46 protein-coding genes, 2 tRNA genes and 1 pseudogene (2 of these 49 cut by a window edge) are annotated in these 57,671 nt (G+C 61.2%); 33 read left to right on the plus strand and 16 right to left on the minus strand.

The window, feature by feature from the left end; genetic code table 11:
* From gnpA to BMAGN_RS02495, 4 genes are all read left to right on the plus strand, one after another.
* Positions 1-339, plus strand: the 3' end of a protein-coding gene (gene gnpA, locus BMAGN_RS02480; protein ID WP_022859137.1) for a 1,3-beta-galactosyl-N-acetylhexosamine phosphorylase. Its footprint begins 1,830 nt before the window's first position; 339 of the gene's 2,169 nt are visible here — the last part of the coding sequence; the start codon falls outside the window, past its left edge; it ends in the stop codon at positions 337-339.
* Positions 340-372: 33 nt separating this feature from the next.
* On the plus strand, positions 373-1,452 hold the full coding sequence (locus BMAGN_RS02485) for a phosphotransferase enzyme family protein (RefSeq protein ID WP_022859138.1): 1,080 nt from the start codon (positions 373-375) through the stop codon (positions 1,450-1,452).
* Between the two features lie 4 nt (positions 1,453-1,456).
* A complete protein-coding gene (locus BMAGN_RS02490; protein ID WP_033510564.1) occupies positions 1,457-3,025 on the plus strand; it encodes a galactose-1-phosphate uridylyltransferase in 1,569 nt (522 codons plus the stop codon).
* Between the two features lie 100 nt (positions 3,026-3,125).
* The gene (locus BMAGN_RS02495; RefSeq protein WP_022859140.1) at positions 3,126-4,043 is read left to right on the plus strand and encodes an ROK family protein; all 918 of its coding nucleotides are present in this window, start codon (positions 3,126-3,128) and stop codon (positions 4,041-4,043) included.
* On the opposite strand, the gene BMAGN_RS02500 is transcribed toward BMAGN_RS02495, so the two are convergent.
* Complete coding sequence (locus tag BMAGN_RS02500; RefSeq protein WP_022859141.1) at positions 4,033-5,175, minus strand: ROK family transcriptional regulator; 1,143 nt, start codon at positions 5,173-5,175, stop codon at positions 4,033-4,035. The two genes, BMAGN_RS02495 and BMAGN_RS02500, sit on opposite strands and share 11 nt — an antisense overlap.
* 301 nt (positions 5,176-5,476) lie before the next feature.
* Between BMAGN_RS02500 and nagB the strand changes: the two genes are divergently transcribed.
* The 15 genes from nagB (at position 5,477) to BMAGN_RS02575 (ending at position 22,596) form a co-directional block, all read left to right on the plus strand.
* Positions 5,477-6,289, plus strand: coding sequence for a glucosamine-6-phosphate deaminase (gene nagB / locus BMAGN_RS02505; RefSeq protein WP_022859142.1), 813 nt, complete (start codon positions 5,477-5,479; stop codon positions 6,287-6,289).
* 8 nt (positions 6,290-6,297) lie between these two features.
* Positions 6,298-7,548: an N-acetylglucosamine-6-phosphate deacetylase gene (locus tag BMAGN_RS02510; RefSeq protein WP_022859143.1), complete on the plus strand. Its 1,251-nt coding sequence runs from the start codon at positions 6,298-6,300 to the stop codon at positions 7,546-7,548.
* Positions 7,549-7,805: 257 nt separating this feature from the next.
* On the plus strand, positions 7,806-10,181 hold the full coding sequence (gene pflB / locus BMAGN_RS02515) for a formate C-acetyltransferase (protein ID WP_022859144.1): 2,376 nt from the start codon (positions 7,806-7,808) through the stop codon (positions 10,179-10,181).
* A 183-nt stretch (positions 10,182-10,364) separates the two neighbouring features.
* Positions 10,365-11,246 carry a pyruvate formate-lyase-activating protein gene (gene pflA / locus BMAGN_RS02520; protein ID WP_022859145.1) on the plus strand — a complete coding sequence of 294 codons (882 nt, stop codon included), beginning with the start codon at positions 10,365-10,367 and terminating at the stop codon, positions 11,244-11,246.
* Between the two features lie 97 nt (positions 11,247-11,343).
* The gene (locus BMAGN_RS02525; RefSeq protein WP_022859146.1) at positions 11,344-12,630 is read left to right on the plus strand and encodes an HRDC domain-containing protein; all 1,287 of its coding nucleotides are present in this window, start codon (positions 11,344-11,346) and stop codon (positions 12,628-12,630) included.
* Positions 12,631-12,684: 54 nt separating this feature from the next.
* Positions 12,685-14,058, plus strand: coding sequence for a trigger factor (tig, locus tag BMAGN_RS02530; protein WP_022859147.1), 1,374 nt, complete (start codon positions 12,685-12,687; stop codon positions 14,056-14,058).
* 88 nt (positions 14,059-14,146) lie between these two features.
* Positions 14,147-15,520, plus strand: a complete 1,374-nt coding sequence (locus BMAGN_RS02535; RefSeq protein ID WP_022859148.1) for a chloride channel protein — start codon at positions 14,147-14,149, stop codon at positions 15,518-15,520.
* Positions 15,501-16,988 (plus strand): chloride channel protein, encoded by a 1,488-nt coding sequence (locus BMAGN_RS02540; RefSeq protein ID WP_022859149.1) that lies wholly within the window; start codon positions 15,501-15,503, stop codon positions 16,986-16,988. Before BMAGN_RS02535 ends, BMAGN_RS02540 begins: the two co-directional genes overlap by 20 nt.
* A 46-nt stretch (positions 16,989-17,034) precedes the next feature.
* Positions 17,035-17,625: an ATP-dependent Clp protease proteolytic subunit gene (locus BMAGN_RS02545; protein ID WP_033510559.1), complete on the plus strand. Its 591-nt coding sequence runs from the start codon at positions 17,035-17,037 to the stop codon at positions 17,623-17,625.
* A 3-nt stretch (positions 17,626-17,628) separates the two neighbouring features.
* Positions 17,629-18,327 carry an ATP-dependent Clp protease proteolytic subunit gene (locus BMAGN_RS02550; RefSeq protein WP_022859151.1) on the plus strand — a complete coding sequence of 233 codons (699 nt, stop codon included), beginning with the start codon at positions 17,629-17,631 and terminating at the stop codon, positions 18,325-18,327.
* A 127-nt stretch (positions 18,328-18,454) separates the two neighbouring features.
* On the plus strand, positions 18,455-19,801 hold the full coding sequence (clpX, locus tag BMAGN_RS02555) for an ATP-dependent Clp protease ATP-binding subunit ClpX (RefSeq protein ID WP_034250282.1): 1,347 nt from the start codon (positions 18,455-18,457) through the stop codon (positions 19,799-19,801).
* A 204-nt stretch (positions 19,802-20,005) separates the two neighbouring features.
* A tRNA-Arg gene (locus BMAGN_RS02560) sits at positions 20,006-20,079 on the plus strand.
* 39 nt (positions 20,080-20,118) lie between these two features.
* Positions 20,119-20,192, plus strand: a tRNA-Arg gene (locus BMAGN_RS02565).
* A 236-nt stretch (positions 20,193-20,428) separates the two neighbouring features.
* On the plus strand, positions 20,429-21,808 hold the full coding sequence (locus BMAGN_RS02570; protein WP_022859153.1) for a Na+/H+ antiporter NhaA: 1,380 nt from the start codon (positions 20,429-20,431) through the stop codon (positions 21,806-21,808).
* A complete protein-coding gene (locus BMAGN_RS02575) occupies positions 21,805-22,596 on the plus strand; it encodes an LOG family protein (protein ID WP_022859154.1) in 792 nt (263 codons plus the stop codon). Before BMAGN_RS02570 ends, BMAGN_RS02575 begins: the two co-directional genes overlap by 4 nt.
* A gap of 41 nt (positions 22,597-22,637) precedes the next feature.
* On the opposite strand, the gene BMAGN_RS02580 is transcribed toward BMAGN_RS02575, so the two are convergent.
* From BMAGN_RS02580 to BMAGN_RS02610, 7 genes are all read right to left on the minus strand, one after another.
* Positions 22,638-23,297, minus strand: a complete 660-nt coding sequence (locus tag BMAGN_RS02580) for an O-methyltransferase (protein WP_022859155.1) — start codon at positions 23,295-23,297, stop codon at positions 22,638-22,640.
* Between the two features lie 5 nt (positions 23,298-23,302).
* Positions 23,303-24,244, minus strand: coding sequence for a succinate dehydrogenase/fumarate reductase iron-sulfur subunit (locus tag BMAGN_RS02585; protein ID WP_022859156.1), 942 nt, complete (start codon positions 24,242-24,244; stop codon positions 23,303-23,305).
* Between the two features lie 163 nt (positions 24,245-24,407).
* The gene (locus BMAGN_RS02590; protein WP_026501853.1) at positions 24,408-26,336 is read right to left on the minus strand and encodes an FAD-binding protein; all 1,929 of its coding nucleotides are present in this window, start codon (positions 26,334-26,336) and stop codon (positions 24,408-24,410) included.
* Positions 26,337-26,388: 52 nt separating this feature from the next.
* Entirely contained in the window at positions 26,389-27,765 is a 1,377-nt protein-coding gene (locus BMAGN_RS02595; protein ID WP_022859158.1) for a DNA-processing protein DprA, read from the minus strand.
* Positions 27,766-27,767: 2 nt separating this feature from the next.
* Positions 27,768-29,297, minus strand: coding sequence for a YifB family Mg chelatase-like AAA ATPase (locus BMAGN_RS02600; protein ID WP_022859159.1), 1,530 nt, complete (start codon positions 29,295-29,297; stop codon positions 27,768-27,770).
* On the minus strand, positions 29,288-29,755 hold the full coding sequence (locus BMAGN_RS02605; protein WP_022859160.1) for a YraN family protein: 468 nt from the start codon (positions 29,753-29,755) through the stop codon (positions 29,288-29,290). Before BMAGN_RS02605 ends, BMAGN_RS02600 begins: the two co-directional genes overlap by 10 nt.
* A 118-nt stretch (positions 29,756-29,873) precedes the next feature.
* The gene (locus BMAGN_RS02610) at positions 29,874-30,743 is read right to left on the minus strand and encodes a pyridoxamine kinase (protein WP_022859161.1); all 870 of its coding nucleotides are present in this window, start codon (positions 30,741-30,743) and stop codon (positions 29,874-29,876) included.
* 278 nt (positions 30,744-31,021) lie between these two features.
* Between BMAGN_RS02610 and BMAGN_RS02615 the strand changes: the two genes are divergently transcribed.
* From BMAGN_RS02615 to ychF, 9 genes are all read left to right on the plus strand, one after another.
* Complete coding sequence (locus BMAGN_RS02615; RefSeq protein WP_022859162.1) at positions 31,022-32,680, plus strand: ABC transporter ATP-binding protein; 1,659 nt, start codon at positions 31,022-31,024, stop codon at positions 32,678-32,680.
* Positions 32,670-33,431, plus strand: coding sequence for an energy-coupling factor transporter transmembrane component T family protein (locus BMAGN_RS02620; RefSeq protein WP_022859163.1), 762 nt, complete (start codon positions 32,670-32,672; stop codon positions 33,429-33,431). The genes BMAGN_RS02615 and BMAGN_RS02620 overlap by 11 nt, the downstream gene beginning before the upstream one ends.
* A 151-nt stretch (positions 33,432-33,582) precedes the next feature.
* Positions 33,583-34,368 carry an ABC transporter ATP-binding protein gene (locus BMAGN_RS02625; RefSeq protein ID WP_022859164.1) on the plus strand — a complete coding sequence of 262 codons (786 nt, stop codon included), beginning with the start codon at positions 33,583-33,585 and terminating at the stop codon, positions 34,366-34,368.
* Positions 34,369-34,445: 77 nt separating this feature from the next.
* Positions 34,446-35,588, plus strand: coding sequence for a DUF7134 domain-containing protein (locus tag BMAGN_RS02630; RefSeq protein WP_156095715.1), 1,143 nt, complete (start codon positions 34,446-34,448; stop codon positions 35,586-35,588).
* Positions 35,585-36,322, plus strand: coding sequence for a response regulator (locus BMAGN_RS02635; RefSeq protein ID WP_022859166.1), 738 nt, complete (start codon positions 35,585-35,587; stop codon positions 36,320-36,322). Before BMAGN_RS02630 ends, BMAGN_RS02635 begins: the two co-directional genes overlap by 4 nt.
* A 29-nt stretch (positions 36,323-36,351) precedes the next feature.
* Positions 36,352-37,689 (plus strand): alpha/beta fold hydrolase, encoded by a 1,338-nt coding sequence (locus BMAGN_RS02640; protein WP_022859167.1) that lies wholly within the window; start codon positions 36,352-36,354, stop codon positions 37,687-37,689.
* Between the two features lie 39 nt (positions 37,690-37,728).
* Positions 37,729-38,532, plus strand: coding sequence for a pyrroline-5-carboxylate reductase (gene proC, locus BMAGN_RS02645; RefSeq protein WP_026501857.1), 804 nt, complete (start codon positions 37,729-37,731; stop codon positions 38,530-38,532).
* A gap of 9 nt (positions 38,533-38,541) precedes the next feature.
* A complete protein-coding gene (locus tag BMAGN_RS02650) occupies positions 38,542-40,119 on the plus strand; it encodes an L-serine ammonia-lyase (protein WP_033510549.1) in 1,578 nt (525 codons plus the stop codon).
* A gap of 49 nt (positions 40,120-40,168) precedes the next feature.
* Positions 40,169-41,263, plus strand: a complete 1,095-nt coding sequence (gene ychF / locus BMAGN_RS02655) for a redox-regulated ATPase YchF (RefSeq protein WP_022859170.1) — start codon at positions 40,169-40,171, stop codon at positions 41,261-41,263.
* A gap of 126 nt (positions 41,264-41,389) precedes the next feature.
* Here ychF and BMAGN_RS02660 read toward each other — a convergent pair whose 3' ends face one another.
* Together BMAGN_RS02660 and BMAGN_RS02665 are read right to left on the minus strand one after the other, a co-directional pair.
* The gene (locus BMAGN_RS02660) at positions 41,390-41,821 is read right to left on the minus strand and encodes a PH domain-containing protein (protein WP_022859171.1); all 432 of its coding nucleotides are present in this window, start codon (positions 41,819-41,821) and stop codon (positions 41,390-41,392) included.
* 168 nt (positions 41,822-41,989) lie between these two features.
* Positions 41,990-42,328, minus strand: a complete 339-nt coding sequence (locus tag BMAGN_RS02665; protein ID WP_022859172.1) for a hypothetical protein — start codon at positions 42,326-42,328, stop codon at positions 41,990-41,992.
* Positions 42,329-42,628: 300 nt separating this feature from the next.
* On the opposite strand from BMAGN_RS02665, the gene BMAGN_RS02670 reads away from it, so the two are divergent.
* Complete coding sequence (locus BMAGN_RS02670; RefSeq protein WP_026501859.1) at positions 42,629-43,699, plus strand: YeiH family protein; 1,071 nt, start codon at positions 42,629-42,631, stop codon at positions 43,697-43,699.
* A gap of 97 nt (positions 43,700-43,796) precedes the next feature.
* Here BMAGN_RS02670 and BMAGN_RS02675 read toward each other — a convergent pair whose 3' ends face one another.
* Complete coding sequence (locus tag BMAGN_RS02675; RefSeq protein ID WP_026501860.1) at positions 43,797-46,565, minus strand: heavy metal translocating P-type ATPase; 2,769 nt, start codon at positions 46,563-46,565, stop codon at positions 43,797-43,799.
* Positions 46,566-46,763: 198 nt separating this feature from the next.
* Here BMAGN_RS02675 and BMAGN_RS02680 point away from each other — a divergent pair, with 198 nt between their 5' ends.
* On the plus strand, positions 46,764-47,570 hold the full coding sequence (locus tag BMAGN_RS02680) for an SDR family NAD(P)-dependent oxidoreductase (protein ID WP_022859175.1): 807 nt from the start codon (positions 46,764-46,766) through the stop codon (positions 47,568-47,570).
* A gap of 147 nt (positions 47,571-47,717) precedes the next feature.
* Entirely contained in the window at positions 47,718-49,559 is a 1,842-nt protein-coding gene (locus BMAGN_RS02685; protein WP_051126583.1) for a DEAD/DEAH box helicase, read from the plus strand.
* Between the two features lie 112 nt (positions 49,560-49,671).
* On the opposite strand, the gene BMAGN_RS02690 is transcribed toward BMAGN_RS02685, so the two are convergent.
* Together BMAGN_RS02690 and brnQ are read right to left on the minus strand one after the other, a co-directional pair.
* Positions 49,672-51,021 carry a uracil-xanthine permease family protein gene (locus BMAGN_RS02690; protein WP_022859177.1) on the minus strand — a complete coding sequence of 450 codons (1,350 nt, stop codon included), beginning with the start codon at positions 51,019-51,021 and terminating at the stop codon, positions 49,672-49,674.
* Positions 51,022-51,576: 555 nt separating this feature from the next.
* Positions 51,577-52,977: pseudogene (brnQ, locus tag BMAGN_RS02695) on the minus strand (branched-chain amino acid transport system II carrier protein); the annotation flags it as partial.
* 275 nt (positions 52,978-53,252) lie between these two features.
* Here brnQ and BMAGN_RS02700 point away from each other — a divergent pair.
* Entirely contained in the window at positions 53,253-54,005 is a 753-nt protein-coding gene (locus BMAGN_RS02700; RefSeq protein WP_238548747.1) for a Type 1 glutamine amidotransferase-like domain-containing protein, read from the plus strand.
* Positions 54,006-54,174: 169 nt separating this feature from the next.
* Positions 54,175-55,629: an NADP-dependent phosphogluconate dehydrogenase gene (gene gndA / locus BMAGN_RS02705; protein WP_034250288.1), complete on the plus strand. Its 1,455-nt coding sequence runs from the start codon at positions 54,175-54,177 to the stop codon at positions 55,627-55,629.
* 91 nt (positions 55,630-55,720) lie between these two features.
* Here the strand turns inward: gndA and pgl are convergent, their stop codons facing one another.
* From pgl to zwf, 3 genes are all read right to left on the minus strand, one after another.
* Entirely contained in the window at positions 55,721-56,521 is an 801-nt protein-coding gene (gene pgl, locus BMAGN_RS02710; RefSeq protein ID WP_022859181.1) for a 6-phosphogluconolactonase, read from the minus strand.
* A 149-nt stretch (positions 56,522-56,670) separates the two neighbouring features.
* Positions 56,671-57,615: a glucose-6-phosphate dehydrogenase assembly protein OpcA gene (locus BMAGN_RS02715; protein ID WP_022859182.1), complete on the minus strand. Its 945-nt coding sequence runs from the start codon at positions 57,613-57,615 to the stop codon at positions 56,671-56,673.
* On the minus strand, positions 57,612-57,671 hold the final stretch of the coding sequence (gene zwf, locus BMAGN_RS02720) for a glucose-6-phosphate dehydrogenase (protein WP_022859183.1). Its footprint extends 1,503 nt past the window's final position; only the last 60 of its 1,563 coding nucleotides appear in the window; its start codon lies off the right edge, out of view — the gene reads right to left on this strand; its stop codon occupies positions 57,612-57,614. The genes BMAGN_RS02715 and zwf overlap by 4 nt, the downstream gene beginning before the upstream one ends.

The raw sequence follows: 57,671 nt of genomic DNA on the forward strand, positions 1-57,671 counted from the left end.
GAACGTGTCACGCTGCTAAGCGCACAAGACGGAGAAGTACAGCTCGCCGTCAACGATTACGGCGAAGGTCGCGGCGTCTACATTTCCGGACTGCCATATTCGGCTGCCAACGCGAGACTGCTGGAACGCGCGCTGTTCTACGCGAGCCGGCGCGAACGCGACTACGCGCCGTTCAGCTCCTCGAATCCCGAATGCGAAGTCGCACGCTTCCCGCAAACCGGCTGGTACTGCGTGGTCAACAACACGGACCGCGCCCAATCGACCAACGTGCGCACGGGAGAAGGAAGCGTGCAACATTTCGATCTCGAACCCAACGGCATCGTCTGGCGCGGCTTGTAACGCCAGCAACCACCAGTGAGCAAAGGAGCTCCCATGACTTTACCGGCCCGGCAGGCGGCGGAACTTTTCCAGCTGGAAGGCGCCGTTGAATCGGTCGAACCGTACGGTGACGGCCATATCAACGCCACCTATCTTGTGACCTGCGACCAATCGAGATACATTCTCCAACGCATGAACACCACCGTGTTTCCCGACACGGACGCGCTGATGCGCAATATCGGGCTCGTCACGCAATTCCTGCGCTCGCGCGGCCAGGAAACGCTGGAACTTGTGCCCGCACGCAATGGCGCCACCCATGTGGTCTATGACGGCCAACCGTGGCGCATGTACCGATTCATCGAATCGACACGCTCCTACAACCTGACGCGTAACGCGGACGTGTTCCGTGCGGCCGGTAAAGCCTTCGGAGAATTCCAGCGCGATCTTGGCGACTTCGACGCAAGCCTGCTGGCTGAAACCATCCCCGACTTTCATAACACGCCCAAACGCCACCGAGACTTGCTCGCGGCCGTGGAACGCGACAGCGCGGGAAGAGCGGACAGCGTGCGCAAGGAAATCGAATTCTACCGCGAGCGCGCCGAGTTCGCGCCGCTGATCACCAACGCGCTCGCGGACGGTACCATACCGCTGCGCGTCACACACAACGACACCAAACTCAACAACATCCTCATGGACGCGACCACGGGAACGTCCCGCGCCATCATCGACCTCGACACCGTGATGCCCGGCAGCATGCTCTACGATTTCGGCGACTCGATCCGTTTTGGGGCGTCCACGGCCCTCGAAGATGAGCCCGACCTCGACAACGTGCATTTTTCGCTGCCGTTGTTTGAAGCGTATGCGCAAGGATTCCTTGAACCGTTGCGCGAGGTGGCGACCCCCACCGAAATCGGCATGTTGGGGCAAGGCGCGGCCATGATGACGTTCGAATGCGGCATGCGGTTCCTGACGGACTACCTGGACGGCGACCGGTATTTCGCCACCACATATCCCGAGCACAATCTCGTGCGCACGCACACGCAAATGAAACTGCTCGAAGACATGGAACGGCAGATGGCCGCCATGGACGCCGCAGTGCGTGCCATCGCCGGAGCGCCGCCCACAAGGTCGTGACACCATGAAACACCGAAACGACCACGATCACGCCGCCGCCGTGAGCCGCGCCATAGACGCGCTGCTCGATTACGCCGCGCAGTATCTGGACCTTGAGCCCGCGGACAGGGACTACACGTGCAACATGCTGCTGGACCTGCTCGGGTTCAACCAGTACCGGATCGTGCCCACAACAGGCACCGGCACCACGGAGGTCCGTACGGCGGATACCGGCGGTATGCCCGACGACCTGATGGCGCAAACCCTCCAAGCCGTGAGAGACGCGGGGCTATGCGCCGGGCTCGATAATGCGGCGCTTGCCGACGCCATCATGAATACGCTTTCCGCGAGGCCTTCACGTATCCAGCGCATATTTGAAAACCTGTGCCAGGAGCGCGGAGCCGCCACGGCCATGCGCTGGCTGTATGCCTACGGACTGCACAACGGATACATCCATGGGCGCCAGCTGGCGCGCAACCCGCGTTTTGAAGAAGACGGGCTCGTAATCACGATCAACACGGCCAAGCCCGAATTCAAAACGATGGCCGCGGCTGCGGCCGGCACGAGTGTGCAAAGCGGGTATCCCGAATGCACGATCTGCCATGCCAACGAAGGCTTCGGCGGCCGCGACAAGCGCACATTGCGTATCATTCCCGTTACTTTGGGCGGGGAACCATGGTTCTGGCAATTTTCCCCTTACGGGTACTTCCGCGAGCACGGCATCTGTGTCAACACACGCCATACGCCCATGCACGTGGACCGTGCGACCTTCGGGCGATTGTGCGATTTCACGGACCGTTTCCCTTCGTATTTCCTGGGCTGCAACGCGGCGTTGCCGCGCATCGGCGGATCCGTGCTCGCGCACGACCATTACCAGGGCGGCGGCGAACCCATGCCCATGCATCGCGCGTCCGCCGTGCGCTCGCGGCCCGCGGCGCAAGCGCCCGAGGTGATGGTGGATATCATCGACTGGCCCGGTACGGTGATCAGGTTGCGCTCCCGTTCGCGTGAAGCGCTGGTGGAGGTCGCGGATCGCATCCGCGTGGCATGGGAACACTATGACAACGCCGCATATGGCATCGCCAGCCATAACGGCCGTGGCGAGCGCCAGTCGGCCGTGTCGCCGACCGTCGTGAAAACGGGTGCCGGCGGCCGGGGCGGGGAAGTCCGGGAACCTGCATACGAGCTGAGTCTTATTTTGCGCAACAACGCCGTTTCCCGTGAGCATCCAGAAGGCGTGTTCCATGCACATGAAGAGTTTTGGCCCATCAAGCATGAGCCTATCGGCCTGATCGAGGCGCAAGGCCTGTTCGTGTTGCCGGGGCGGCTTACGCGGCAATTGGCCGGCGTACGTCGCGCGCTATGCGAAGGGGCCGCATTGCCCGAAGAGTTGCGGGAATTCACCATGATATATGACGAAACGCAAGTAAGGCTTGGTGTGGCGCATGGGTCGCATATTCCATGCGACGCGCGCGCCGTGGACAAGGCTTTACGGGGCGAACTCGCCTCGATATGCCGCCGTATTTTGCGCAACACGGCCGTGTTCCCGAACACCCATGCCACGCAGGCGTTTTTGGCTGAAGCGGGGGTATGACATGCGAACCGACCGCAATAAACAGCGCGAATCGCGTGAACAGCGCAAACCGCGCGAACAATTCGAACCATTACCAGCGTTGCAAGGAAAGGACCCGGCCATGACGGACTCGTATACTGTGGGCATCGATGTGGGCGGCACCAAAATTGAAGCCGTGCTTGTGGACGGTATGGGTGTCGTGCGGGTGTGCGAGCGCATGGCGGCGCGCGGGGGAGCGGACCGGGTGGTCGCCGATTGCGCGCGTCTGGCGCGCATGGTGGCCGGGCCATATTTTCCCGAGGTGCAAGCTGTGGGCATCGGCATTCCGGGACAAGTGGATCCCACTACTGGCCATGTGGCGAATGTGGTGAACCTCGCCATTGTGGACGTGGAGCTCGCCCGTCTCGTGTCGCAGGCGTTGGGAGGCGTTCCCGTTCATGTGGAAAACGATGTGAACGCGGCCGCCTTGGGTGCCGCCCACATGCTGGACCGGGGCAGCGAGACCGTGGCGTTTTTGAATTTCGGCACGGGACTGGCCGCCGGACTCGTCTATCGCGGGCGGCTGCTACATGGCGCCAGCGGCTCGGCCGGCGAAATCGGGCATATCCCTGTGGATCCCAACCGTTTCGAATGTCCGTGCGGCCAGCGCGGATGCCTCGAAACCGTGTGTTCGGGCGCCGCCGTGGCGACGCTATGGCCGACTGGCAAAGACGATCCTCCCATGCCTGATTTGCTGGCGAAAGCCAAAGCGGGCGATCCGGCCGCGCAACGCGTGCTCGCGATCGTCAAGCACGCCATGGGCGACGCCGTGCAAATGGTGACGCAATCGGTGGATCCCGAGCTCATTGTTGTGGGTGGCGGCATGGCCAAAACGGGCCAGCCGTTGCTGGATGCGATCGGCGAGGAAGTGCAGGCGCGCGGGCGGCGTTGCCCGTTCCTCGAAAGCCTGCATATTGCCGGGCGTCTGCGTCTGGCCCCGCCCGACGAGCCGATCGGAGCGGTGGGAGCGGCATTGGCCGCGGTGCATGTCAGCGTGTGATATAAGCCTGCACCGCGGCGATGGCCGCGCCGCGCAATGTGATGTCGGCGCCCATTTGGCAGCGCCGGATCACCGTGTGCTGGTGGAATTGCGAAGAGGACATGGCGTCCAGCTCGCGTTGCGCCGATTCGAGGAACGCCATGTTGATGACGTCCGCCGGACCGTAAATGCATACGTCGCCAATGTCGAGAAGTCCGATGGGCATGGCGAGCGCCGCGGCGAACCGCCGGCCCGCGTCCTCTACAACTTGCGTGCGGTGTGCGGTGTCAAGGTCGCGCATGCGCGAACGCAATTCGCGCGCCGAAAGCAGCGTTTCCATGCAGCCGCGCTTGCCGCACGGGCATGGCGGCCCGTCTACGGGATCAATGGAAATATGTCCGATCTCGCCGCTGGCATGGTTGTCTCCGACTACGGGCACGCCGTCGACGAGTACGGCCGAGCCGATGCCGCGGTCGTTTTTGATAAACAGCAGGTTCGCTCCGGCCTGGCCGAAATAGTGCTCGGCAAGCATCGCGGCCACGGAATCGTTGACAAGCGTTACGGGAGTGTGGAAACGGCTTTCGAGCAATGCCGCCAAATCCGCATTGCGCCAGCCCAGCTGCGTGGATTCGAGTACCACGCCGTCTTTGACGGCGCCCGGGCACGCCACACCGATGCCGATGATGAAACGGTCGTCTTCCAGTTCGGAGCGCAGCTGGTCCACGATTTGCACAATGGCGTCGAGGCTGACTTCATTGTCGGGGCCGAGCGCCACTTCCATACGCTGTACGGGGCGCCCCAGAAGGTCGGTGGCCGCGCATTGGATGAGCTGGTCTTGGGACAGGTCGATGCTGATCGTGCGCACATGCGCCGTGTTCAGTCCCAGCAGCGTGGCGCGTTTGCCTTTGCCGGACGGGCTTGTTTCCGTACCCGTCTCCACGACGAGCCCCTCGTCGATCATGTCGGAAATCACGTCGGAGACGGCCACGCGGCTCAGTCCCGTGAGCCGGCCCAAGTCGGCGCGGGAATATTGGTGGCGCGGAAACAGCAGACTGAAAATAAGGGAGCGGTTTTTGCGGCGCACGTCAGACGGGCTGGCTCTGACCGCGTTTCTCAGGATGATTGGGAGCGTTGCGTTGTGCGCAGTGGCCATGCCGCCGCCTTTCGTCGATTCGATAGATCTGAATATATCCGATCCGGCAGTCCGCAAGCACACTTATGAATCGTCAATATTTCAGTAATGTTCTTTTCATTATAGAACAACCATCAATATAAATATGGTGAGAAACGCCGACAAATAGCGATTTATTAATTATGTAAGTATCATTAACAAAAAGCATTTGTATATGGCATCCCCCATATCCATAAGACCGTCGGAGCGGTCGCCGCAACGGCGCGGTGGACGCGTGGATACAGGTACCCCGATTCCGTACGGCACATAGAAAGGCATACCGATGACCGAAGTCATTATTGTGGATGACGAACAAGAAGCCGGCGAACTGTACGCGACATGCGTGGCGGATCTCATCTCCCGCAAACCGGATGCCGTACTGGGCCTTGCCACAGGATCCAGCCCGCTGGCCGCCTATCGGGCGCTCGCCGAACGCGTGCGCGCGGACCATATCGACGTGAGCGGCGTGCGCGGCTACGCGCTGGACGAATACATCGGACTGCCGCTGGACCATCCCGAGTCCTACCACAGCACCATCGCTCGCACGGTGACGCGGCCGCTGGGTCTCAACCCGGCCCATGTGCATGTGCCCGGCGACGTGCTGGACGGCGCGCCGTTGGACGACGAGCAAGCGTTGCGCGAAGCGGGCGCACGCTATGATCGCGCCATAGAACGCGCCGGCGGCATCGACATCCAGATCCTCGGCGTCGGCACGGACGGCCATGTGGGATTCAACGAGCCCGGATCAAGCCTGTCAAGCGGCACGCGCATCAAGACGCTGGCCGAGCGGACACGCAAAGACAACGCGCGCTTCTTCGGCAACGACATCGACGCCGTGCCCACGCACTGCATCACGCAAGGCATTGGCACCATTTTGAAAGCGCGCCACCTGATCCTGCTGGCATTCGGCGCGGCCAAAGCGGAGGCCATAGAGGAAACCGTGGAAGGCGGCATCTCGTCCTTCTGCCCGGCCTCCGCGCTGCAACTGCACCCGCACGCCACGGTCATCATTGACGAGGCGGCCGCCTCAAGGCTGCGCCACAAGGACTACTACCGCTACGCCTACGAGCACAAGCCCGCGTGGCAGGGAATCTGAGGTGCGCCATGAACAACGAATCCCGAGTCCTGTGCGCGCGCAAAATCGGGGAAGCGTTGCGCCATCCCGGCGTGCCGTTCGCGATTCGCGGCGCTCGCAAAATCGACGCCAACGGCGTGCTGGATAGCGCATGGCTCGTGTCCGACGGGAGTGCGGTCACCGCGGTCGGCACGGAGCCGCACATGCTGGACGATGCGCTGCAGGAAGCCGGCGTATCCGCCGACCATGTACTGGACGCGCAAGGCGCCGTGATGACGCCCGGATATGTCGATATCCATGCGCACGGAGCGTGGGGCAGCTCGTTTGACGACGGGCCGGACGGCATCGCGATGGCGCGCGCCGGCCATATGGTGCACGGCACCACGCGGCAAGTGTTGAGCCTGATCACCAATCCGCTTGACGTGTTGTGCCGGAATCTGCGAACCGTGCGGACCGTGATGAAAGCGCGGCCCGACGTGCTGGGCTCGCATTTGGAAGGTCCCTTCCTCTCGCCGCTGCACAAGGGCGCGCACGATCCGGCCTGCCTGCTCGATCCCACGCCCGACGTGGTGGAGCGTTTGCTGGACGCCGCCGACGGGACGCTGCGCCAAATCACGCTCGCGCCCGAACTGCCGCACGGACTCAGTGCGATACGGCAATTCGCCGAGGCGGGCGTGGTACCGGCGGTGGGCCATTGCGACGCCGACTACGCCATGGCCGTGCGCGCGTTCAACGCGGGCGCAAGACTGCTGACGCACATGTTCAACGCGATGAAAGGGTTGGGGCACCGCGATCCGGGTCCCATTCCCGCGGCAGTGGAAGACCGGCGCGTGAATCTGGAAATGATCAACGACGGCTTCCACGTGCACAATCCCATGGTGCGCATGGGCTGGAATTTCGCGCCGCACCGCACGGTGTTCGTCACCGACGCGATGGCGGCCACGGATTGCCCGGACGGCCGGTACAAGCTCGGCGGTCTGGACGTGGCCGTGCATGACGGCCATGCACGTCTGGTGTCCAACGGCGCCATCGCCGGTTCCACATTGTTGCTGGAACATGCCGTGGCGCGTGCTGTGCTTGAACTGGGTGTCGCGCCCGAGCTGGCCGTGGAAGCCGCGACCTTGACGCCCGCGCGGGCGTTGCGTCTGGACATGCCCAACCGTGTGACGGGACGCCCGATCGGGTTGCTCGCCGAAGGCTACGCCGCGGACGTGCTCCTGCTTGATCCGGATTCATGGCGCGTGTGTCACGTGTGGTGCCAAGGCGTGCGCATCCGGTAAGGGTGGCCCCCTTGGGTAACCCGATAAACTGGGGCGCGGTATTGAATTTGCGACGATGCAAATCCGCTATATGTGACCTAGATTACATATGACGGATTTGGTTTGATTTGTGGCGGAATCGTGCGGATTTGAGGCTAGCAATTGTGACCAAGCTCACGCTATGAGATGCTGATTTTTACGTCGCTAGAAGCTAAACTTGAACTCAGTCAGCGACACAAAGAAGCGTCGCTTAACTAGACCCCAAAGAAGGAGTGACTATGGCATCTGCCCAGACCACCGAACTTTCGCCGGAAGCCATCAAGGAGCAGGCTTGGGAAGGATTTGTTCCGGGCCACTGGGAAGAGGACATCGACGTCCGTGACTTCATTCAGAAGAACTACACCCCGTACGAGGGTGACGAGTCGTTCCTCGCCAATGCAACCGACAAGACGAAGCACCTGTGGGAGTACCTCGACAACAACTACCTCGCGGTAGAGCGCAAGCAGCGCGTGTACGACGTCGACACCCACACCCCGGCCGACGTGGACGCGTTCCCGGCCGGCTACATCGATTCCCCGGAAGTCGACGACGTGATCGTCGGTCTGCAGACCGACGTTCCTTGCAAGCGCGCCATGATGCCAAACGGTGGTTGGCGCATGGTTGAGCAGGCTATCAAGGAAGCCGGCAAGGAAGTCGACCCGGAGATCAAGAAGATCTTCACGAAGTACCGCAAGACCCACAATGACGGCGTTTTCGGCGTGTACACGAAGAACATCAAGGTCGCCCGCCACAACAAGATCCTCACGGGTCTGCCGGACGCCTACGGCCGCGGCCGCATCATCGGCGACTACCGCCGTGTGGCCCTGTACGGCGTGGATATGCTCATCAAGTTCAAGCAGCGTGACAAGGACGCCGTCCCGTACCGCAACGACTTCACCGAGACGGAAATTGAGCACTGGATCCGCTACCGCGAAGAGCATGACGAGCAGATCAAGGCCCTGAAGAAGCTCATCAACCTGGGCAAGGAATACGGCCTCGACCTGGCCCGCCCGGCCATGAACGCCAAGGAAGCCGTGCAGTGGACCTACATGGGCTACCTCGCTTCCATCAAGAGCCAGGACGGCGCCGCCATGAGCTTCGGCCGCGTGTCCACGTTCTTCGACTGCTACTTCGAGCGCGACCTGAAGAAGGGCCTGATCACCGAGGAAGACGCTCAGGAGATCATCGACAATCTCGTCATGAAGCTGCGCATTGTGCGCTTCCTGCGTACCCAGGATTACGACGCGATCTTCTCGGGCGACCCGTACTGGGCCACCTGGTCCGACGCCGGCTTCGGCGACGACGGCCGTACGCTCGTGACCAAGACCTCGTTCCGTCTGCTCAACACGCTGACGCTCGAGCACCTTGGACCGGGACCGGAACCGAACATCACGATCTTCTGGGATCCGAAGCTGCCGGAAGGCTACAAGCGCTTCTGCGCCAAGACCTCCATCGACACCTCGGCCATCCAGTACGAGTCCGACAAGGAAATCCGCAGCCACTGGGGCGACGACGCGGCCATCGCTTGCTGCGTGTCCCCGATGCGTGTGGGCAAGCAGATGCAGTTCTTCGCGGCTCGCGTGAACTCGGCCAAGGCCCTGCTGTACGCGATCAACGGCGGCCGTGACGAAATGACGGGCATGCAGGTGATCGACAAGGGCGTGATCGAGCCGATCCAGCCCGAAGCTGACGGCACGCTCGATTACGAGAAGGTCAAGGCCAACTACGAGAAGGCTCTCGAATGGCTGTCCGAGACCTACGTCGAAGCGCTGAACATCATCCACTACATGCACGATAAGTACGCGTACGAAGCCATCGAAATGGCCCTGCACGACCGCGAGGTCTACCGTACGCTGGGTTGCGGCATGTCCGGCCTGTCCATCGCCGCCGACTCGCTGTCCGCATGCAAGTACGCCAAGGTGTATCCGATCTACAACAAGGACGTCAAGGACATGCCGGGCCACGAGTACGAGTACGTCGAGGGCGCCGATGACGACCTGATCGTCGGCTACCGCACCGACGGCGAATTCCCGCTCTACGGCAACGACGACGATCGCGCCGACGACATCGCCAAGTGGATTGTGTCCACGGTCATGGGCCAGGTCAAGCGCCTGCCGGTCTACCGCGGCGCCGTCCCGACGCAGTCGATCCTGACGATCACGTCCAACGTGGAGTACGGCAAGAACACGGGTTCCTTCCCGTCCGGCCACAAAAAGGGCACCCCGTACGCACCGGGCGCCAACCCGGAGAACGGCATGGATTCCCACGGCATGCTGCCGTCCATGTTCTCCGTAGGCAAGATCGATTACAACGACGCCCTCGACGGCATCTCGTTGACGAACACGATCACGCCTGACGGCCTGGGCCGCGACGAGGACGAGCGTATCGGCAACCTCGTGGGCATTCTGGACGCCGGCAACGGCCACGGCCTGTACCACGCCAACATCAACGTGTTGCGCAAGGAACAGCTCGAGGACGCCGTCGAGCACCCGGAGAAGTACCCGCACCTGACGGTCCGCGTTTCGGGCTACGCCGTGAACTTCGTGAAGCTCACGAAGGAACAGCAGCTCGACGTGATCTCTCGTACGTTCCACCAGGGAGCGGTCAGCGACTGATCCGCGGGTAACATGTGGGGTTTCGCCCATGCGCAAGCTCCACAGGTAAACGCATAGACGGGACGGGGCGATTGTTCGCCTCGTCCCGTTTGTCATACCGGCGCTACCCAGAGCGAACAGGGCAAAGGGGCCCGGAAGAATTTGATAGCGTCGCATTAGCAAGCAACATATTTGGGGGTCGTTATGGGCACATCCACGGAATTTCGTTCCACCACGCGCCACATGCTCAAGGAATCGAAAGAGTATGCCAGCCAAACCTTGATGGGCGGTCTTTCAGGATTCGAATCGCCGATCGGGCTGGACCGCAGGGACCGCATCCGCGCCCTGCGCACGGGAGACATCGGATTCGTACATTCGTGGGACATCAACACGTCGGTGGACGGTCCGGGCACACGCATGACGGTATTCATGAGCGGCTGTCCGCTCAGGTGCCTGTACTGCCAGAACCCCGATACGTGGAAAATGCGCGACGGCAAGCCCGTGACGCTGGACGCCATGGTCAAAAAAATCGAACGGTACAAGGACCTGTTCACGGCCACCAAGGGCGGTATCACGTTCTCGGGCGGCGAGTCGATGATGCAGGCGAAATTTGTTTCACGCGTGTTCCACGCCGCAAAGGAAATGGGCGTGCACACGTGCCTCGACACTTCCGGATTCCTGAACAAGGACTATACGGACGAGATGATCGAAGACATCGACCTGTGCCTGCTGGATGTCAAATCGGGCGACGAGGAAACCTACCGCAAGGTGACGGGCGGCACATTGGCGCCGACCATCGAATTCGGCAAGCGCCTCGCCAAAGCCGGCAAGCGCATCTGGGTCCGCTTCGTGCTCGTGCCAGGTCTTACCAGCAGCGAGGAAAACGTGGAAAACGTGGCGCGCATCTGCGAGCAGTTCAAGGACAGCGTCGACCACATCGACGTGCTGCCGTTCCACCAGCTGGGCCGCGCCAAGTGGCACGAATTGCGCCTGCCTTACCCACTTGAGGACCAGAAAGGTCCCGACAAGGAGATGCGCAAGCGCGTGAAAGAACAGTTCGAGTCCCACGGATTCGTGGTGTACTAAATCCGGACGGTGCCCCCACCTGCGCCTGCGCGCGCTCGTTGTCTGGCTGCAGCGCCATGCTTAAAGCGAGTAAGTTTGCCTCATCTAGGAGTGTGTTGTGGACAACGAGCCCGTGTTGCAATCCGAACCACGGCAGGGAGTTCCCGATGTGATCGACACATTGGAAGAATTCGAGCAAATGTGTGAGTCGTATGCGCAGGCCACCGGCCCATTGGCGGCGGACGCCGAGCGTGCGAGCGGATACCGCTACAGCCACGAGGACTGGCTCGTCCAGTTCAAGCGTGAAGGCGCGTCGATTGCGCTTGTGGATCCTGTCGCGTTGGGCAAGCAAGGCGCCGACTGGGACGAATTCAACCAGGCGATAGGGGACGCGCCGTGGATTTTGCACGACGCACGTCAGGACCTGCCGGGATTCGCGCAGCTGGGCATGAAACCGCGCCAATTGTTCGACACCGAGGTGGCGGCCCGCATTCTTGGATTGCACCGCTTCGGCCTGGCGTTCGTGACGGCGCACTATTTGGGCATCACCTTGGCCAAAGAGCATTCCGCGGCGGACTGGTCGTACCGGCCATTGCCGCGCGACTGGCGCAATTACGCCGCGCTGGACGTGGAATTGCTGATCGAGTTGCGCCAAGCCATGGTCGAGGATCTGCGCCGCCAAGGCAAGCTCGAATGGGCCCACGAAGAATTCGCCTACGTGCTTGAGGAAGGATTGCAGCCGCCCCAAGGCCACGCCGTGCCTTGGATGCACGTGTCGCATATCAACGACCTGCACGGCAACCGCCGCAGTCTGGCCGTCGTCAAGGCGCTCTGGGAAAAACGCGACGAACTGGCGCGCCATTACGACATTGCGCCAAGCCTGCTATTGTCCGATTCGGCCATCATCGAGGCCGCCCAGCGCAAACCGCACAACGCGCGCCAGTTCTGTGCCATCCGCAGCCTCAACGAGCGCGTGCGCATGAACCGCGGCAACGAACAGGACAAAATGTTCGAGCGCTACGCGCCCATTCAGCGTCGAGTGAAGCCGAATGTGTGGAAAACGGTAATCCAGGAAGCCCTTGACATGCCCGAAAGCCAGTGGCCCTCGCCGCCTGCGCAAGACGTGGACGATGCCCATACGAACGCGCCCAAATCCATGAAGTACTGGCGCGACCACCATCCCGACCGTTTCGCCCGGCTCAAGGCCGCCAAGGCCGTGATGGCACAAATCTCGCAGGATACGCATACTCCTGTCGACATCCTGCTTAAGCCGCAGATTTTGCGCAACTTGTATTGGACCGACGATCCGCGCGAACGCGACATAGTACAATTCCTCCAAGAGCAGGGGGCACGCGCATGGCAAATTCAATTGTGCGCCGCGTCGTTAAGTCGCGTTACTATATGACAGTTGCCTTTAGGGCAGAAGATTACGAAATAGTTATCTGTAGGAGCGCACAACGTGAAAATTAGCGTTAGGAACCTCGAGCCGACCAAGGCTAAGCTCACCATTACCGTCGATCGCGACGAGTTCGAACCATACCTCGAAGAGGCCCGCAAGGAGATCGCTAAGCAGATCACCGTTCCTGGCTTCCGCAAGGGTCACGTGCCGGGCAAGGTTGTAGATCAGCGCGTTGGTTTTGCCGCTGTCGCAGGCGAGGCCATCAACAAGGCCGTCCCGGAGTTCTACTCCAAGGCTGTTGAAGAAAAGAACACCCACCCGATGGACACGCCGGCTGTGGAAGTCGTGGACATTCCGGAATCCGCCAACGACGACACGAAGTTGAAGTTCACGGCCACGGTGGAACACCGTCCTGACTTCGAGCTGCCGAGCCTCGACGACATGACGATCGACGTTGAGAAGACCGAGATCTCCGACGACGACGTGAACAACCGTCTCGAAATGCTGCGCAAGCGTTTCGGCACGCTGACCGGTGTGGATCGTCCGGCCGCCAACGGCGACTTCGTGAACATCGATCTCGACGCCACGATCGACGGCGAGTCCGTGGACGCCCAGGAAGGCGTGAGCTACGAACTCGGCTCCGGCACCATGCTTGACGGCATCGACGAGGCCCTCGAAGGCCTGTCCGCCGGCGAAGAGACCACCTTCGAGTCCACGCTGGCCGGTGGCGAGCACGCTGGCGAGAAGGCTCAGGTCAAGGTGAAGGTCAACTCCGTGAAGGCTGAAGAGCTGCCGGAACTCGACGACGACTTCGCTCAGGAAGCTTCCGAGTTCGACACGCTTGACGAGCTCAAGGAAGACATCCGCAAGGCCGCCGCTCAGGACGCCAAGGGCCGCCAGGCCACCGCCGCCCGCGACGCGTTCATCGCCCGCATCGAAGAGGGTCTCGAGATCCCGGTGCCGAAGGCCATCAAGAACAACCTCGTGGAGCAGCAGCTCAAGGGCATTGAGAAGCCGACCTCCGAGCAGAAGAAGGAAGCCGAAGAGCGCGTGGAGAAGGATCTGCGCGACCAGATGGTGCTCGACGCCCTCGCCGAAGCCCTGGACGTCCAGGTGTCCCAGGCCGACGTGTTCAACTTCCTCGCTTCCATCGCCCAGCAGTACGGCATGGATCCGAACGCTTTCATCAGCGCCATCATGAAGAACGGCCAGATCGGCTCCGCCGTTGAAGAAGTGGCTCGTTCCAAGGGCATGCTCGCCGGCATGCGCAAGGTCAAGTTCACCACCGACGGTGAAGAACTCGACCTGACCGAGTTCCTCGGCTCCGACGAAGCCGCCAACGAAGCGGAAATCGCCGAAGACGAAGACGAGACCGTGGCCGCAGCCGCCGCTGCCGCCGCCGTCGCCGACGACATGGCAAAGGATGCCGAGTGATTCGGTAACCGCTAAATCCTCGTGATTTATACCAGCCTCCGACTGTAATGGTCGGAGGCTTTTTCATATCGCCCGAAGGAGAAGGACCATGGCGCAATTGCGCGAAGAACAACTCGATCAGGCGCTCGACCATAAGGACGCCGGACATTTCGACAATGACGAACTGCAACCCGGCGACGCGCCCAACGACGAACTTGCCGCACCGCTTCCATTGCGGTTCCGTTCCCGACAATGGTCGCTATTGGCCAGTGTGGTGCTGCTTGGCATTGGCATTGGCGTATGTGCGGGATTCCTGACGCTGATGTTGTATGCGGTGGAACATACGGCATTGGGGTTCGTGGAATCTCCTGAGCTTCCCGGGCCGTTCGAGACGGACTGGCGCCGTCGCGCCATTTCCGCGATCGTGGGCGCCACGATCGCCGCCGTGCTGTGGTGGTTGCTGCGTACCAAAAGCAAACGCGTACCGTCGGTAAAACAGGCCGTGGGCGGCGCATTGATGCCCGTATGGCAAACCGTGGTGCATGTGTTGCTACAGATTTTCATTGTGGGCACGGGCCTGTCCGTGGGCCGAGAAGTGGCGCCGCGCGAACTTGGCGCCATGTTCGGCCAACGGTTGAGCCGTTGGATGCGCCTGAACGATCTGGACATGCGCACGATTGTGGCCGTGACCGCGGGCGCGGGTCTCGCCGGCGTCTATGACGCGCCGTTGGCCGGCGCGTTTTTCACGATCGAAATTCTGCTCGTGGACGTCACATTGGAAAAGGTCGCGTTGTCATTCATCTGCTCCTCGCTCGCCGCATGGGTCGCAACGCTGATCAAAGGCTCGCATGTGTTTTACGTGATCGGCCATGTGGACGCCCATTTCTCGCCCGACCTCATGCTGTTCGCCATCCCGGCCGGCCTCGTGCTGGGCGTGTGCGGAGGACTGTTCCGTCGTGGCTCGAAATGGGCCGAATCCCACAAGGCGTCCGGCAACATGATTTTGTGGATGCTGCCTTTGGCCGGCGTGGTCACGGGAGTGGTGGCCATCTGGGTGCCGCAGGTCATGGGCAACGGCCGCGCCACGGCGCAAATGGGGTTTGGCGGGGCTCCCGTCATGTCGCTTATCCCGTTGCTGCTGCTTTCCTTCGCCGCCAAGGCTGTGGTCACGTTGCTGACGATCCGTTCGGGCGCGTCGGGCGGTGTGCTCACGCCGGGCATCGCGCTGGGTGCGTCCATGGGCTGCATACTCGGCATTCTGTGGATGCAATTCGCCGGCACGAATTCCATCGGCGTGTATGCGCTGCTGGGCGCTTGCGCATTGCTGTCCGCGTCGCAGAACGCGCCGCTTATGGCCATGTCGCTTGTCATGGAACTGACGCAGGCCCCTTCCAACCTGTTCGTGCCTGTCGCATTCATCAGCATGATCGCGGTGTTGGCCTCTCGTATTATTTTGAGGAACCATGACACACGAAAGGCCTGATACCGCTTCCTCCGACGATTCCGAGGACTCCCAACGCTGGCGCGAACGGGATGACGCGCCTAAGACGCGCCCTTCCGTAGGACCGGCCGACCCGAGCCACGCTGCGGGACATTTCGACAACGATTTGCTCCAACCTGGACAGGCCGTACCCGTCCATCTGGATCCGGAGCGCCGTCCCACCATCGAGCGTCTGGCCACCATGGTCGTGTGCTGCACGGTTGTTGGCGCCATCATTGGCGTATGTACGGCGATCATGTCGTTCGTGCTCTATGCGGTGGAAGCGTGGTCGCTCGGCTACAAGGAAACCACGTCCATGCCAGGCCCCTACACGGTGGACTGGCGCCGGCGCATCATTTCCCTCGTTATCGCGGCCATTATCGCGGCCATCATCTGGTATCTGCTGCGCAAGCGCTATCATCGCGTGCCGTCCGTGGAACAGGCGTTACATGGCGCGTTGATGCCGTGGTGGCAGACGGCCGTGCACGTCATGTTGCAGATTTGCATTATCGGCGCCGGCATGTCGCTGGGCCGCGAGGCCGGACCGCGCCAGCTGGGCGCCATGATCGGCCAGCGCGCCGGGCTCATCTCGCGCCTGAACAAACGCGACTTGTATACGCTGGTGTCCATTGGCGCGGGCGCGGGCATTGCCGGCGTCTACAACGCGCCGCTGGCGGGCGCCGTGTTCGCCATCGAAATTCTGATGATGGACCTGTCGCTGGAAAAAATCACCTGCGCGCTATTGTGCTCGGGCATGTCGGCATGGGTATGCACGCTGTTCACGGGCACGCACACGTTCTATGTGATGGGACAGGTGGATCCCACGTTTTCGCCCGACCTCATGCTGTTCGCCATTCCCGCGGGTTTTGTGTGCGGTGTGTGCGGCGGACTGTTCCGCAAGGGGTCCAAGTGGGCCGAACAGAACAAGGTGCAGGGCAAAAAGATTTTGTGGACGTTGCCGCTGGCCGGCCTGGCCACGGGCGTGCTGGCCATCTGGCTGCCCGAAGTCATGGGCAACGGCCGCGCCGTAGCTCAGCTCGGATTCGCCAGCAGCGCCACCATGGCCATGCTGCCGCTGATTCTGCTGTCATTTATCGCCAAGGGCGTGATGACGCTGTTGACGATCCGTTCGGGCGCCTCGGGCGGCGTGCTGTCCCCGGCCATCGCATTGGGCGCGTCCATGGGATGCGCGCTGGGCATCATATGGATGCAGTTCGCGCATACGAATTCGATCGGCGTCTACGCATTGCTGGGCGCCGCGGCCCTGTTGGGGGCGTCCGAACAGGCTCCGCTCATGGCCATGTGCCTGGCGATGGAGATCACGTCGGCGCCCATGAACCTGTTTGTGCCCGTATGCGTGATCATGGCCGTCTCCATGCTTTCTTCACGGCTTACTTTGCCAAAAGTTGATCGAGTAAGGAATACAATCGCACACAGGTCGTTTGAAGAAGGTAGTGTGTTCGATGATTAGTAACGAAGGAGACAAGGTGAGCAATCTTGTAACGCCTCGGCCAGTGATGGCGGGCGAAGACATGCCGGCCGGCCCCACCGATCCGATTTTCAATCGCCTGCTGCGCGATCGCATCATCTGGATGGGCGAGGAAGTCAAGGACGAGATGGCCAACCGCATTTGCGCGCAAATGCTCATGCTGGCCGCCGAAGATCCGAAGAAGGACATTTGGCTTTACATCAATTCCCCGGGCGGCTCCATTACCGCGGGCATGGCGATTTACGACACCATGCAGCTTATTGAGCCGGACGTGGCCACGGTGGGCATCGGCATGTGCGCGTCCATGGGCCAGTTCCTGCTGAGCTCGGGCACGAAGGGCAAGCGTTTCCTTACCTCGCACGCCCGCGTGCTCATGCACCAGCCTTCCGGCGGCATTGGCGGCACCACCACCGACGTGCGCATCAGCGCGGAACTCATTATGAACATGAAGAAGACGCTTGCCGAGCTGACCGCCGAGCAGACGGGCCATACGGTGGAAGAAATCTACCGCGACAACGAGTATGACCACTGGTTCACGGCCCAGGAAGCGCTCGAGTACGGTTTTGTGGACAAGCTCGTGTCCACGCCGGACACCATGCAGGCGAAGGAAGGGGAGTGACCCATGGCATCGCAAGAAGCACAGTTTATTGAGCGCGCGGAGCGTTTGGCGGGTCCCCGCGGCGTTATGGGATTCCAGCGCGCCGCCGACCGTATGCCGATGGCGCCCCAGAACCGCTATGTGGTCCCGGAGTTCGAAGAGAAGACGCCATACGGCTACAAGCGCCAGAACCCGTACACGCGCCTGTTTGACGACCGCATCATTTGGCTCGGCGTGCAGGTGGACGACACGTCCGCGGACGACATCATGGCCCAGCTGCTCGTGCTCGAAAGCCTCGACCCGAACCGCGACGTGATGATGTACATCAACTCTCCGGGCGGTTCCATGACGGCCATGACGGCCATTTACGACACGATGCAGTACATCCAGCCCGATGTGCAGACGGTGTGCCTCGGTCAGGCCGCGTCCGCCGCCGCCATCCTGTTGGCAGCCGGCACCAAGGGCAAGCGCCTGATCCTGCCGAACGCGCGCGTGCTGATCCATCAGCCCGCCATCGACCAAGGCTTCGGCAAGGCCACGGAAATCGAAATCCAGGCCAAGGAAATGCTGCGCATGCGCGAATGGTTGGAGAACACGCTCGCCAAGCACACGGGCCAGCCGATTGAACGCATCCGCAAGGATATTGAAGTGGACACGTTCCTGACGGCCCAGGAGGCCAAGGAATACGGCGTGGTGGACGAAGTCCTCGAGCACCGTTCCTGATCCTCGCGATCCGACTGGATCAAACCCATGTTGAGAGCCACGGCGTTATGCCGTGGCTTTTGCATATATACTGAACAGACAGGGAACAAAGGCGTGAGGTTTGCGCGCACACGAGGATGCCGGTGGTATGGGACGAGTCATTAGCTATAACGATGGAATGCAACATTGCGCATTTTGCGGCAAATCCGAGCATGAAGTGCGCAAATTGGTGGCCGGCGCGGGGGTGGCCATTTGCGACTCCTGCATCGCGCTGTGCGTGGATATTGTGGTCCAGGAGGACCGTCCGGAAGAATATGTCGACGAGCAGCGCCCGTTGGCCACGCCCATGCAAATTTTCGAAGCGCTCAACCGGCGTGTGGTGGGGCAGGAGGAAGCCAAACGTACGCTGTCGGTGGCCGTATACAACCATTTCAAGCGCGTCCGCATGGAAGAGTCGGACAATTCCAAATTCCGCGATCTGCAGCAGCGGCTGGAACGCAACGGTTACCGCGATTCGGCGCGTGACAGCGAGGATGTGGCCACGCACGACGATCTTGAACAGGTGAGCGTCGCCAAATCGAACATTCTTCTGCTCGGCCCCACGGGAGTGGGCAAAACGTATCTCGCGCAGACGCTGGCCCGCATCATGGACGTGCCGTTCGTGATCACGGACGCTACTACGCTCACGCAGGCCGGGTATGTGGGCGACGATGTGGAAACGATGCTGCAACGGCTGCTGGCCGCTGCCGACGGCGACATCGAGCGCGCGCAGCACGGCATCATCTATATTGACGAGATCGACAAAATCGCGCGCAAAAGCGGCGAGAACACGTCGCTGACACGTGACGTGTCCGGAGAAGGCGTGCAACAGGCGCTGCTGAAAATTTTGGAAGGATGCGTCGCGTCGGTTCCCGTGGAAGGGTCGCGCAAGCACAAGGAACTCGAGACGGTCAGCATCGACACGAAAGACATCCTGTTCATTTGCGCAGGTGCGTTCGTGGGGCTCGACCAGATCGTGGCGCGCCGCTGCGGCACGCGCGAGAGCGGATTCTCGGCTTCCTGGAAAACGCAGCCGATAGATGAGCGCGAGCTGCTCAACCAAGTCACGGCCGACGATTTGACGGAATTCGGACTGCTGTCGGAATTCGTGGGCCGTCTTCCCGTGATGAGCGCGCTCCATGAGCTGACGCGGGATGATCTCGTGCGCATCCTTACGCAGCCCGACAACGCGCTCGTCAAGCAGTACCGCAAACTGTTCGCGATGGACGGTGTGGATCTGCTGTTCACGGACGAGGCCGTGGAGGCGATTGCGGAACTGTCGATCGAGCGGCGCACGGGTGCGCGCGGACTGCGTTCCATTATCGAACGGATTCTCGAAGACGTCATGTTCCAGCTGCCCAGTTTGAGCGACGCGGCCGAAGTGATCGTGGATGAGGACGCCGTACGCGGGCGACACGCCGTACAAATAATTTATGACGATCACCAGCCTCATTAAGCGTGATTTCGGGCCGTCCGCAGTTTTCGTTGGGGCTGCGGAAAAATGCACGCTCTCAGGGGCTCCATTCCGCGTAATCGGCCAAAATTCGGGGGGGTATGACGTTTGTCAGGCGACACGCCGTGATTTGCTCTCTAGCGCAAGTAGGCTTATATTAATCGAGTTGCTTGAAGCAAGCAAGAGATTGCAGCTTCAATAACAGTTGCGCGAGTAGCCCAGCGGATTAGAGCAGCTGACTACGGATCAGCAGGTCGCAGGTTCGAATCCTGTCTCGCGCACTTAGCCATGAAGTGCTGAAATATGCATGGCGTGGCGTTGCGCGAGTAGCCCAGCGGATTAGAGCAGCTGACTACGGATCAGCAGGTCGCAGGTTCGAATCCTGTCTCGCGCACTTGCAACCCTTGTTCGCGCATGCGTTCAAGGGTTTTTCCAATTCTGTAGCTAAAAATTGCAGTAGTTCATATGTAAATTGCCCATATTTATAGATTGGGTCATATATATAAATAGGTAGCCATCAAAATAGAGGGTTTTGTTAACGTGGGCCCATATTTCTTCTTTCCGTGGACTGTCCCCAGTATGATGGAGACGGAAAAATAAGCAATACGGGTATTACGTGGTGGAGGATTCATGAGCTCAGCAAGACACAGTATATGGAACGGCATCCGGCGCGTAGCCGCATCGGACCGAATCTCCGGCCTGATCATGCTGGGATTCGCGCTTGCCGGCCTGTTGCTGGCGAATATTCCCGCCACGGCCCATTTCTTCATGGAACTGGAACATTTCCATATCGGCATTCCGGGCACCAATATCGACATGGGACTCGGGCACTGGGCCCAGGACGGCCTGCTGACCATCTTCTTCCTCGTGGTGGGCCTTGAACTGCGACAGGAAATAACTACGGGCTCGCTTGCCAATCCCAAGGCGGCGGCCGTGCCGATGCTGTGCGCGGTAGGAGGCATGCTTGTGCCGCCCGTGCTGTTCCTCGCCGTCATCTGGCTGTTCTCGAATTTCGGCAGCGGGGATCCCGGATCGTTGATGCTCGCCACAGGACAAGTGTTCCCGTTCGGGGAAACGGTGCACGGCTGGGCCATTCCTACCGCCACGGACATCGCGTTCTCGCTTACGGTGCTTGCGCTGTTCGCCAAGGCGCTGCCCGGATCCATCCGCGCGTTCCTGATGACGCTTGCCACCGTGGACGATCTGCTGGCCATCATTCTTATCGCCGTATTCTTCTCGTCGCTCAACTCTTGGTACTGGTTCGTGGGCATCGCCATTTGCGCCGTGGCCTGGTATTTCCTCGTACGCATGAAAAAGGTGCCATGGTTCGGCATCGCCGTGATCGGCATTCTCGCATGGGTCATGATGTATGAGGCGGGCGTGCACCCGACGTTGGCCGGCGTGCTTGTAGGCCTGCTCACTCCGGCCCACGCCATGCACGGCGAACGCAGCCCGCGCGCGGAACGCTACGCGGAAAAGCTCCAGCCGTTCTCGGCGCTGCTGGCCTTGCCGATCTTCGCATTGTTCGCCACGGGCGTCCACTTTGATTCGCTCACGCCGCTGCTGCTTGTCTCTCCGATCGTGATCGCGCTGATTGTGGCGCTTGTGGTCGGCAAGCCGCTGGGCATCATGCTCGTCGCATGGCTTTCCACGCATGTGGGATCGCTGAGCATGCCCAAGGGCTTGCGTGTACGCGACATGCTGCCGGCATCCGTGGCCTGCGGCATCGGTTTCACCGTGTCCTTCCTCATCGCCTCGCTGGCCTACAAGAACGCTGAGCTTTCAGCGGAAGCGCGCTTCGGCGTGCTGCTGGCGTCGCTGATCGCCGCTGCCATCGCCGGAATCCTGCTCTCGCGCCAGTCCAAGCGCTTCGCCGCCATGCACCCGAAGCTCGAAGAGACGCTTGAGGAACTCGAAGAAACACCGTCCGACGAGACGCAGTCCGTGCTGCAAGACGGTACGGTAGTGGTGAGTCAAACTATGAACAGGAAACGTGAGGCACATAAATGACCGCAATGAACGGTAACGCCCAACCGGACAACCATGACGAGGAACCGGCGAAACACTCGCCATTCGCGCAAACTTACCGCCAAGGCTCGGTAATTTTCCGCGGCAACATGATCCCGAGCGAAAGCTCCACGGAAACATTGCTGCAGCCTGACCAGGCCGACTGGATCCACCATGACCCGTGGCGCGTGTTGCGCATCCAGTCCGAATTCGTGGAAGGATTCGGGGCGCTCGCCAATTTGGGGCCGGCCGTCTCGATCTTCGGCTCCGCCCGTGTCAAGGCCGACGACCCTATGTACGGGGACGCCTACGAGATGGGCAAGCGCATTGCCGAACAGAATATCGCCGTGATCACTGGCGGCGGTCCGGGCATCATGGAGGCCGCCAACAAGGGCGCCGCGCAGGCCGGTGGCGTGTCCGTGGGCCTCGGCATCGAGCTGCCGTTCGAGCAGGGCATTAACGAGTGGGTGAATCTCGGCATGAGCTTCCGCTACTTCTTCGTGCGCAAGACGATGTTCGTGAAATACGCTTCGGGTGTGATCATTTGCCCGGGCGGATTCGGCACGATGGACGAGACTTTCGAACTGCTCACGCTCGTGCAGACGCACAAGGTGGCGTCCATTCCGATCGTGCTGTTCGGCACGGAATACTGGAAGGGCCTGTTCGAATGGCTTACGGGCCCCGTGGCCGCGCACGGCATGATTTCCGAATACGACCCGTCGCTTGTGACGATTACCGACGACGTGGACGAAGCAGTGCGTGTGGCCACGAGCGGCATCGCGCGCGCATAAACGGCTTTAACTAGATTGCAGGACTAGGATTAGCGGCGTGCTTATCGCATTACGGCGAGTAGCACGCCGTTTCCGCAAGAAGAGAGGGATGTGACGAAACGGTCGTCTTCCTCAACCGTATGGATGAGCGCGCGCATGGCGACCGTTTTCTGGCTGCGGTCGGCGCTGTTGAACACGGCGGCGTCCTTGCGGTCCATGGCCATGATGTTGGTGAACGCCACAATGCCATGCTGGCGCAGCAGGCGCGGCGCCATGGCGAACGCGGTGGTGTAGTTGGACGGATCCCCGCATACGACAATCAAGTCATAGTCGCTGGCGTTCAATCGCGGCAAAAAGGTGGCGGGACTCGTGCTTACCGTGCGCATGGTGGCACGCGTGTGCACGCGCGCGAAGAATTGGCGGATCTGCTCGGCTCCCGCCAACGAGGAGTCCACGGCGGTAAGGCTACCGCCGGCGTCAAGCGCGTCGATGAGCTGGGCGGCCTCCACCAACGCGCTTGTGCCCACAATGATCGCGGAAGTGACATGATGGGCGATGGCGAGTGTACGCAGCAACGTTCCCTGCTCGGCGGAGGGCTGGGGCATATTGCGTTGCGCCGCCCTGGTCCTGGCCTGCTTCACGAGTTCCGGCTCGCGCGCCAGCTCGTGCTCCTCCGCATACCTCCATGCCTTGGCATGGTTCACAAACGTTGCTTTATCCATAAGGGTCAGCGTTCCTTGACTTGGGCGATAAGCTGCCAGACTTCTTCGCCAACATCAATGCCCTTGGGACACGGACGCGAGCAGGCGCGCACGGACTGGCACGCCTGGACGCCATCGGCCGTATCGATCATTTCCAGACGTTCCTCGGTGGCCTCGTCGCGCGAATCGTTCACAAAACGCGACTGCGCGATGAGCGCGGCCGGTCCCACAAACGCTTCACCGCCCGCATACACGGGGCAGGAGCCTTCACATACGCCGCAGGCGATGCAGTTGGTCAGCACTTCATAGCGCGCCAGCTGCTCGGGGCGCTGCAGGTATTCGAATACGTCCACCTTGCCGTCGTGCGTGGTGGCGAGGACGCCGTCGGCGATCAGGTACGGCTTCATTCTGCGAATCTGGTCAAGCATCGGATCAATATCCACGATCAGGTCGCGCAGGACGGGGAATCCGGGCAGCGGTCCAACATTGATGACGCCCAGATCCACAGGCTGCGAACCGTCTTCGGACCGCGCGGGATCGGAACCATCGGATTCGGGCTCCTTCACGCGTTCGACCGAACCGGTGGGACGGAAACCGTCATTATCGGTTCGCGACGGCTGGGCCACGTCGCGCAATTTGGCCGTGCACAGCAGCGTGGGGGAGCCGTTGATGGCCACGGCATCGGATCCGCACATGCCGTGGCCGCACGAATAGCGGAACGCGAGGCTCGGGTCCTCAACGCGTTTGATATGCAACAGCGCGTCCAATACCGTGCTGTCGGCGGGAAGCGTGACCGTATACTCCTGCTTCCAAGACTTGCCACGTGCGCGGCGCGGGGCGCGCGACGAGCCGAACGGCGATCCCTTCTTCGCGAATGGGCTTGCCGAACGATTGCGTTCGCGTTCGCGTTGGGCGCGCGGGGTGAAACGCTGCACACTCAGCGTCACCGTTGCCAGATTGGCCCCCATAACATCCCTTCCTGCTGTAATCGTTGCTACCAGTGTGGCATAATCGGTAGCTCTACGCCACCCGCCACTATATCTCTACTATGTATGTACACATGTGCGCGCCCGCACGAGGCGGGTGCACACCATCCCCATCACCCATCTCGGCTATGGGACGGAGGGGCCATTAATAGGCGCGCGCTCCCGGACCATAGTCCACAATGTGCACGGGCTGCCAGGAGACCGTCACTTGCGCCTCCTGCGGGCCGTCCGCAACAGTGTCGTCCCCGGGCTTGCCTGCCGGCACAAAACGCGTCATGGAATGGCACAGGAATTCATCGTCGTTGCGGTCCGGATAATCCGTACGCTTCAAGGAGCCGCGGGATTCATGGCGCGCCAGGCTGGCGGTAAGCATGGCCGTGGCCAAGTCGAGCATGTGGGAAGCCTCCCAGATGGCCGTGAGCTCCTGGTTGAACGCGGCCGTATCCATATGGGTGCGCATGCCGGCGAGCTGTTCGCGCAACGCGGCCACGCCATGAAGCGCGTCCGTAATGCTCTGCTCGTCGCACAGCACGGCCATATCACGGTCCATAAGCGCGCCAAGATCGGACATGAGCCCGTATACGTTGTGTTCGATATCCGACGTCTCCGATTCGCCGTCTTCGGCTTCCTTGGCGTCCGCCGCGACCAGCAAATCCTTCATATGCGCCGTACGCAGATCCACCGCGGCATCCATGACGGTATCGTCCGAAGGGTCGGCGAATTCCTCGTTGATTTGGGCCGGGTCCTCGGCAATGGAGCGCGCCACCTGCTGGCCGGCGCGCGTGCCGAACAGGCAGGCGTCCAGCAGCGAGTTTCCGCCCAAACGGTTCGCGCCGTGCACGGAAACGCACGAGCATTCACCGGCCGCAAACAGGCCTGCAATGTCGTGGCGGCGCTCGCCGTCCCATGTGTACACCTGTCCCTCGGTGGTTACGGGAATGCCGCCCATCGTGTAATGGGCCGTGGGCTTGACGGCCACCCAGTCGCGTGTGGGATCGAGGCCCGCATACATTTCCACGGTTTCCACCACCTGTGGCAGCACGGCGTGCATATGGTCGGGGTCGATGCCCGTCATGTCCAGCCATACGCAATCGTGCGGACCGTCCGGGTCTTTCGGATCGGCCACGCCGCGGCCGGCCTCGACTTCGGCGCGAATGGCGCGGCTCACCACGTCTCGGGCGGCCAAATCGCCATGGTCGGGAGCGTAGTTCACCATGAACGCTTCGCCCAAGGCATTGCGTAAGGTGCCGCCTTCGGCACGGCTCGCCTCGGACAACAAAATGCCCGTATGGCCCAGTCCGGTGGGATGGAACTGCACGAACTCGCTATCTTCGATCTGCAAGCTGGCGCGCAACACGAGGCCCATGCCGTCGCCCGTCAGGTCCCATGAGTTGGAAGTGGTATGGAACAAACGTCCCGCGCCGCCCGTGGCCAACACCGTGTGCTTGGCGCGCACCGCATGCGTGGCTCCAGAATGCGTGTCAAGCGCGACCACGCCCAGGCAGCGTTCGCCGTCTTCGCTGAGTACCAGGTCGGACGCGTACCATTCCTCGGCGAATTCCACACCGTAATGGATGCACTGTTGCCAGAGCGTCGTCAGGATTTGGTGGCCGATGCGGTCGGCCGCGTAGGCCGCGCGCTCCATGGGCTCCATGCCGAAATTCTTGGTGTGGCCGCCGAAACGGCGCTGCGCGATGTGGCCGTCGCCCGTACGCGAGAACGCCACGCCGGAACGCTCGAGATTGATCACGGTCATCGGGGCGTCCTGGGCGAGGATTTTCGCCGCGTCCTGGTCCACGAGCCAGTCGCCGCCCTTGATCGTGTCGTAGTAGTGCCACTGCCATTCGTCAGGCTCAATGTTGCCGAGGCTGGCCGCGATGCCGCCTTCCGCGGAACCCGTGTGGGAGCGTAGCGGTTGCAGTTTGGAAATGACGAGCACGCGCGGCTCGACCCCCTGGTCTTTCAGCTGGGTGAACTCTTCGCTTCGGTACATGCCCAACGCCGCGCACAAACCTGCGGCGCCGGCGCCGATGATGATCGCGTCGTACATGTCTTGAACATTCTTGGGACTCATATGTTCGATTGTAGCGACGACGCTGCCGGAGGGCTCGCGAGCGGCGGCATGGTCAGCACAACCGCGGCTGCGTAGTCCTTGACGAGTTGTTCGCGTGCGCGATGGCGTATGTTCCGCGCGCATATCGCACCACTCCCGCCTCCTGCAACTGGGCGAGCGCACTCATCAATGCGGAGGCTTCCAGCGGTTCCTCGCCAGGCTCGCGCACGGTGTTGACCATGATGAGCAGGTTTTCCATGCTCGCGTCCTCGTGCCTGCGCCTGCAACGGCGGATCGCGGTAAGAATGCGCCGGGATGGCAATGTGGAGCCGGAGGGCGGCGAAGAAGCGACATGGATATCGGAACATAATGACGACGCTTCGGCCAGCGACGCGAACAGCATGGCCTTGCTGGTGGCGATGAGGCGGTTGCATCCCGTCCAGTCGGGCTGTGTGATGGAACCGGGTACCGCATACACTTCGCGTCCCATTTCATTGGCCCATTGCGCGGTGTTCAGCGCACCCGAACGTAAGCGGGCCTGGGTGACGATCACGGCGGAAGACATCGCGGCGATCAGGCGGTTGCGCAACAGGAACCGGCGCGGTTCGGGAACGGTTCCGCGGCACATTTCACTGACCAGCGCGCCGTTGTTTGAACGGATCGCCTGAAACAGGCGGCGGTTCACACTGGGACCCACATGGTCGAGCCCTCCCGCGAAAAACGCGATTGTGGATCCTTGCGCGCCGGACAGTTTCGCTTCTATGGCGCCCCAATGCGCCGCCGCGTCGGTGCCCATGGCGCCGCCCGAAATAATGTTGTGCCCTTGCTCGGCGGCGCGATGGGCCACGTCATGGGCGATGACGCGTCCCTCGTCCGTGACGGCGCGCGATCCCACGACGCCAAGCGGAAACGAACAGCGTACCAGCGTTTCGGGATCCCCGCACACCCACAGGCACAACGGTTGCGCCCAGTCGCTGCGAATCGGCAGGTCGTTGAGCTGGCCCGGCCACCACGGCGAATGGGAACACACCACGTGCCAGTCGCCATGGTGCGTCACCCAATCATCCCAGTCGCGCGAGCCCGGCATGTGCGGAATGGTTTCCACGCGTTCGCGCCAACGCCGTATCGCCTCGAGACAGGCGGCCCGCGTCTTGTCGGGATCGCGCACGGGGCGTCCCGTACGCGCCATGCCCGTGACAATACGTTCGCATAGCGCCGGTTCCGTGCCTTTCGTGTCATGCGGATGGGTGAGCGCCGCCCAGGCATCCGCGGCGCATTCGAATCCCGCCAGCAGCATGTGCATGATCATGTCGGCGCCGTCGCTGCAAAAGGCGAGCGCGCTACGGGCGGTGGTTTCCTCGTCAAGACGCAGGCCGGGGCGGCATGTGGCGGATGGTGCGGGCGCCGGTGCGGAGAATGTGGAGGACATGGCGGATATGGGTTCGTTCATGGTCAGGACACTTTCGTACGGAGCATAAGGGCTTGGCGGACGTGGTCCGCGCTGGGGGCGCCGGCGCCGTCGAGGTCGGCAAGCGTCCAGCTGATGCGCATGGCGCGGTGGGCGCCGCGCAGGCTTACCATGTGCACGCTTAACGCCTGGTCCATAACGTTGAGCGCGGCCGACGGCGTATGTTCGCGCAGCCATTGGCCACTGGCCTGGGCGTTGCATGTCCATTGCTGTTCGCGGAAGCGCCGTTGGGCTTTGCGTCGCGCGCGGACGACCTGCTCGCGCAACTGGCTGCTGGTGGCGCCCGATTGCCGGGCGGCATGCAGGTCTTGGACGGGCAATACGTCGATCTGGATGTCGATGCGGTCGAGAATGGGCCCCGAAAGGTGCGAGAAGTAGCGGATGCGGTCGCGTTCGCGGCACGTGCAGCGTTCTCCCGACCCATACCCGTATCCGCACGGGCACGGATTGCTGGCCATGACGAGCTGGAATCGGGCGGGGAATGTGGTGGTGGTTTTCGATCTTGACAAGGTAACATGCCCGCTTTCCAACGGTTCGCGCAACGTCTGCAATGCGCGCGGCGCGAATTCGGTGGCCTCGTCCAAAAACAGCACACCGTGGTGTGCTTTGGTCACGAGTCCGGGCTGGGCCACGCCGGAGCCGCCTCCCACAAGCGCCACCGCGGTGGCGGTATGGTGAGGAGCTTCGAATGGTGGCACGTCGCTGATGCCATAGGAGGCGAGATTCCCGCACAGCGAGCGAATGGAGGCGACTTCCAGCTGTTGCGCTTCGGTAAGCGGGCACATGATGCTCGGCATACGCTGGGCAAGCATGGTTTTTCCCGTGCCCGGAGGCCCCACCATCAGCATGTGGTGGCCGCCCGCGGCGGCGATGGCCATGGCGCGTTTCGCCTGTTCCTGACCCATCACCTCGCTCATGTCGCCCGGTGCGGGCGCAGGCCCCGCAGGCCGTGGCGAAGTAGCCAGATCCAACCTTCGCAAGGCTTTCCATTCGTTGGAAGTCTGGCCGCCGAGGCGCTCCACAAGTTCGCCCACATGGTCGACGGGCACGGCGTGAAGATCGGGGACCAGGGCGGCTTCGTCCATGTTGCCGCGCGGCAATACCACCGTGGCGCATCCTTGGCGTTTGGCATACAACAGGATGGGCAGCACGCCTTGGACGGGCAGTACGCTGCCGTCCAGGTTCAGCTCGCCAAGCACTACCGTGTTGTGCAAAGGCGCGGCGGGAATGGCGCGGCATGCGGCCAGCACGCTCGCCGCGATGGCCAGGTCGTGGCTGGAACCGTGCTTGGGTACTGATGCGGGGGACAGGTTGACCGTCACGCGCCCTTGCGGCCACGCGATGCCCGCGGCCTGGCATGCGGATCGCACGCGTTCGCGCGCCTCGGCCAACGACGCGTCGGGCAGCCCGATAATCGAGAAGTAGGGCAGCCCCGAAGAGACGAACGCCTGCGACTGGATCATGAACGCGTGCAATCCCAGCAGTCCCACGGACAGTGTGCTTCCTACCGCCATGGGAACGCCCCTTCTATATGCGTCAATTGCGCATGGTCGCGGACCATGCGGATGGCGATGACGTCGAAGCGTATGTCGGTGTGACGGATGCGTTGCCCATGTTCGGCGAGCCACAGGCACGCCGCTTTGCGCAAATGGCGTTGTTTGGTTGCCGTTACGGCTTCCTGCGGCAGGCCCTGCTGCGTGGATCGACGCGTTTTGACCTCCACGAACACGAGCGAACGCGCGTCGCGGCGCGCCACCAGGTCAAGCTCCCCGTATTGCGAATACCAGTTGCACGCCTCGATGGACCAGCCCAGATATGTGAGCCATTGTGCGGCAAGCTGTTCGCCGTAGGCGCCGAGCTGGCGTGAAGGCATGTGGTTGACGATGGGCGCGTCCGGCAGCGGAATTCTTATGGTGGCGGTTCCGCAGATGTCGGTGGCGGACGTGGCACGTTGGAAAATGTTTTCGCTCATGCCACCAGTGCACCAGAACGAGAACGCCTCCATCAAGCATGATGGAGGCGTGTGGTTTGTTGGCGGTGCCAAACGGGTTCAATGTGGACAACGCCAGCAGTTTTCCACCGTCGCGGAATTATTCCACGAGATCGGTGAGCTCTCCCAGATTCAGTTCGAAGCTCACGCCGCGGCGCTCATGGTCGGGCTGGTGCTGCGTGCTGATCATGGCGTGGCGCACGAATTCACCCGCCACACGGGCCGATTCGGCAAGGTCGCGTCCAGCCATTACGGCGCCGATAAGCGCCGAAGCGAACGCGTCTCCGGTACCGTGCACCATGAACGGCAGCTTTTCGTGAACCAGCTGCGTCTTGTGTTCCACACCTTGGTCGGCGCTCGCCACGAAGTTGCGGATGCGTCCGTCCTCGTGGTCGATGCCCTTGAGCACCACGTTCTTGGCGCCCATTTCGAGCAGCGCCTCAAGAATGGCGTCCACCTTGTTGTCGTCGATGTTCTGGCCCTCGTACGGCAGTCCCGTAAGAATGCTGGCTTCCGTAAGATTCGGCAGCAGAATGTCGGCGCCGTCGGCCAACGTGCCCATGGCCTGGCACATTTCCGCCGTATACGTCGGATACATCTTGCCGCCGTCTCCCATGACGGGATCCACAAGGCGCAGCACGTTCGGATACTCGCGGTACAGGCGCTTGATAATCTCCACCTGTTCGGCGGCGCCTAGGAAGCCCGAGTAAACGCCGTCAAGTTCGACGCCTTCCTTCTGCCATGCGTCCAGATAGTCGTTGAGGATCGGCGTGGTGTCGTGGAACGTGAACACGGGGTAGCGCGTGTGCGCGGAGAACAGCGCGGTCGGCACGGGGCACACGTCGCAACCGGCGGCCGAGAGAATCGGGATGGCGGCGGTCAGCGAGCACTTGCCGTATCCGCACATGTCGTGCACGGCGGCCACGCGCGGGATGTATTCGGGATTGCGATGGTACAGGATGTCGCTCATGGATAATCCTTTCCGGTAGGTCGATAGTTAGCTAGGTACCTATCATAGAGGAAAACTTAAGGAAAAAAGAGGAAAAAGAACAAATGTGAACATTTGCGCTTCGCGCGCACCACGAAAGGTCCCGTTCTGTTGGTCTCGTCTGATATATCATAAAGTGGGACTGGTAATCATATTCCGGTACACGATTTCGTACGGATCTGCCGCATGTTGGATGAAACCGTACCGAGTGCAGCAAATATCGAATATAAGGTGTGTGTTTGTAGGTGCAGGAGCATGGCGTGAACGACGTAATAACCGTAATGAAATTGGGTTGGCAGTACGCGCCGCTGGTACCCGGCGCGAAAGCCGTCACCACGTTGCGCAACGTGAGCTGTTATGTTCAGGACGGCGACTTTGTCGGCATCATCGGGCCCACGGGAGCGGGCAAGACCACACTCACGCGCCTGCTGACGGGCGTGGCCCCGCATGCGATGGCGGGCAAAATTACCGGCTTCGTGCGCATCGCGGGCATGAACATGAAAACCACGTCGATTTCCAATATTTCCCGCCGCGTGGGATACGTATGCCAGAATCCGCAGTCGCAACTGTTCTGCACCACGGTGGAACAGGAGATCGCCTACGCCTTGGAAAACCGCGGCATGCCGCTCGAACAGATGCGCGCCCGCGTCGCGTCGATCATGGACATGCTGCACATTGACGCGTTGCGCGACCGTGATCCGCGAACGCTGTCGCGAGGCGAGGCGGAACTTGTCGCCATCGCGGCCGTGCTCGTGACCGACCCGGAAGTCCTTATTCTCGACGAGGCGACCAGCGCGCTCGACTCGCACAACAAGCGCCTGCTGTTCGCCGTGCTGGACGCCATGCGCAGGGAACGTTCGATGAGCGTGGTGATGGTCGACCAGGACACCAGCGGCATGGCGCAATGGGCCACCTCCATTTTCCTTATGGTGGGCGGCGAAATCATCCGCCGTACCACCCCGCAAATCTTTACGCGCGAACGCGCGCTGCTTGAATCGGTGGGCGTCACGGTTCCCGAGGAGTCTTCCAAGGAGATCCCGCTGTCCGTGGCCGGTCAAAGCGCGGTGCAGGACGCGGTCGTGCAATTCGACCACGTGTCCGTCGCCTATCCGTATACGCCGTCCGAACAGGCCCCGGCCCTACAAGACGTGTCGCTGCAACTGGAGCGCGGCGCCTTTATCGGCGTCACGGGCGCCAACGGCTCGGGCAAATCCACACTCGCCTCGCTGCTCAACGGCATGATCCGTCCCACTGAGGGCCGCGTGCTCGTCAACGGCACCGACATCGCCAAACAGTCGATCGGACGCATGGCTCACACGGTGGGCGTGGTGGAGCAAAACCCCGACACGCAGCTCATCTGCGACACGGTTCGCGAGGAAATCGCCTACGGGCCGCGCAAACTCAAGCTGTCCGACGCCGATGTGCGCGCCCGCGTGGAAGAGATGATCAGCCTGTTCGACTTGTATGCGCTCGAAGATGTGGATCCCAAGTCCCTCAGTTACGGCGAGAAGCGCGCCGTGACGCTCGCGTCGGTGCTCGCCATGCGACCGCCCGTCCTCGTGCTCGACGAGCCCATGTCCGGCCTCGACCAGCGGCTGTCCTCGCGCCTGATGGGATTGCTGGAGCGCATCAACCGCGATGGCACCACCGTCATCATGGTGAGCAACGATACGCGCACCTTGGCCGGCTATTGCACGCATCTCGTGCGTTTGGACAACGGGCAGCTTGTGGATGCGGGCCCCATCGTGCGCGCCACAACGGATCAGAGCGGCACGGGCAGTCCAGCTGTGAACGCGGCCAACGACAACACCACCAGCCCTACAAACGAAGACAAGAACGAACACACCCCGGCGCAACCCAGGACGGTCCGCGGTACGGCGAAGCAGAAGCATGAGGGAACGGAAAAGCATGGACGCTGAATTTTATGTGCACGGCAACGGATGGCTGCATCGGCTCGATCCGCGCGTAAAACTGCTGATGGCGCTCGCCGCCATAGTGCTGTGCTGCGTATGGGGCAACATCATTTTCCTCGCCGCAGTGCTTGTCGCGATCCATGTGGCATTGCTCGTGGACGCCACGCCCATGCGCGCCATCGGTCGCGTATGGAAATACCTGTTGCCGTTCGACCTGCTCGTGGCCATCATCTGGCTGCTCGCCGACCATAGTGGCCAAGACGTGCTGTGGCAAGGAGCGGGCATCCGTATCAGCGCGCAAAGCCTCATGACCGTGGCCGTCGTGTTCCTGCGCATCGCGGACGTGGTGTGGGCGGCGCTGCTCATGCTGCTGACCACAAGCCAGGCGAAGTGGATCAACGGTCTGGCGCGCCTTGGCGTTCCATTCCATGCGGCTACCAAATGGGCTCGGATCATCCGCTGGGTTCCCGCTTTTTCGGCCGCGAACGTGCTCACGTTGCGCGAAAAACAGGCGCGGGGATTGTCTTCGCGTTTCGGAGCCTATATTCACGGGTGGCACGCCACGCGCAAACGCATGCAATGGCGCGACGAGCAAGTCGACATCGCCATGCGCATCCGCGGCTCGCACATGAATCGCGGCACCACGCCGCGCACCTACTACGCCAACGTGCACATGCGCATGATCGACTGGGTGGACCTGGTATTGACCATCGTCGTCATCGCCGCCGTGATCGTCATGATCGTATTCGGCTGGTAGTCGCGCACATAGACCAACGGGGCGGATCATTCGCAAGGATGATCCGCCCGTTCTTTTTCCCTCTCACGTAGGATATGCGCGCCAAGACGCCTCGCATACGGTAGTTCCATAACGAAACGTTACCGGAACAATGCCGGGGAAAGGGGCAACAATGACCGCGGTATCGCCATTATTATCATGTCCACAAGCGGCGCCGGCGCATCGGCTGGAACCCGCCATACGCGCCATCCGTCTCGTCAAGGACTACGGTACGGGAGACGCCACCGTGCACGCGCTGCGCAACATATCCGCCAGTTTCGAGCGCGGCAAATTCACGGCGATCATGGGGCCGAGCGGATCGGGCAAGTCGACGTTTATGCACACGCTTTCGGGGCTCGACACGGTCACGTCGGGAACCGTGCTTGTAGACGGACAGGACATTACGGCCATGAACGACAAGGAGCTGACGTTGCTCAGGCGCAGCACCATCGGATTCGTGTTCCAGAATTTCAACCTGCTGCCCATGTTCACGGCCGCGCAAAACATCATGATGCCGCTTACGCTCGCCGGGCAGCGTTGCGACAAGGAATGGTACGCCACGCTGGTCGATACGTTGGGACTGTCCGGAAGGCTTACGCATTTGCCGAGCCAGCTTTCGGGCGGCCAGCAGCAGCGCGTCGCCATCGCGCGCGCGTTGATCTCCAAACCGAGCGTCGTGTTCGCCGACGAGCCGACGGGCGCGCTCGACTCGGCGTCCAGCGAGGAAGTGCTCGCGTTCCTGCAACAGTCAGTAAGGAAACTCGGGCAGACCGTGGTGATGGTGACACACGACCCGTCCGCGGCGTCGCGGACCGACCGCGCCATTGTGATGGCCGACGGCCGGATTGTGGCCGACGAGCAGCGGCCAACGGCCGAACGCATGAGTGAACTGCTGATGCGCCAGCGTCGGCGCGTGTAACCGGCACGCATATGTTGCCTATATCATTCGTATGGCCGATTGCGGCCATACGAATTTTTTTTCTACGCTCTACCGGTATGAGTCTGGTTGTGCGTCTGTTGCGATGGGCGCGCGCCCATGCGTATGTGGGCGATGTGGCCGGCACGCTATGCCTGATTCTTGTGTTCGCCTTCGCATGGAACGCCACATTCATCCAGTACGGACTGCTGTTCTTTTGGCCGGAGACGGCGTGCCGATGGTGGGAGCGTGGCCGTGCTGCTGCCATTCGCGTTGCGTTCCGCGCGTCCGCGCTCGGTCAACACCATCCGCTCGCCATGGACATCGCCATGGCGCTTATGCTGGTTATAGGCATGGTGTTCGTGGATTCCAACGCCATGTTGTGGGGTCGCGAATATGCGCCTCCGTCCTTGTGGGCGATCCTCGGCCCATGCCTTATGGTGTTGCCGTTGGCCGTGCGCAGAACCATGCCGCAGACGAGCGCCGCGCTGGTCGCGGCCGGCGCATTCGTGGAAATACTTGTGTTCCCGACCATCGGATTTGAATCCGTTGCGGCGATTATTGCGTCGTTTTCCGTATCGTTGTATGCACCGCGCCGCGCATTGCGCCGGGTGGTGCCCGTAATCGCGGCGGACGGATTGTTGCTCGCAGTGCGCGCGTACGGGGAATCATTGGGTTACACCACATTGCTGGACTTGGTCACGGGGAATGTGACACGAAACGTCTCGCAAGGCGCGGTGGAACCTTATAGGGCCGCAGTCGTGATGGGCGGCATCGCGCTGTTGCTCTGCTATGCGGCCGTATTGCGCGGCCGTTGGCACCGTATTGGCGACAGGAACGCGTATGTGCTTCAGGAGCGTGAACGCGAATTGCTGCGCACCCAACAACAGCATCGCGTGCAAGCGGCAAACGAGGAGCGCAACCGTATCGCCTCGGGATTGCAACAGGAAGTGACGGACACGTTGCTGCATGTGCGCCAACGCGCCCGCGACGGCCTCACTATGATCGAGACCGTGGGGCAAGGCGCGACGGGGGAACCCATACGGCAAGCGTTCCAGTCGATCGCGGATCAAGGCCGCCAGGCGCTCGCGCGCATGAGGGAACTGCTGCGCGTGCTGCGCCAAACAGGTTTGACAGGACAAGTCAGCGACGAGCAGCGGGCCCGTATGACGGCGCCGCTGCAGCCCGTACGAGCACAAGGGGAGAGGCAGGAGATGCAATGACATCACCGATTCGTGTACTTATCGCGGACGATCAGGAGCTCGTGCGGGCCGGATTCGCCATGGTTATCGATTCCCAGCCGGACATGACCGTGGTGGGACAGGCGGCCGACGGCGCCGTGGCCGTCCAACAAACGGAAGCGTTGCATCCGGATGTCGTGCTCATGGATGTGCGCATGCCGCGTATGGACGGCATTGAGGCGACGCGCGCCATTACACGGATAACGGATGGCCCCACACGTGTCATTATCCTGACCACTTTCGATCTGGACGAGTACGTGATGGCCGCTATCCAGGCCGGCGCTTCAGGTTTCCTGCTCAAGGACACGGAACCGGAGACACTGCTCTCGTCCATACGCACCGTGGTGCAAGGCAACGCGATTATCGCGCCCACGGCCACCAAACGGCTGATTGAACATATGATGCGCACGAATTTCACGTTTGACCAGGCGGGAGAGGAGGACTCGTCCGCGCGATTGGCGGCCGGCCGTAACGGGGAACGCGACGGGCGAGAGGGGCCGGCCGGCTATCACGACCCTGAACTGGATACGCTCACCGACCGGGAACGCGAAGTGCTTGTGGCCGTGGCTCAGGGATTGTCCAATCAGGAAATCGCCGACAAATTGTTCATCTCGCTGGCCACCGTAAAAACGCATGTGGCGCACGTATTACAGAAAATCCATGCGCGCGACCGCGTGCAGGCCGTGGTGTTCGCCTACGAAAACCATGTGGTATGACCTATCATGTTGCCTGAAAGGACGAGGCCATGACCACACTCAACGATTATTACGTGCCCGGGCTGCACATTAGCGAGCACAGCATCCAGGTTCCGCTCGACTGGAACGGCAAGACGCCGGGCCAAGGGTTCGCGGGGGAGTCTTTACACCTGTTCTACCGGATCGTGGAAGATCCGGCGCGCATCCATGACGAGCTTCCGCTGCTCGTCTTTTTGCAGGGCGGTCCGGGAGGCTCGTGCCCGCGTCCGCTCAACCCCACTTCCGACGGATGGATCGCGGAAGCGGTCAAGCATTTCCGCATTGTGCTGCCCGACCAGCGCGGCACGGGACGGTCCAACCATGTGGACGGTCGCCTGATCGGCCAGATGGACGCCACACAAGGCGCCGACTATCTGCAACGCTTCCTCGCCGACTCCATTGTGCGTGACTTTGAACATCTGCGCCGCACCGAATTCGCGGGACAACAGTGGACCACGCTGGGGCAAAGCTACGGCGGATTCCTGACGCTCACGTACCTGTCGCTGTTCCCGAGCGGCATCGCCGCAAGCTTCACGACGGGCGGCATTCCCCATGTTCCCGGCAACGCCCATGAATTGTATGAGCACACGTTCCGTAAAATGCTCATGAAAAATGCGCGCTACTACGAGCGTTATCCGCAGGACCGCGAACGCGCCGCCGCACTCGCCGACAAGCTTGCTTCCGAATCGCTCATGCTGCCCAACGGCGACCCCTTCACTGTGAAACGCTTGCAAACGCTGGGATCCAGCTTCGGCATGAAACCGAGCTTCGAGCGCGTGCACTGGCTTCTGGACGAGGCGTTCGCCAACGGCGACGGCAGCGTGGACGCCGACAGCCCGCTTACAGAACAATTCCTGTTCGACGTGATGACGGCCACGGACTCCCATCCGCTCTACTGGCCGCTCCAGGAATTCATCTATGCCAACGGCGAGCTCGACGAACCGATTCATTGGGCCGCGCAACAGGTGCGCGACACGATGCCCGAGTTCAACACGGACGCGCGTCCGCTCATGTTCACGGGAGAATGCACGTTCCCGTGGATGTTCGAGCAGGAGCGTCAACTGCGCCCGTTCCGCGGCGCCGTGGAAGAGCTCATGGCCCGCACTCGTTTCGGCGTGATCTACAACGCCGAACAGCTCGAACGCAACGAAGTGCCGCTGCAGGCCGCCGTCTATTACGACGACATGTATGTGCCCAGCGAACTGTCGCTCGACACGCTCAGCCGTGTCGGCCGCTCGCACGCATGGGTGACCAACGAGTTCGAGCATGACGGCGTGCACGGCGACAAAGTGTTCCGCTATTTGCTGGAACAGGCGCGCGATCGCGGCGACCTCGCACATATCTTGTAAACGGAACTTCTCTCAATAGTAAGGAAACTCATTATGGACATGCCAATCACACCAACGGTCGGATTCATCGGATTCGGCAACATGGGCCAGGCCATCGCCAAGGGATGGATCAATGCGGGCGCGCTCGAAGGCAAGAACATTGTGGCCACCGCCGCCCACCTCGACAAGCTTGAGCGCAACACTTCCGCCATCGGCGCCCAAGTGGCCGCCACCGCGCAGGACGTGGTCGCCAATGCGGACATCATCATTGTGGCGATCAAGCCCTACCAGATCAAGCAGGTGGTGGGACCGCTGGCCGACATGCTCGCCGACGACTCCAAGATGCTCATTTCCATCGCCGCCGGTTGGACGCTGAACACCTACAAGGAACTGTTCGGCGACCTTGCGGAACGCATCCACATCCAATGCACGATTCCGAACACGCCGATGGCCGTAGGCAAAGGCGTGCTCGTCACCGAGTCGGCCAACACGCTCACGAGCGAACAAACCGCGCTGTTCGAAGAACTGTTCTCCACAATCTCGCTCGTGGAGCGCGTGGATTCCGACCATATGGGCATCGGCATGTGCATCGCCGGATGCGCGCCGGCCTTCACCGACATGTATCTGGAAGCGCTGGCCGACGCCGGCGTCAAATACGGGCTGCAGCGCCAAACGGCCTACCGTCTGGCCGCCAAAATGATCGAAGGCGTGGGCGCGCTGTACTTGGCCACGCAGGAGCATCCGGGCGCCATGAAAGACGCCGTCTGCTCTCCGGGAGGCACCACGATCCGCGGTGTCGCGTCGCTGGAAGAATCCGCGTTCCGCGGGGCCGTCATCCGCGCCGTCGACGCGATCGAAGCGTAATACGGTAAGATTTGCGGTGTGCTAGACATTTACAAAATCGGCGTGGGCCCCAGCTCTTCCCATACGGTGGGGCCCATGCGCGCCGCGTCCGCCTTTATTCATGATCTGCTCGACCAATATGGCCCCGAACAAGTCGACCGCATCGAAACGACCTTGTACGGATCGCTGTCGCTGACGGGACTTGGCCACGGCACCGACCGCGCCGTCATCATGGGACTGGAAGGGGCGGATCCCGCAACGGTCAACACGGACCGGCTGGCACACATCCGCGAAATCGTGGACGAGGATTCGGCCATCACGATTCCCGGACCGCGCCAACTCACGTTTATATACGAGCGCGATATCGTATTCGAACACTGGCTCAGGCTCGCTCCGCACCCCAACGGCATGCGGTTCAAGGCGACCGACGCGCGCGGAACGGTGCTGCTCGAGGAAGTCTGGTATTCCGTGGGCGGCGGCACCATCGAACGCGGGCGCATTGATGACGAACTCATCGGCATCCACGCCCAACCTCCGGCCCGCGAGCAATCGGACGATCAAGACGATCAAACGGATACGGCCGCACAGGCGCAGGCGGCGGACTGCCAGACGCACACGCCCTACCCGTTCCACACCACTGCGCAACTGCTCGCGCAATGCCGCGACAGCGGACTGACTATCGCGCAACTGGTCATGGCCAATGAAGTGGCCCACTACCTAAGCAAACACGCCGACGAACAGGCGGACATGGACGCGGACACCATGCATCGCGAACCCGCGGACGAGGCCGAGCGCCAGCGCCAACAGGAAAAACGCGCGCAGCGCGCGATCCGCAACCGCCTGCTGCACGTCTGGGACGTCATGAAATCCTGCGTACAACACGGATGCTCGAGCACCGAGGAAGAACTCCCCGGAGGCCTGCACGTCAAACGGCGCGCACCCGCCATGCACCAACGGCTCGCCGCGGGCGCGGACGTGCTCACGCGCACCGAACAGGAAGCGAACGTGCTTGAACTCTCCGACGCCGCATGGGTGAACCTGTTTGCGCTCGCCGTCAGCGAGGAGAACGCGGGCGGAGGACGCGTGGTGACGGCCCCGACGAACGGTTCGGCCGGCATCGTACCCGCCGTGCTCCACTATTACTGGCACTTCGTACGCGGCGCCACCAAAGAGGGCGTTATCGATTTTCTGCTGACGGCCGCCGCCATTGGCTACCTGTTCCGCACCAACGCGTCGATTTCCGGCGCCGAAGTGGGATGCCAAGGCGAAGTGGGCGTGGCGTGCTCCATGGCGGCGGCCGGGCTGTGTGCGGTGCTGGGAGGCACTCCCGAACAGATTGAGAATGCCGCGGAAATCGGTATTGAACACCATTTGGGACTGACCTGCGACCCTGTGGCGGGACTTGTGCAAATTCCATGCATCGAACGCAACGCCATGGCGTCGAACACGGCCATCAACGCCGTACGCATGACGCTGTGCGGGGACGGCTCGCATATGGTGGGTCTTGACGCGGCCATCCGCACGATGCGCGAAACGGGCGAGGACATGCTCGCCAAATACAAGGAGACCAGCCAAGGCGGACTCGCACTGCATGTGGTCGAGTGCTAGCGGCGGCGCGTGACGCGGCTTGGCGACTGGCGCGGGTAAGGTGGTAGGCATGTCTCTTACTATTGGAATTGTTGGTCTGCCAAACGTTGGCAAGTCCACCATGTTTAACGCATTGACCCGCAACAACGTGCTTGCGGAAAACTACCCGTTCGCCACCATCGAGCCGAACACGGGCGTCGTGCCGCTGCCGGACAAGCGCTTGCCCGTGCTCGCCGAACTCGTGCACACGGAAAAGATCGTGCCTGCCACTGTGACCTTCGTGGATATCGCCGGTATCGTCAAGGGCGCTTCCGAAGGCGAAGGCCTGGGTAACAAGTTCCTCGCCAACATTCGTGAAGCCGACGCGATCTGCGAAGTGGTGCGTGCGTTTGAAGACGACGACATCGTCCATGTCAACGGCAAGATCGATCCGGCCGACGACATCGACACCATCAACACCGAGCTGATCCTCGCCGACCTGCAGACGATCGAGAACGCGCTGCCGAAGATGGAAAAGGATCTGCGCGGCAAGAAGATCGAGCAGTCCTACATGGACGCGACGAAGAAGGCCAAGGAAATTCTCGAATCTGGCCGTACGATTGATGAGGCCGCCAAGGCCGGCGAAATCGACAAGGCCGACATTTACGACCTGCACTTGCTGACGGCCAAGCCGTTCATCTACGTGTTCAACGTGGACGACTCCGAGCTGACGAACGAAGAGTTCAAGAAGAAGCTCGCCGACTCCGTGGCCCCGGCCCAGGCCATCTTCCTCAACGCGCAGTTCGAATCCGAGCTTACCGAGCTCGACGAGGCGGACGCGCGCGAAATGCTCGAAGACGCGGGCCTTGCCGAATCCGGCCTCGATCAGCTGGCTCGTGTGGGCTTCGACATTCTCGGCCTGCAGACGTTCCTGACGGCCGGTGAAAAGGAAGTGCGCGCCTGGCAGATCCACAAGGGTTGGACGGCCCCGCAGGCCGCCGGCGTGATTCACACCGACTTTGAAAAGGGCTTCATTAAGGCCGACGTGGTCTCTTACGACGATTTTGTGGGCGCACAAGGTTCCATGCCGAAGATCAAGGACGAAGGCAAGCTTCGCATTGAAGGCAAGGACTATGTGATGCAAGACGGCGATATTGTCGAATTCAAATTCAACGTTAGTAAGTAAGCCACTCGCTGCTTCTAGGACCATAAACGCCGTAAGGCGGTAAGGCGATGGAAGCCAATACAAAACGGCGCGATCCCTGTCCGGATATTTCCAGACGCCGGGATTGCGCCGTTTTGCTATCTTGCCTCACTTGCCGTTGATGCGCGCTCTGTTGCTCAAAGCGAGCTGTCCCAAGTAACGGTAAATGGGAGAAATGTCGAATTTGCGCGGGAACTCCAGCTTGACCGTCTCCAAGCGTTCCTCGCCGCTTTTACGCTGGTAGACGTCGGCCAGGTACGTGATATTGATTTCACTGTCGTCCGCGAAGGCGCCGGCCGTTTCCGCCTCCACATCGACCACCGAATCGAGATGGATGGTCTTGATGCGCATTTTGGCGCCCGTCGTACCCTGTCGGTCGATAAAAATGATGCGGATATTCGTAAAGAGCACGGCGTCGCGGATGAGCTGGTATCCCGAAGAAATTTGTTCGCCATCGAAAAGGAACGCGCCGTATTGCTGCTGCAATTGGTTTTCGTCGACTTTTTGCAGATTGCCGGCCAATGCGTTGAATAGTCCCATAATCGCCGCTCCTTAAATATTGGTACATATCAGTGAATCAAGGCTTCGACTGGGCATTGTACTGATCGCATCCGTGCGTTTCCTGCATGTTCCTGTAGGCATAACCTTATGAACATAAAAAACGCAAGGCCGTGAGGCCTTGCGTCGTGATTGGAGGGGAACTAAGGATTAGAAGTTGGTGGAGCCGTTGTCGTCGCCGATCTGTGCGCCGACGCCGCCGTCTTCGTCAGCTTCGCCGATACGCGGATCGTCGGGATCCATGATGCCGGTTCCGTCGCCGTTGGGGGCCGCCATGCCCACCGCCGGTGAGGTGTCGTCGTTTTCATGTGCCATCAGGGGCGTTTCTTCTTCGCCGTCGCAGTCGGGCGTTTCCCTGATTTGGCCGTTGTCCGTTTCGTTGGTTTGCTCGTCTTGCTGGTTGGCCTCGTTCTGATAGTCGGTATCGCCGTCGCAGCTTGCGCCTTGGTTCTGGTCGAGGGTTTCGTTGGTTTCGTTATTTGTGGACATGTTGTCCTCCTTTGGTGTGGTTGGTTTGGTAAGTACCACACTACGGGCCGAACCCGTGTGAGCGCTGCCAGAACGCTGCGGCAGCGCCTGCGATTGGCTGGCAGTTGGCCAAAAGAAATTGGGCAGATTCGCGACACTTGCCCATGCATTCCCAAGGTTTATGTGCATTGAAAAAAATTGGGTCGATTGGTGGCGTCAGCGGCCGGTAAACGGTGTATTTATTGGTTCCATGCCTCGCGATTTCTTGGCCGATGACCGAACGCAACCGTTTTGCGGCGTGGAGAGCGTTATAAATAAATGGTGAAAGAGTTTTGTCAGAAGTGGGGCAAACGTATCGCCACCCCGCAAATGTTAGTTATTGCCATCGTGACCCTTGCCGCGTCGTTCATTGGCGCATGGCTCAAGCAGTACCCGGGATTGTCGCTGCTGGGCGCCCTGATTATCGCGCTTATCATCGGCATGATCGTCCAGTTCCCGCTGCGCAAATGGTATGTGGGCTCCGACCAGGTCCGCGCCGCCGGTGTGAAGGACGCGGCCGGACTGATCGCCAACAAGCTGCTGCGCCTGGGCATCATCATGCTCGGTTTCAAGCTCAACCTCGACGTGCTGTTCACCACGGGCATCAAGTGTCTGCCGCTCGCCGCAATCATTGTGGCGCTTACCGTTGTAGTGACATACGCGATCTGCCGTTGGCTCGGCGTTGACCCGCTGCTCGCCATTCTTGTGGCCGGTGGTACGGGCATCTGCGGCGCCGCCGCCGTCATGGGCATTTCCGGTTCCATCAAGGTTGCCAAGGACCGCGAAGAAGAAAAGTCGAACGACGAAGTCATCGCCGTGGCCATTGTGGCCATCATGGGCGTCGTCTTCGCGCTCATCGAACTGTTCGTCGGCCCGCTGACCGGCCTGACCGACACGCAGCTCGGCATTATCGCCGGCGGTTCGCTGCACGAAATCGCCCACGCCGTCGCCGTTGGCGCCGCACTCGGCCCGGTAGGCGAGGACATGGCCGTCATCATGAAGCTGTCGCGTGTGCTCATGCTGGTGTTCGCCGCCATCATCATCGCTATTTGGTGGGATAAGACCAAGTCCGAGGTCAAGACCGACGGCAAGCGCAAGGTCGCTTTCCCGTGGTTCATGCTCGGCTTCATCATCGCGTCCATTCTCGGTACGTTCGTTCCGTTCATCCGTGTGGCCGCTCCCGTGCTCGTGGATATCGCCTACATCATCTTGGGCATGGCCATGGCCGCGCTCGGCATCAACGTGAACTTCTCCGTGCTGCTGCACCGCGGACGCAACGCCATGATCGCAAGCTTCATCGCTTCGATCCTGCTCGTGCTGTTCGTGACGCTGCTGGCTGTGATGTTCTTCTGATCCGGCGCAGCTGCCTGTAGCGAATATAGGAGAGCCCGGTCCGCGGATGCTGTTCCGTGGGCCGGCTCTTTATATATCTATATATATCGCTTCCGATTTACTCGGCGTACTTCGCGGGATCTTCGGCGAACGTGCTGGCGCAATGCGGGCTGCAGAAGTAGTACGTCTTGCCTTCATATTCTTGCGTGGATACTGCGTCCTTCGGAGAGATCGTCATGCCGCAAATCGGGTCCAGTACTTTTTCTTCGGCCATATCGGTTCCTTTCTGTTGGGATGGTTGGGAAATTGGTTCTTGAGTTTCTGTGGAAACTGAAGTCAGTGTGAGCGGCCGCTTGCCCTTGCGTATGTGAATATGGCGGATTTGCGCCGGATGGAACGTGCGCAGACGGCTCGCGTTGAGTACCACGGACAGCGAGGAGAACGCCATGGCCGCACCCGCGATCATGGGGCTGAGCAGTACATGGAACGCGGGGTAGAGGACGCCCGCCGCGATCGGGATGCCCAATCCGTTGTATCCGAGTGCAAATCCGAGATTCTCGTAAATGTTGCGCATGGTGGCGTCCGACAGGTCGATGGCCGTCACTACGGCGGTCAGCTCGCCGTTCATGAGCGTCACATCCGCCGATTCGATGGCCACATCCGTACCAGTGCCGATGGCGAGGCCCACGTCCGCTTTCACGAGGGCGGGCGCGTCATTGATGCCGTCGCCGACCATCGCCACCGTGCGGCCTTGGTCCTGCAGTTGCGCGATGACCTGTTCCTTGTTTTCCGGCCGTACGCGCGCCACCACATGGTCGATGCCGACTTCGGCCGCGATATGGCGTGCCGTGGCCTCGTTGTCTCCCGTGAGCATGACCACGTCGATATTGCGCTTGCGCAATTCCTCCACGGCTTTGCGGGAGGTCGGCTTGACCTCATCGGCGATGGCCAGCGCGAGCGCCACATGGCCGTTTACGCTCGCGATGACAGGACTTGCACCATGGGCGGCAAGAGATTGCATCTCATGGGTCGCGCTGTGGAGTTCATGCTCGGGCACTTGCCCCGAGATCAACGTGGCGTTGCCTACAGTGACCTGTGCCGGATCATGACCTTCCAAAGTGACCGTAGCCTTTACGCCTTGGCCGGGAATGGCCGCGAATTTGCTCGGCTTGGCAATGCTTAGACCGCGCTGCTTGGCCGCTTCCACGACGGCCTGCGCCAGCGGGTGCTCGGACACGGATTCGGCGGAAGCAACGAGCGCAAGCGTGGCGTCGTCCACCGTGTCGGTCCATGAGTCGCCCTGGAATGTGCGCATGCCCGTTACCGCGGGCTTGCCGCGCGTGATGGTGCCCGTTTTGTCGAATACCACCGTGTCCACGTGATGCAAGGTTTCCAATGCTTGCGCCGTGCGGAACAGTACGCCGAGCTGTGCGCCTTTGCCTGTGGCAATGGTGATGGACAGCGGAGTGGCGATGCCGAGCGCGCACGGGCAGGCGATCACCAGCACGCTGATCGCCGCGATCAGGCCTCGCACGCCGTGCGGTTGGACGCCCGTGAACCACCAGGCCACAAACGTCCATATGGCAATGAGGATCACGGCGGGCACGAACACGGCGGCCACCTTGTCCGCAATGCGCTGGATCGGGGCCTTGGACGTCTGCGCCTTTTTCACCAGCGCGACGATCTGGGCGAGCGTGGTGTCGGCGCCCACCCTGGTGGCGCGGTAGCGCAGCGTTCCCGTGGTATTGACCGTGGCGCCGATTACCGTGTCGCCTTCGCGCTTCATGACGGGAATGGATTCACCCGTGACCATCGACTCGTCGATTGCGGATTGGCCCGAAACCACCACGCCGTCCACGGGCAGCTTGTCGGCCGGACGGATTTCAAGAATGTCGCCAATCGCCACGGCATCGGTGGGTACCTGTTCCACCGTGCCACCACGGACCACGCGGGCCATGGAAGGACGCAAATCGAGCAGCGAGCGGATCGCGTCGCCCGTGCCGGCGCGGGCGCGGGCCTCAAGCAGTTGACCGAGGATCATCAACGTGATAATGGTGCCCACAGCTTCGTAATACGGTTCACGCGCATCCACCGGCAGCAGCGTAGGCCAAACCGTCACCACAAGGCTATAGCCGAAGGAGGCCACGGTGCCCAGCGTGACGAGCGAGTTCATTTCGGGATTGCGATGGAATATGGCGAGCCATCCCGTACGGTGCACAGGCCATCCGCAATAGAACATGACAGGAATCACGAGCACAAGTTGCAGCCATGGGCTCGTAAGCCAAGCGGGCGCCACGTCGTGGAACCATCCGTGCAAGCCCGGAACCATGGGAAGCATGGCCACACACAGCAGCGGCACCGTGCACACAATGCCCACAATAAGGCGCGTTTTCAACGATGTGATTTCCTTGTCGCGCGCCTCCTTCTCGGCTTGGTCGGTGGCGCCCGTTTGTGCTGCGGCGGGGGTGGCCTGCGCTGGAGTGGTGGCGCGGGTCGCAACATTGCCGGACCCGGCGGCATCGTCTCCCGTGACATGCAAGGAGCCGTGCAACATGTTCATGCCGCACGCAAACGGGTAATCTCCAGGCGCAAGCGCCGGCAAATGCAATGACGTGACGGAATTCTCTGGGAGAGCCTGATCGATTCCTAGATCGGAGAAGACGACATGCGAGGAACATTCGCCGCCCTCCTGGCGGTCGAACACCAGCGTTGTCGGCGTTCCCGCCTCCAATTGAATGACCGCGGGAGTGTAGCCGCCCTTCACCACAATGCGCGCACTCTGGCCGCCATCTTCCATACTGGCCTTCGCGGCGCGTTTGGGCGCGAAGAAATACCAGAGTAACAACGCGCTGACAATCACCGCCGCGCACACTATTGCGATATCCAATGTGCCTCACTTTCCCTCTAATACACGCTCGTACCGGGATGATAAATAGGAAAACCAACGAAAACAAGACCCATTCCGAGATACAGCGTTAAGCGAATCCGGGAATAGGAAGCGTTTCGGCTGCGCTGCAGGAGTAGCCGCGCCCATGGTCCTAGAGTGAAGTCAACATATCTGACGCATCATGGAAAGGTTGGGATAATGGGATATACGCTCATTACTGGTGCATCAAGCGGAATCGGTCGCGAAATGGCACTGCTGTGCGCCGAGGAACACCGCGATCTGGTCATCACCGCGCGCAACGAGGCGGTACTCAACGGCCTCAAGAAACAGATCGAAGAGGAATACGGCGTCAAGGTGCTCGTGATCCCGGCAGACTTGAGCCAGAGCGCCGCGCCACAACAATTGTATGACGCGACCACAAAAGCCGGCATACACGTGGACATGCTCGTCAACGACGCGGGCTTTTCCGACTGGACGCGCTTTTTGGAAGCGGACTGGAACAAGACGGAAGCCATGATGCAACTCAACATGCATGCCGTGGCGCAGCTGTCCTATCTATACGGACGCGACATGGTCTCGCTGGGAAGCGGCAAAATCGTCAACATCTCCTCGATCGCCTCCGCGATGCCCGGCCCGTACATGGCCATGTATTACGCGACTAAGGCGTTTGTCAGGTCGCTGGGCGTGGCGCTCGCCAAGGAACTGGAACATACGGGCGTGACGGTTACCACCATCTGCCCGGGTCCTGTCACCACGGGATTCGCGAAGGCCGCCAATATGCACGGCAAGAATTTCTACACGATGGCCAAAGCGGCCACGCCAAGCCAAGTGGCGCAATTCGCCTACCGCAAGGCCATGCGCGGCAAGGCGCTCGCATACCAAGGGGCGCTCGCCAAGGCGTGTTCCGTGCTCGTGCGTATCGCGCCGCTGTGTCTGTTGGTGGCCGGCGCGGCCACGATGAACGGGGGAGACCCCGGCAAAGGCGCAAACCCGTTGCGCAAGTAGCGGCTTATGACCGTCGACACGGCGGCCGGCCGTGGAAAGCCGGGAACGCGAACGACCCCTAAAAGTATCGGGTTACGTATAAAATCATGACGTTTCGCGTTTCCACGCATGTTTCCATGACTATGAAAGGCCGTCGTGCCCAACACAATGATTGATTTGGACGAGCTTGAACTGATTGAGCCGTATGAACAAACCGCTGAAGAAGAAGAGCCCCAGCTTACTTTTGCCCAATTGGGCGTTCCCGGTCCGCTCGTTCACGTATTGAACAACGACCACAAAACCACCGCATTCCCCATTCAGGCCGACACGCTTCCCGATTCCCTCGAAGGCCGTGACATTCTGGGCCGCGGTCGTACGGGTTCCGGCAAGACCCTCGCATTTTCCATCCCGATGATCTCGCGCCTCGGTGAAGTGGACTTCACGGACGGCATGTCTTACAACCAGTTCCGCAAGCAGGTGCGCAACATTCAGCACAAGCACCTCTATGAGCGCCAGCAGGACGATTTCACGCCGCATCCGCGCGGACTCGTACTTGCGCCGACCCGAGAACTGGCCAACCAGATCAACGATGTGCTCGCGCCGCTCGCCGACGTGTATGGCATGTCGACCACCACCGTGTACGGTGGTGTGAAGTACATCCACCAGATTCGCGATCTGCGCGCGGGCGCCGATATCGTGGTGGCATGCCCGGGCCGTTTGGAAGACCTTATTGAACAGGGTGTGCTGACGCTTGCGGGCGTGAAGGTTGTTGTTATCGACGAAGCCGACGAGATGGCGGACATGGGCTTCCTTGAGCCGATCCAGCGCATTCTGCGCCAGATCCCCGACTCCGCCCAGCATATGCTGTTCTCCGCCACGCTCGACCATGGCGTGGACAAGGTGGTGCAGGAATTCCTGCACGATCCGAAGGAGCACGCGGTGGACGAGGCGACGAGCGCCGTGGACCTCATGACGCACCACGTGTTCGAGGTCAAGCGCGCGGACAAGCCGGCGCTGATCCGCAAGCTCGCCAGCGGCAAGGGACGCCGCATCCTGTTCACGCGCACGAAGTTCCAGACCAAGAAGCTGGCCAAGGAACTGACGCAGCATGGCATTCCGGCCGCGGAACTGGACGGCAACCTGTCCCAGAACCAGCGAGACCGCAACCTCCAGGCGTTCGAGTCCGGTGAAGTGAATGTGCTGGTCGCCACCGATGTGGCCGCACGTGGCATTGATGTGAGCAATGTGGAACTCGTGGTCCAGGTGGATCCGCCGCAGGATTCCAAGTCCTTCCTGCACCGTTCGGGCCGTACGGCGCGTGCCGGCAAGTCCGGCGATGTGGTCACCGTGATGACGCCTGATCAGCGCCGCTATGTGAAACATCTCGTGAAACGAGCCGGTATCGACTGGAAGCCCGTCAAGGTCACGCCCGAGGACGAACTCGTGCTCTCGCTGGTGGGCGAGGAAGCGGATCCGATCATGGGCTGGAAGCTCGACACGTCCAAGCCGCTGCATGGCCGCGGCCATGGCGACTCGCGTTCGCGCGACCGCAAGCGTTCCTCGCGCTCCCGCGGACGTAAGGATCGCGGCATGGACCGCATGGACCGTCCGGGATCCCCGAAGAAGACGAAGAAGAAGTCCAAGAAGAACGACAAATTCGCGGACGCCAAGTTCCAGGACACTAAGTTCAAGGACTCCAAGAAGCGTCGCGACCGCTATGAGGACCGCGATTTCGATCGTCGTGACCATCGTGACTTCGACCGCAACGATCGTCGTGACCGTAACGATTTTGACCGCCGCGACCACAAAAACCGTCGTAACTTCGATCGTCGCGACCGTGGCGAACGCAACGATTTCGACCGCAATGACCGCCGCGATCGCAACCGTTCTTACGGCAAGCAGCATGACAACGGCGGCAAGTCGCATCGCAACGGCCATATCGGCCACCAATCTCGCGCCCACATGCGCAAGAACTCCACGCCGTTCAGCAAGTCGCGCAAGCGTCACTGAGTAGCATGGCCGAGAAATAATCGGCGATCGTCCATCGGCAAATAATAAACGAATAATAAAGAGGCCCCCCATAACGGGAGGCCTCTTGCGTATCAACTATGGTTTACAACTTTCAGTCCTCGCGTTCGAATTCGGAAACGCGCGACGGAATCGGATCGGTGACGGGCTCGTCCACAATCTCGTGGTAACCGCCCTTCGGAATGGTGCCCGACAGCTTGCCAAGCGCCTTGAGCCCGTGGTACATGACGAGCACGGCGATGGAGCCGAGCGCGATGCCGTTGAACTGCACATTGCCCAAGGAGAAGGTGAAGTCGGCGATACCCACGATCATGACCACGGAAGCCGTCATCATGTTGAGCGGCTTGCCGAAATCGACCTTGTTGTCCACCCAGATCTGCACGCCGATCATGCCGATCATGCCGTAGAGCAGCGTGGTGACGCCGCCGAGGACGCCCGCAGGAATCGAGTTGATGACTTCGCCGAACTTCGGGCACAGGCTCAGCAAGAAGGCGAATCCCGCCGCACACCAGTAGGCGGCCGTGGAGTAGACCTTCGTGGCGGCCATGACGCCGATGTTCTCGCCGTACGTCGTGGTACCGGAGCCGCCGCCGAAGCCCGCGACCGTGGTGCCGAGGCCGTCCGCGATCAGGGCCGTGCCGACCTGGTTGTCATAATTGCGGCCAGTCATCTGAGCCACGGACTTGACGTGGCCCACATTCTCGGCGACCAGCACGAGAACCACGGGCAGGAACATGGGCAGTACCGAGAAGTCCACATGCGGTAGATGGAAATGCGGCAAACCGAACCAGGCGGCTTGTTCCACGGCCTCGAACGCGACCTGGCCGCGGCAAATGGCGTAGGCGTAGCCGATAAGTACGCCCAGCAAAATGTTCAGGCGTCCGATCATGCCCTTGAACAGTACCCCGATAAGCAAAACGGCAATCAATGTGATGATTGCCGTATCAGGTGCCGCTTTGAAATTGTTCCACGCACTGGGTGCGAGATTGAAACCGATAATGGCGACGATCGCGCCGTTGACCACGGGCGGCATAATGCGGTCGACCCAATGGGCGCCAGCCCACTGGACAAGCGCGCCGATCAAGGCGAGCAGCAGGCCCGTGCACAGAATGCCGAAGCTGGCCACGGCGATGCCCTTGCCGGAGGAATACACGGCGGCGATCGGGGCGATGAAACCGAAAGAAGAGCCCAAATATGAAGGAAGCACGTTCTTGTTGATCAACAGGAACAGTGCTGTGGAAAATGCGGTGAAGAAAAGAGTGGTGGAAGGATCGAAATGAGTGAGGATCGGAACGAGGAATGTCGCGCCGAACATTGCCACCACGTGTTGTGCGCCAATTCCTATGGTCCGTGGCCAAGAAAGTCGTTCGTTTGGTTCAACGATCTCGCCCGGTAATAAAGACTTGCCATCGCCATGGAGATTCCATGCGAACAAGTGAGCCATGCTTTTTCCTCCCAGAAACCGATATGTCTATTTCTCTCTAGATCTAGAAGGCAAACCCGCGCTGCGCAGCATGTGGTTTTACCCTACGCAATAGTAATGGCAACTGCGTAGGGAATGCGCCCATTTGGCCGCAACTTGGGCGTGAAGTGTCCACTATGTGTTGGCTAAATCGTTTCAGCGTGACTGTATTGTGAGGTAAGTAACACCATCTTCTGCATTTTGAGACATAAACCTCGGCGTGTCTGTCTCAAAATGCAGAAGGAATGACTATTTCGTAGTGGCGGTAGTATCCGCAGTATCTGCAGTATCCGCAGCGCCTCCGGTGTCCGGAGTCTGCGAAGTATCCGGTGCATCTACGCCTTCGTCCTTCGCCGCTTCCTCGTCGGTCTCATTACCGGTATCCGTTTCGTCGTCCTCGTCGGAACCGTCGCGGATCACACGGCCCGACTGCATAAGCGAATCAAGCGCCGCCTGCTTCTTGGCCTCACGGGCCGCAACCACATGCGGGTCCTCCTCGTCACGCTTCCAGTTGCGGTGGAACATGCTCAAATCGAAGCCGATCACGGCGCCCACGAAGGCCGGAAGAATCCATTCGAGCGACATGCCGTACCCGGGAATAATCGACATGACGTGCTCCAGCGGCGGAATCGAACCGCCCGCCATATGCACGAACGCAAGAATGCAGGAGCACAGCGACACGATCGTCGTGAACAGTACGGACCAGAAATAGATGCGCGGATAATGCGACGTGAACTTCTTGTGCAGCAGCGTCAGGATCACGAGCACAATCGCGATCGGGTAGAGCGCTTCAAGAATCGGCGCGGCCAGCTGGATAATCAGCGACAGGCCGGCGTTGGAAATGATGAACGCCACCACCGTGAACAGCACGCTCCAGGCACGGTAGCTCACCTTCTTGCCGAACACCGTCGGGAACTGCTCATGGAAGAACGACGAAACGGTGCTGAGCAGGCCCGTGCAGCAGTTGAAGCAGGCGACCACGAAAATGATGCCGATGAACACGATGCCCACGGGGCCGAACGCGGACTTGGCGAGATTGGTGAGTACGGTCGCGCCCGTCTCGTCGGGGGAGATGGGGAACAGCGAGCCGGACACGGCTCCCACAAAACCGAGCGCTCCGTAAACCACGGCCAGCATGATGCCGGCGAGGCAGCCCGTAAACGCCACCTCATGATGGTTCTTCTTCTCGTTCTTCACGCCGAACGCGCCGATATTGGCGGAAATGACAATGCCGAAATACGCGCCAGCCAGCATGTCCATCGTCTGGTAGCCGTTAAGGAAACCCGTCACGAACTGGTGCGCCTTGAAGTCGCCCGTCGGCGCGCTAAACGCGGGATGATGGATGAAGAAACACACGATCACGAGAATCGCGATCATAATCAGCAGAATCGGGCCCATGACTTTGCCGAGCACTTTGGACAGTTTCTCGGGATGCTGCGCCACGATGAACGACAGAATGAAGAAGACGGCCGAGTAGATGAGCTGGGCCACCACATGGTTGTCCGCGCCCACAAACGGCGCCACCATCATTTCATAGGACGTCGAGGCGCCGCGCGGAATGGCGAACAGCGGGCCGATCGTAAGAATGATGGCCACGGCCAGCACCACCGCGAAAATGCGGGAGACGCGCCCCGCCATGTTCGCGAAGCCGCCGGCCTTGCTTACGGCGACAACGGCGAGCACGGGCAGGCTCACCGCGGAAATGATGAATCCGACCAGCGCGCCCAGGCTGGCGTTCCCCGCGAGCGCCCCTACGTATGGCGGGAAAATGAGATTGCCGGCGCCGAAGAACATGGAGAAGAACGTAATGGCCACGATTGTGCGCTGGTGCGCGCTCAATGTGCGCCGTCCCGTAGTTACGCCCTGCTCAACGGCTGTAGTTTTGGTTGCCACGGTTCGCGTGTCCGTGGTGTCGCCTTGTGCGGCGGACTTGTTCATAATTCTCTCCGATGCGGATCGTCATAGATCGTTGCGTTGAATACTCCACCTTACCCACGATCCGTCAAGAAACGCGCATCCGTTCCTTTTTTATAGGGTCTTTATGCGGGCATGGCCGCCGAAATAGGAGGAATATCACACAAATGCACATGGAATTTACAGAAAATGATCAGTTAGGAATTTTAGAACGCTGCATGGAACGATGATGGATATCGTTATGGAAATTGTGGATTCGGCTCGACTTTGATATGCCGCGACCGGTAGGAGGCAGTGATATGTCGGTTCGTCCTCCCATGAGGCTGTTGCTCGCGTCGTCGATGTTCGCCGTGACGCCCGCTTTGCGTGCGCTGGTACGCGAGCCGCGCGGCAAATCGGTGGCCTTCATTCCGACCGCCAGTTACGCCGAGCGGTATGGGGGAGCGGGCCGGCTCATGGCCGCACGCTTGCGCATGCTCGGCATGCGTGTGCATGTGCTCGACGTGGCACGTGTTCCCGCCCGTTCCAGTGTCGGGGACGGATTTTCCGATACGCGCCAGTGCGAGCAATACCGCCGCGCCGCGCACATCTTGCGTTCCGCGGACATGTTCTATGTGTGCGGGGGCAATACCTTTTATTTATTGCAGGAACTGCGCGAGTCGGGCGCGGCCGACATTATCCGCGAGCGCGTGATGCAGGGCGTGCCGTATGTGGGCGAGTCGGCCGGGTCGGTGGTCGCGGCCCCCGACATCTCCTATATCGGACTCATGGATGCGCGGGACAAGGCGCCGAGGCTCGAGTCGACATGCGGGCTTAGTCTCATTCAAGGCGCCGTGGTACCGCATGTGGATTCGCATATGATGGGCGCGGAGGCGAAGGATATTTTGCGGTTGTACGGCAAGTATGCGCCGAGCTCTGGCGCATGCCCGACCTGTGCTCCCGTACCGTTCATTCCGTTGCGCAACGACCAGGCGCTGGTGGTCGACGGGAACCGCAAGCGCGTCGTGACGCACCGTACGCTGGCGGGGGCGCTGTCGCGCAGCTGGTTCTAGGGGTCACCGTATTCGCGGGCGCCGTGAAATGTGAATTGATGCGGTGAAGTTCGGCTATCGAAAAAACGGTCATATGGCGCTCTTGTGGCGGTCTCGACTCCCGCTAGACTTGAAAGCGGAATCTGCCGGGGACGGGAACGCTCCGGTGACGCTAATTGTGGAGGCATATATGAGCGCACAAGCAAACATTGGTGTGGTCGGACTGGCTGCGATGGGCGCGAGCCTGTCGCGCAACCTGGCGCATCACGGATACACGGTGGCGGTGTGCAACCGCACGTACGCGCGTACCGAACATTTCATGAGCGAATACGCCGACGAGGGCAAGTTCGTGCCGGCCAAGACCGTCCAGGAATTTGTGGCCAGCCTCGAAAAGCCGCGCATGGCCATCATCATGGTCAAGGCCGGCCAGCCGACCGACGACGTGATCGACGAGCTGTGCACGTACATGGAGCCGGGCGACATCATCGTGGACGGCGGCAACGCCTACTTCAAGGACACGATGCGCCGCGAGAAGGAAGTCAGCGCCAAGGGAATCCACTTTGTGGGCTGCGGCGTTTCCGGCGGTGAAGAGGGCGCCCTGCTCGGACCGTCCATGATGCCGGGCGGATCCGACGAATCCTGGAAGTCGCTTAAGCCGATTCTCGAAGCCATCGCGGCCAAGGCGCCGGACGGCACGCCGTGCGTGACGCATATCGGCCCCAACGGCGCCGGCCACTTCGTGAAGATGGTCCACAACGGCATTGAATACTCCGACATGCAGCTCATCGCCGAAAGCTACGACCTTATGCGCAGGGGACTGGGCATGACGCCGCAGGAAATCGGCGACGTGTTCGACCAGTGGAACAACACGGACCTCAACTCCTACCTCGTCGAGATCACGGCCCAGGTCCTGCATAAGGTGGACGACAAGACGGGCAAGCCGATTGTCGACGTGATCCTCGACCACGCGGGCATGAAGGGCACGGGCACGTGGACCGTGCAGACGGCCCTGTCGCTGGGAGTGCCGGTTACGGGCATCGCCGAAGCCGTATTCGCACGCGGTCTGTCGAGCCAGACCGAGCTGCGTGAAGAAGCCCAGAAGCAGCAGTTCAAGGGCCCCCCACGCCGCTTTCGATGTGGACGAGAACAGCCGCGAAGCCTTTATCGAGCGATCCGCCAGGCGCTGTACGCGTCGAAGATTGTGGCCTACGCGCAGGGCTTTAACGAGATCACGGCCGCAGGCAAGGAATACGACTGGGATATCGACCTGGCCGCCGTGGCCCGCATCTGGCGTGCCGGCTGCATCATCCGCGCCAAGTTCCTCAACCGCATTTCCGACGCCTTCGAGTCGGGCGCCGCGGACGTTTCGCTGCTGTTCGCCCCGTACTTCAAGGACGCCATCGAGTCCTGCGAGCACGCATGGCGCGATGTGGTGGCGCAGGCCGTCAAGCACGGCATTCCGTGCCCGGTGTTCTCCTCGTCGCTCGCATACTTCGACGGCTTGCGCTCCAAGCGCCTGCCAGCCAGCCTGATCCAGGGCCAGCGCGACCTGTTCGGCGCCCACACCTACCAGCGTGTGGATGAAGACGGCACGTTCCACGTGCTGTGGACCGAAACGGGCGAGCCGGAAGTCAAGATGGCCTGATGCGGTAAAGACCATATGAAAGCGGGGGGAGCGGATAATATTTCCGTTCCCCCGCTTTTATATTGGGCGGTATGTCTTGAAGCCGCGCGGCTCAGTGGCACACCAGCGAGGCCGCCGCCGGGTCGGCAAGCCACAGCGTCTGCTCGGTCGAACGCGCGAACGACGCCGGATAGGACACGTCGTCAACCTGTTCGAACGTGTGGGCCACAGCCTGGGCCTTCTGCTCGCGCGTCGCGCAAATCCACGTCTGGGCGGACCGCGCGATCATCGGCACGGTGAACGACAAACGCAGCGGCGGCATCTTGGGCGAATCGGCCACACCCGTCACGAGCACTTCAGGGTCGTCGATCAGCACTTCACGGCGGTCGGGGAACAAGGATGCGAAATGCCCGTCGGGGCCCAGTCCGAACATTGCCACGTCCATGGCGGCTTCCGGGCCGATTTCACTTTCCAGCTCCTCTTGGTACATTGCGGCCGCATCGGCGAGCAGACGGATGTTGTCCTCGTCATTGGCCTCTTCGATTTCCTGCGGCGTGCGCGGGTCGGCCGGCATCTCATGGATCTGCGCCTCGCTCATCAGGCCTTGCTGCACGAGCGCGTCAAATACGGCGTCGCGCGCCTGCAGCGCGTTGCGGTCTTCGTTCTCGCGCGGCACGAAACGTTCGTCGCCCCACCAGACATGGACTTTCGACCAGTCCACCACGCGCACCAGTTCGCTCGTGCCCAACGCGCGCAAAATGGCGTTGCCGTCCGTACCGCCCGTCACGGCGATGTTCACACGATCCTTGCCCGCACACAGCAGATCGTTCATATGCAGCAACAGGCGTTCGGCCACGGCCGTGGCCACCAGTCGCTGGGTCGGGTACACAATCAGTTTTCGCGATGCCTTCATTTCGGCGCATCCCCTTCAACAATTCAATAACGATTCAACAATGCATGATGCAATATCGACGCAGCGTCGATGCAATGTCGTGCGGCCTCAGGCGCACGATGCCACTTACCAGTGTGGCGCACCCGCATGAGCGGATGCGCCACAAATCGTCACGGGCGAATAAGATCCCAACCTTTGCCCACCACTTGGGCGTAGATCTCGTCGGGGTAGAGCCGTCCCAACTCTTCGTTCAGGCATTCGCTGAGCGTTCTGGTCGGCATGGCCACGCCCTGTTCGGCCTGACCCGGCATATGGACGGTGGCGAGGCCCTCGTCGGCGGGGCGGCGCTCCAGGCTGATCACACCGCCATCGGCGCGCGTCAGATAGACTCCAGTTACGGCCGTGGCGTCCGGTTCGTCGACAAGCGTTACGGGCACGTTGAGGCACAGGCGCAACCATGCGGCGAGCAGATCGGTAGGCAGGAAATCGGCCGGTCCCGTAATCTTGACCGACTGAATCGGCATGTGCGGCGGCTGGTCAAGCAGCGAGGCGAGCATGGCGCGCCATACCGTGATGCGCGTCCATGACAAATCCATGTTCTTGGGCGATGCGTTGCGGCGCAAATCGCTCATCGTGCGCATGGGGTTCGAGGAGCGCAACGCGTCCGTGATACGGCATGTCGCCATGGCTCCCAGACGGTCCGTGGACGGGTTCGCGGGCGCCTCCGTAGGCCACCAGGCCACTACGGGCGCATCGGGAACGAGCAGTGGAATCACGAGCGTGTCCTGATGATGCACGAGGCCGCCGCGCGGACGCAGCACAATGATTTCCCCGGCTCCCGCGTCCGCGCCGATGCGCAGCTCGGCGTCCAGGAACGTGTGGTTTTCCATGTCGTCGTCCAGCGATCGCGTGCTTGGCGCAATGGCGATGACGCGGCACGGATGTTCATGGCTCGCGTCATTGGCCACGCGCAGCGCATGCTCGAGCTCGTCGGCCGTAGTGGATATGACGAGCGTGAGCACGCGGCCAAGCACGGCTTCGCCGCGCTCCTCATGCAAGTCGTTGAGCTTGTCGGAAATTTCGTCGGTTTGCGTATCCGGCATCGTAATGATCATGGCATCCTCCAACGGTGGCCGTCGCGAGCCAGCATTTCTACGGCCTCTTCCGGTCC

Source organism: Bifidobacterium magnum, from assembly GCF_000741255.1.
Taxonomy (GTDB): Bacteria; Actinomycetota; Actinomycetes; order Actinomycetales; family Bifidobacteriaceae; genus Bifidobacterium; species Bifidobacterium magnum.

Bases quoted from the DNA above. Each gene is read 5' to 3' on its own strand.
- BMAGN_RS02665 (WP_022859172.1), bottom strand. From the start codon at position 42,328: ATGTCCACAAATAACGAAACCAACGAAACCCTCGACCAGAACCAAGGC.
- BMAGN_RS02575 (WP_022859154.1), top strand. From the start codon at position 21,805: ATGACCGCAATGAACGGTAACGCCCAACCGGACAACCATGACGAGGAA.
- BMAGN_RS02540 (WP_022859149.1), top strand. From the start codon at position 15,501: ATGACACACGAAAGGCCTGATACCGCTTCCTCCGACGATTCCGAGGAC.
- BMAGN_RS02585 (WP_022859156.1), bottom strand. From the start codon at position 24,244: ATGGGGGCCAATCTGGCAACGGTGACGCTGAGTGTGCAGCGTTTCACC.
- BMAGN_RS02640 (WP_022859167.1), top strand. From the start codon at position 36,352: ATGACCACACTCAACGATTATTACGTGCCCGGGCTGCACATTAGCGAG.
- BMAGN_RS02570 (WP_022859153.1), top strand. From the start codon at position 20,429: ATGAGCTCAGCAAGACACAGTATATGGAACGGCATCCGGCGCGTAGCC.
- BMAGN_RS02620 (WP_022859163.1), top strand. From the start codon at position 32,670: ATGGACGCTGAATTTTATGTGCACGGCAACGGATGGCTGCATCGGCTC.
- BMAGN_RS02600 (WP_022859159.1), bottom strand. From the start codon at position 29,297: ATGGCGGTAGGAAGCACACTGTCCGTGGGACTGCTGGGATTGCACGCG.
- BMAGN_RS02495 (WP_022859140.1), top strand. From the start codon at position 3,126: ATGACGGACTCGTATACTGTGGGCATCGATGTGGGCGGCACCAAAATT.
- BMAGN_RS02700 (WP_238548747.1), top strand. From the start codon at position 53,253: ATGTCGGTTCGTCCTCCCATGAGGCTGTTGCTCGCGTCGTCGATGTTC.
- BMAGN_RS02510 (WP_022859143.1), top strand. From the start codon at position 6,298: ATGAACAACGAATCCCGAGTCCTGTGCGCGCGCAAAATCGGGGAAGCG.
- nagB (WP_022859142.1), top strand. From the start codon at position 5,477: ATGACCGAAGTCATTATTGTGGATGACGAACAAGAAGCCGGCGAACTG.
- BMAGN_RS02490 (WP_033510564.1), top strand. From the start codon at position 1,457: ATGAAACACCGAAACGACCACGATCACGCCGCCGCCGTGAGCCGCGCC.
- BMAGN_RS02680 (WP_022859175.1), top strand. From the start codon at position 46,764: ATGGGATATACGCTCATTACTGGTGCATCAAGCGGAATCGGTCGCGAA.
- BMAGN_RS02580 (WP_022859155.1), bottom strand. From the start codon at position 23,297: ATGGATAAAGCAACGTTTGTGAACCATGCCAAGGCATGGAGGTATGCG.
- BMAGN_RS02500 (WP_022859141.1), bottom strand. From the start codon at position 5,175: ATGGCCACTGCGCACAACGCAACGCTCCCAATCATCCTGAGAAACGCG.
- BMAGN_RS02610 (WP_022859161.1), bottom strand. From the start codon at position 30,743: ATGAGCGACATCCTGTACCATCGCAATCCCGAATACATCCCGCGCGTG.
- BMAGN_RS02595 (WP_022859158.1), bottom strand. From the start codon at position 27,765: ATGAACGAACCCATATCCGCCATGTCCTCCACATTCTCCGCACCGGCG.
- BMAGN_RS02625 (WP_022859164.1), top strand. From the start codon at position 33,583: ATGACCGCGGTATCGCCATTATTATCATGTCCACAAGCGGCGCCGGCG.
- proC (WP_026501857.1), top strand. From the start codon at position 37,729: ATGCCAATCACACCAACGGTCGGATTCATCGGATTCGGCAACATGGGC.
- BMAGN_RS02715 (WP_022859182.1), bottom strand. From the start codon at position 57,615: ATGATCATTACGATGCCGGATACGCAAACCGACGAAATTTCCGACAAG.
- BMAGN_RS02660 (WP_022859171.1), bottom strand. From the start codon at position 41,821: ATGGGACTATTCAACGCATTGGCCGGCAATCTGCAAAAAGTCGACGAA.
- BMAGN_RS02685 (WP_051126583.1), top strand. From the start codon at position 47,718: ATGATTGATTTGGACGAGCTTGAACTGATTGAGCCGTATGAACAAACC.
- pflA (WP_022859145.1), top strand. From the start codon at position 10,365: ATGGGCACATCCACGGAATTTCGTTCCACCACGCGCCACATGCTCAAG.
- BMAGN_RS02635 (WP_022859166.1), top strand. From the start codon at position 35,585: ATGACATCACCGATTCGTGTACTTATCGCGGACGATCAGGAGCTCGTG.
- BMAGN_RS02590 (WP_026501853.1), bottom strand. From the start codon at position 26,336: ATGAGTCCCAAGAATGTTCAAGACATGTACGACGCGATCATCATCGGC.
- gndA (WP_034250288.1), top strand. From the start codon at position 54,175: ATGAGCGCACAAGCAAACATTGGTGTGGTCGGACTGGCTGCGATGGGC.
- pgl (WP_022859181.1), bottom strand. From the start codon at position 56,521: ATGAAGGCATCGCGAAAACTGATTGTGTACCCGACCCAGCGACTGGTG.
- BMAGN_RS02545 (WP_033510559.1), top strand. From the start codon at position 17,035: ATGGCGGGCGAAGACATGCCGGCCGGCCCCACCGATCCGATTTTCAAT.
- BMAGN_RS02535 (WP_022859148.1), top strand. From the start codon at position 14,147: ATGGCGCAATTGCGCGAAGAACAACTCGATCAGGCGCTCGACCATAAG.
- pflB (WP_022859144.1), top strand. From the start codon at position 7,806: ATGGCATCTGCCCAGACCACCGAACTTTCGCCGGAAGCCATCAAGGAG.
- BMAGN_RS02630 (WP_156095715.1), top strand. From the start codon at position 34,446: ATGAGTCTGGTTGTGCGTCTGTTGCGATGGGCGCGCGCCCATGCGTAT.
- ychF (WP_022859170.1), top strand. From the start codon at position 40,169: ATGTCTCTTACTATTGGAATTGTTGGTCTGCCAAACGTTGGCAAGTCC.
- BMAGN_RS02550 (WP_022859151.1), top strand. From the start codon at position 17,629: ATGGCATCGCAAGAAGCACAGTTTATTGAGCGCGCGGAGCGTTTGGCG.
- clpX (WP_034250282.1), top strand. From the start codon at position 18,455: ATGGGACGAGTCATTAGCTATAACGATGGAATGCAACATTGCGCATTT.
- BMAGN_RS02605 (WP_022859160.1), bottom strand. From the start codon at position 29,755: ATGAGCGAAAACATTTTCCAACGTGCCACGTCCGCCACCGACATCTGC.
- BMAGN_RS02690 (WP_022859177.1), bottom strand. From the start codon at position 51,021: ATGGCTCACTTGTTCGCATGGAATCTCCATGGCGATGGCAAGTCTTTA.
- BMAGN_RS02485 (WP_022859138.1), top strand. From the start codon at position 373: ATGACTTTACCGGCCCGGCAGGCGGCGGAACTTTTCCAGCTGGAAGGC.